The sequence below is a fragment of the Litorisediminicola beolgyonensis genome (genome assembly GCF_042679605.1).
In the GTDB taxonomy this organism is placed as follows: domain Bacteria; phylum Pseudomonadota; class Alphaproteobacteria; order Rhodobacterales; family Rhodobacteraceae; genus Litorisediminicola; species Litorisediminicola beolgyonensis.
The window spans coordinates 1-55,425 of record NZ_JBHTMU010000001.1 but is presented as its reverse complement, the minus strand read 5'-3'; the positions used below and the strand labels follow the sequence as shown (position 1 = coordinate 55,425).

Genomic DNA, 55,425 nt, shown 5'->3' with positions numbered 1-55,425 from the left:
TCCGGCGCGACCAGGTCAGCCCGCGCCTGATATTTCGCCTCTCGCGCCTCGACCGCGAACTTGTTCCACGGGCAGACCGCAAGGCAATCGTCGCAGCCATAGATCCTGTTGCCCATCTTCGCGCGCAGCTCCGGCGCGACGGGGCCTTTGTGCTCGATTGTCAGATAGGAAATGCAGCGCCGCGCATCGAGCTGATAGGGAGCCGGAAACGCGTCCGTCGGGCAGATGTCGAGACAGGCGCGGCAGGAGCCGCAATGGTCGCTCTCGCGCGCGTCGACCTCCAGGTCGACCGTCGTGAAGATCGCGCCCAGAAAGAACCACGACCCCATCCGCCGCGATACGAGATTGGTGTGCTTGCCCTGCCAGCCCAGCCCTGCCGCCTCTCCGAGCGGCTTCTCCGGCACCGGCGCGGTATCGACAAAGACCTTGATCTCGGTGCCCGCGCCCGCCTCCTCGATCAGCCAGCGCCCGAGCCGCTTCAGCTTCTTCTTCAGCACGTCGTGGTAATCGCGGTTCTGCGCATAGACCGAGATCGCCGCCGCCTCGGGACGCTCCAGCACCTCCAGCGGATCATGGCCCGGCGTATAGCTCTCGCCCAACATCAGCACCGAGCGCGCCTCGGGCCAGAGCGCCGCCGGATTGCCGCGCCAGCCCTCGCGCTCCGCCAGCCAGCCCATCGTCCCATGACGCCCGGCTTCCAGAAACGCACGGAGCCGCGGCGCCACCTGCGGCACGTCCCAGGGACGGCACACTCCGGCCTCGGCAAAGCCCAGCGCGCGCGCCTCCGCCTTGAGCCGCCCGGTGAGGCTCATGACCGCCCGCCGAGGCTTCTTCTTTTTCCAAATACCGCCGGGGGTGAATTGGCCGAAGGCCAAGAGGGGGCAGCGCCCCCTGCCCGCCCCGGCCGCTCAGAAATCCAGGTCGGCATAGTGCCGGGGCGGCGGGAAGCCCGGGATCACGTCCGCGAGGATCGAGCGGAAGGCCGGACGCGACTTGATCTTCGCGTACCAGTCCTTGACCGAATCCTGCCGGTTCCAGTCCACGTCCGAGATATAGTCGAGCGCCGAGAGATGCGCGGCGGCACAGAAATCCGCGAGCGTCATCGTATCGCCTGCGAGCCAGCGGCGATGATCCAGGAGCCAGGCCATGTAATCGAGGTGATACTTGATCGCCCGGGCCCCGGACTTGATGTTGCCGCTGTCGGGAAATCCGAGCCCCATGACCTTCTTGTTGATCCGCTCGTAGAGCAGCTTCGAGGTCACCTCGTTATGGAACTTGTCGTCGAACCAGCCGACCAGGCGCCGCACCTCGTAGCGCGCCTCGGCGGCGCGCGGCATCAGCGGCGGCTCGGGGTAGCGCTCTTCGATATATTCACAGATCGCGGTCGACTCCGCGAGCGTCTTGCCGTCGATCTTGAGGACCGGGACCTTGGCCGCCGGGTTGCGGCGCAGAAAATCCGCCTCCTTTTCCCAGTAGCGCTCCTCGATCAACTCGAGCTCGATCTTCTTCTCCGCCAGGCTCAGGCGCACCTTCCGGCAGAAGGGCGACAACGGAACGTGATAGAGCTTGGCCATTCTGGGGGGTCCCTCCGCGCGACACGCCCTCTCGTCCTACAGCCTCCGCGACCCTGCGTGCAACCATGCGGGACGGTCGGCGCGCCGGAATCAAGCTATTGAAAACATGCCGCGCGCCCGTCGCGCTCGATCGTCGCCGCGCCGTCGCGGATCGACCGTGCCCGACGCTCGACAAAACCCGAAGGCCGCGCCGCGTCGCGGTCCTTGGGATCGGGCAGGATCGCGGCCAGGCGCGATGCCTGGCTGTCCGAAAGCTCTGCCGCCGAGACGCCGAAATAATGCTGCGACGCGGCCTCGATGCCAAAGACGCCATCGTCGAACTCGGCCACGTTCAGATATAGTTCGAGGATACGCCGCTTCGGCCACAGCGCCTCCATTGCCGGGGTGATCACCGCCTCGAGCGCCTTCCGCGTCCAGGTCCGTCCGTGCCAGAGAAACACGTTCTTGGCGACCTGCTGGCTGATGGTCGAGGCACCGCGGCTCTCGCCCTCCTCGATCACTTGGCGGATCGCGTCCATGTCGAAGCCCCAGTGCAGGCAGAAATTCGCATCTTCCGCCGCCACGGCCGCGCGCAGCATGACCGGAGCAATCTCGTCAGCATCGACCCACTCTTGATCGAGCGGGCCGAGGCGGGCGCGCTCCTGCAGCATGTAGATCGTGACCGGCGGGTTCACGACGCGGATCAGGGCGACATATCCGAAGAGCAGAACCGCCGCGACAACCACGATCCGGACAATGAGGCGCAAAAGTCGCCGCACGCCGCCGGGCTGCGCCGGTGCGGAGGCCGCCGTTTTGCCGCGAGGCTTTCTGGTTTTTGAAGCGCTCTTGCCCATGGCCTTTCTCTAGCGCGCGGGCCGCGCCCCTCCTAGCCGCAAAGCACACGAGATCGCCGCAACCGGGCGGTTCAGGCAACAGGGACGGAGGGGGAGGGCCCGGGTCGGACCGGTCCGCGCGGGGTCCGGGCAATGCGACGCCGGGACCATCCGACATCGCACCGCCCAGGGTGGGACCCCGGGGAACCCGTTACCAATCCGCACGTACCGGAGAACATGTGCGAACAGGCAAAAGATCGCCGACAACCGGGGTCAATATCGGACCGCGTCAAGGCGCTTTCGCGGCAATTCCGTCGAATTGTGGCGAGCTTGGAGCAACAACCGCATAAGGCGACTGCGGCGCGTCCCGCCCCGGTGCAGCGGCACCGGGGCGGGACAAAGGCTTACTCGGCCGGGACGGCGCGGCTTTCGATCCCGAGCGGATGCGCGATCTTGTCGAGCATCTCCTTGGGGCAGACCTGCACGAAATGCGGCAACGCCTCGTCCCAGTTCTGCAGAAGCTCCTTGGCCTTGGCCGAGTTCGTCTCCTCGGCATGGCGCTCGACCAGACCGCGAAGCTCTTCCTGCCAGTGATCCACACTCACCGGGCAGGTCACCAGGCTCTCCATGTTCATCAGGGTCTCGGCCTTGCCCTCGGGGTCGTAGAGATAAGCCATGCCACCGGTCATCCCGGCGCCGAAATTCGCGCCGATCTCGCCCAGGATCACGGCGATGCCGCCGGTCATGTATTCGCAGCCGTTCGAGCCGCAGCCCTCGACCACGACCCGCGCGCCGGAGTTCCGCACCGCGAAGCGCTCTCCCGCACGGCCCGCCGCGAAGAGGTAGCCGTCGGTCGCGCCGTAGAGCACGGTGTTGCCGATGATGGTGTTGTCGGCAGCGACGAGCGGCGAATGCATCGGCGGGCGTACCACGATGATGCCGCCGGACAGGCCCTTGCCGACATAGTCGTTGGCATCGCCAGACACCTCGATCTTCAGACCCGGCGCCGCGAAGGCCCCGAGCGACTGACCTGCCGAGCCGGTCAGCTTGACGGTCAGGTGGTTCGGCTGAAGCGCGTTCCGCATGCCGAATTTCTGCACGATATGGCTCGAGGTCCGCGTCCCGACCGTGCGGTGCGTGTTCATCACCGCGTAGCTGAGCTGCATCTTCTCGCCCTCGTTCAGGAACCGCGCGGCGTCCTTCACGATCTCGGCGTCCAGCGTGTCGTCCACCACGTTGCGCGGCTGGTTGCGGTCGTAGACGGTCTGGTCCGAGCCATCGACACGGATCAGGAGCGGGTTCAGGTCGAGATCGTCGAGATGATCCGACCCGCGGCTCACCTGGCGCAGGAGATCGGCGCGTCCGATCACGTCATCGAGCGACCGCGCGCCGATGGAAGCGAGGATTTCCCGCACTTCCTGTGCGTAGAAGGTGATCAGGTTCACCACCTTGTCGGCATTGCCGGTGAACTTGCCGCGCAGCGCCTCGTCCTGGGTGCAGACGCCCACCGGGCAGGTGTTCGACTGGCACTGGCGCACCATGATGCAGCCCATCGCGATCAGCGCGGCGGTGCCGATGCCGTATTCCTCGGCCCCCATCATCGCCGCCATGACGATGTCGCGACCGGTCCGCAGACCGCCATCGGTCCGAAGCGTCACGCGCGAGCGCAGGTTGTTCATCGACAGGACCTGATGCGCCTCGGTGAGGCCCATCTCCCACGGCAGGCCGGCATATTTGATCGAGGTCGCCGGCGACGCCCCGGTGCCGCCATTGTGGCCCGAGATCAGGATGATGTCGGCCTTGGCCTTGGCCACGCCCGCCGCGATGGTGCCGACGCCCGAGGAGGCCACCAGCTTTACGGTGACCTTGGCCTTGGGGTTGATCTGCTTCAGGTCGTAGATCAGCTGCGCCAGATCCTCGATCGAGTAGATGTCGTGATGCGGCGGCGGCGAGATCAGCGTCACACCCTTGGTCGAGTGCCGCAGCTTGGCGATCAGGTCGGTGACCTTCATCCCCGGAAGCTGGCCGCCCTCGCCGGGCTTGGCGCCCTGCGCGACCTTGATCTCGAGCTCTTCGCAAGCGAGCAGATATTCCGCCGTCACGCCAAAGCGTCCCGAGGCCACCTGCTTGATCTTGGCCGAGCGGTTGTCGCCGTTCGAGTCGGGCGTGAAATCGTCCGGGCTCTCGCCGCCCTCGCCCGAATCGGACTTGGCGCCGATCCGGTTCATCGCGATCGACAGCGTGCGGTGCGCTTCGGGCGACAGCGCGCCCAGCGACATGCCCGGTGTGACGAAGCGCTTCCGGATCGAGGTGATGCTCTCGACCTCTTCCAGCGGCACGGCCTCGCCCAAAGGCTTGATGGCCAGGAGATCGCGCAGATGGATCGGCGGGTTCGCCTGCATCGCCTTCGAGTAGCTCTTCCACATCTCGTAGGAGGCACGGTCGCAGGCCGCCTGCATCAGGTGCATGGTCTGCGCGCCCCAGGCGTGGGTCTCGCCGGATTTCCGCGCCTTGTAGAAGCCGCCGATGGGCAGCACGTCGCGCCCGCCGCGGAAGCCCAGAGCATGGACCTCCTCGGTCTTGGACTGCACGCCCGCGACGCCGATGCCCGAGATACGGCTGATCATACCGGGGAAATACTCGGCGCACATCGCGCGGCTGAGGCCCACGGCCTCGAAGTTCAGACCGCCGCGATAGGACGAGATCACCGAGATCCCCATCTTCGACATGATCTTCAGAAGCCCCATGTCGATGGCCTCGCGGTAGCGCGCGACCGCATCGGTCAGCGAGCCGTCGATCAGCCCGCGCCGGATCCGGTCGGCAATCGAGTCTTCCGCCAGATAGGGGTTCACCACGGTCGCACCGGCCCCGATCAGGACCGCGAAGTAATGCGGGTCGATGCATTCCGCCGAGCGCACGTTGATCGAGCAGAAAGTCCGAAGGCCCTTGCGCGTCAGGTGGCTGTGCACCGCACTCGTCGCGAGGATCATCGGCATGCCGACCTTCTCCTCGTTCAGGTGATGGTCCGTCAGCGTGATATGCCCGGCACCCGAGCGCACCGCGTCCTCGGCCTCGGCGCGGATGCGCTCGAGCCCCTCGCGCAGCGCGTTGCGACCGCCGCCCGCAGGGAAGGTGCAGTCGATCTCGACCATGTCCGCGTTGAACTGCTCGGTGAGCTTTTCATACTGCGTGTTGCCCACGAACGGGCTGTCTAGCACGAGGATCTCGGTCTGCGCCGAGCTTTCGTCGAGCACGTTCTTGAGGTTGCCGAACCGCGTTTTGAGGCTCATTACGCGGAACTCGCGCAGGCTGTCGATCGGCGGGTTGGTCACTTGGCTGAAGTTCTGCCGGAAGAAATGCGACAGCGGGCGGTAGCGCTTGGACAAGACCGCCGACGGCGTGTCATCGCCCATGGACGCGACCGTCTCCTTGCCGTCTTCGGCCATCGGCGCGAGGATCTGCTCGAGCTCCTCGATGGTGTAGCCCGCCGCGATCTGGCGGCGGCGCAGCTCGGAGCCTTCGAAGAACGGGCTTTCCTCGACCGTTCCCAGCACCTCGTCGAGATCGTTGATCTTGCCGACCCACTCGCCGAAGGGCTGCGCCCCGGCGAGACGGTTCTTGATCTCGACATCGTGGTAGAGCTTGCCCTCGGACATATCGACGGCGATCATCTGGCCCGGGCCAAGCGCACCCTTCTCGCGCACCGTGGCCTCGTTCACCGGGACCATCCCGGCCTCGGAGCCCGCGATCAGAAGGCCGTCGCCGGTCACGACGTACCGCATCGGCCGCAAGCCGTTGCGGTCGAGGCCGCCGCAGACCCAGCGACCGTCGGTCATGGCGAGCGCCGCGGGACCGTCCCAGGGCTCCATCACCGAGTTGCAGTAGGAATACATGTCGCGCCACGCCTGCGGCAGCTCCTCGGCCTGCTTCGACCAGCTCTCGGGCACCAGCATGGTCTTGGCCATCGGCGCCGAGCGGCCCGCGCGCACCAGGACCTCGAACACCGCGTCGAGCGCGGCCGAGTCGGACGCGCCGCTGGCGATGATCGGCTTGATGTCGCCCGCCATGTCTCCGAACGTGCTCGAGGCCATGCGGATCTCGTGCGACTTCATCCAGTTGATGTTGCCCTTCAGCGTGTTGATCTCGCCGTTATGCGCCAGCATCCGGAACGGCTGCGCCAGCCACCATTGCGGGAAGGTGTTGGTCGAGTAGCGCTGGTGGTAGATCGCAAAGGCACTCTCGAAGCGCTCGTCCTGCAGGTCGGGATAGAACTCGGCCACGTCCTGCGCCAGCATCATGCCCTTGTAGATGATCGAGCGGCAGGAGAGCGAGGCGATGTAGAACTGACCGACGCCCGCCGACGCGGCGGCCTTCTCGATCCGGCGGCGGATGACGTAGAGCTCGCGCTCGAAGGTCTCTTCGTCGATGCCCTTCGCGTTCGAGATCAGGATCTGCTCGATCTCGGGCCGAGTGGCGTTGGCTTTCTCGCCCAGGCAGTCGACATTCACCGGAACGTGGCGCCAGCCATAGATGTAGTGGCCCATCCGCAGGACCTCGGTCTCGACGATGGTCCGGCAGGTTTCCTGCGCGCCGAAATCGGTCCGCGGCAGGAACACCTGGCCCACGGCCATGAGCTGATCCTTGCGCGGCGAGTGGCCGGTGCGGTCGATCTGGTCATAGAAGAAATTGACCGGGATCTGCACATGGATGCCCGCGCCGTCACCGGTCTTGCCATCCGCATCGACCGCGCCGCGATGCCAGATCGCCTTGAGCGCGGTTATGCCCGCCTCGACGACCTTGCGGCTCTTTTGCCCGTCGATCGACACGACGAGGCCGACGCCGCAGGACGAATGCTCTTCCTCTTCGGAATAGAGCCCGTTCTCGGCAAGCCACTTGCGCTTCGCGTCCATCTCCGCGGCCCAGGTCTCGTCAAACTTGGTCATGGCAAGCTCTCCTTCAATGGCCATCGTGGCCGGTGTGGTCGTCACCGCCCGGTGCGCCGTAACCGCGCGCCTGAGCGTAGATCATGCGTTGGTGCCGCGTCAGAAGCGGCGTCGTTTCCAGATGCGCGGCCAGATGCACAGCGCGCAGCTCGGCGCGGGTCGTCTCGGCCTCGGCCACGAGCGCGCGGAGCGTCTCGGACGACAGGTCGCCCGCCTCGAAGGCCGCATCGAGCGCGGCTTCGGCGGCGACGTAGTCGCGTCCAAGGCTGACCGCTTCGCTGCGCATCGCCTCGAAGATCGCGGCGATCTTCGCTTCCTGGTCGGGCTCGAGCGACAGCTTTTCGGCAAGGTCGAGCACATGCGCAGGGCCGGGATAGCCATTGAGCTCGGCGGGCTTTGCAAAGCCCCAGCCCTCGCCCGCCCGGAGCGCCGCGATGTCGTCTTCGGAGAGCGCCGCGATGCCGCGGCTGTCCTGCCCGGCATAGGGCTGCGTCTCGGTGGCCTGCGCCGCGACAGCCCAGGCTGCGGTCAGCGCAGCTGCGAGAAGGCTCGTGCACCGGATCATGCGACACCTCCATGCATGTCGAGCGAGACCTCGGCCGGGACCTGCTCCGCCTCGTAAGCCGCGATCAGGGCCTCGGCTTCTGCGCGGTCGCCTGCGAACACGGCGCTCATAAAGGGCTTCAGAATCCCTTCATCCTTCAGCCCGCGCACCGCATTGTGCCGCCCGCGCGCGATCCGGAAGAGTGTCAGGTTCTCCGCCGGTTCGAGCAGCGCGGTCTGACGCGCGTCCTCGGCATCGCCATCGCCCACGACGATCGTCACCGGGCATTCCGCACGCGCGATGTTCGGATTGACGCTCTGCGCAAGTTCCCGGCCGAAGAACGGCCGGAACTCGATCCAGCGCAGCTCGCGGATGACACCCGGGTCCATCGAGACCTGCGGCGCGAAGGCCAGGACGCTCGAAAACGGAAGACGGTCGGACAGGAGAAGCGCGCCGTAGCCGCCCATGGAGTTGCCGACCGCGTGCAGCCGCGTGATGCCATGCTCCGCGGCATAGGCCGTGATCGCGCGGCACACCCGGTCGCAGAGACCGGGCCGCGAATACCAGCTCCGCAACAGGTCCGAGACGAACAGGATGTGATGCCCCTCGGCCCCGCGCGCGGATCCGTAGAACTCGGTCATCGGGACGCCGGCGAGCCCGAACTTGACGCCGGTGAAGGCGACGACAAGCGTGTCGGTCTGCCCCGGCGCCGCGCGGACCAGAAGATCTTCGTCTTCCCAGACGACCAGCGGGGCGTCCTGATCGCTCATGATGCGCCTCCGACCTGAGGTGCCTTCTCGATCACCTCGGCCCGGGTCAGGACCGTGCGGCCCTCGCCCGCGAAGGCGTAGCTGTCGGGCTTGTGGTCGATGAAGATCTCGCTCTTGATCTCGAACCCGTCGGGATCGTCGAAAAGGCCCACGGGGATCTCCGTGCCCTCGGCCCATTTCGGATCGCCACCGGTGAACTGGAAAAAGAGCGTGCTGCCGCACCGAGCGCAGAACCCGCGCTTGGCCCAATCCGACGAGACATGTTCGGCGATGTGCTCGGCCCCCTGCCAGGTCAGCCCGGCGCGCGGCACCGTGACGCCGATCAGCGCCGAGCCGGTCCAGCGGCGGCACTGCTCGCAATGGCAGATGCCTGCGCGGGACGGCACATCGCTCGCGGTGAAGCTCACCGCGCCGCAGAGGCACTGTCCCGTCCGCTCGCTCATCTCTCTCCATCCCGTGATGCGATCCGAGGACCGCGCCATGTTTCGCAGCGAAACATCTGTCCAAAATTACGGTGCGGGCCGCGGCTTACTCGGCCGCCATCGCGCCCGCGCCCGCCAGATCGTCGAGCACCGCCTGCGCGCAATCGCGCCCGTCACGGATCGCCCAGACCACGAGGCTCGCGCCGCGGACGATGTCGCCCACCGCGTAGACCCCCGGAAGCGCCGTGCGGCCCGAGGTGAACTCGGCCTTGACGGTGCCCCAGCGGGTCACCTCGAGACCGTCCTCGTCCCAGAGCTTCGGCAGCTCCTCCGGCTCGAAGCCCAGCGCCTTGATCACCAGATCGGCGGGCTCGTCGTAATCGGACCCGTCGATCAGCTCCGGGCTCTGCCGCCCGGTCGCGTCCGGCGCACCGAGGCGCATCTTCTGCACCACGACCGCCGAGACCGGATCGCCCTTGAAGCCCTTGGGGGCGGTCAGCCACTCGAAGACGACGCCCTCTTCCTCGGCGTTCTGCACTTCGCGCTGCGAGCCGGGCATGTTGGCGCGGTCGCGGCGATAGAGGCATTTCACGCTTTCGGCGCCCTGCCGGATCGAGGTGCGCACGCAGTCCATCGCCGTGTCGCCGCCGCCGATCACCACGACGCGCTTGCCCTTCGCGTTGAGCTCGCCGCTCTCGAACTCCGGCACGCTGTCGCCGAAATTCATCGCCCGGTTCGACGCGGTCAGGAAGTCGATGGCCTTGACGATGCCCGACGCGCCCGATCCGGGCCCCTGAAGATCGCGCGACTTGTAGACGCCGGTGGCGACGATGATCGCGTCATGCTTCTCGCGCAGCTCGGCAAAGGTGATGTCCTCGCCGACATTGCAGTTCATCACGAAGCTGACGCCGCCCTCTTCGAGCTGGGCGTTGCGGCGCATGACCACGTCCTTCTCCAGCTTGAAGCCGGGAATGCCGTAGGTCAGCAGCCCGCCCGAGCGGTCGTAGCGGTCGTAGATCGTGACCTGCACGCCCGCACGGCGCAGCACGTCGGCCGCGGCAAGCCCGCCCGGGCCCGCGCCGATGATGCCGACGCTCTCGGTGCGCTGCTCATGCGGCGCGATCGCCTTGACCCAGCCGCGCTCCCAGGCGCTGTCGGTGATGTATTTCTCGACCGCGCCGATGGTGACGGTGCCGTGGCCGGATTGCTCGATCACGCAATTGCCTTCGCAGAGCCGGTCCTGCGGGCAGATGCGTCCGCAGATCTCGGGGAAGGTATTGGTCGCCTGGCTGATCTCGTAGGCTTCCTGAAGCCGCCCCTCGGCGGTGAGCTTCAGCCAGTCGGGGATGTTGTTGTGCAGAGGACAATGGCTCTGGCAGTAGGGCACGCCGCACTGGCTGCAGCGTCCGGCCTGTTCCTTGGCCTTCTGGTCGGCGAATTCCGCGTAGATTTCATCGAAATCATGCGACCGTTCCTCGGCCTCGCGCTTCACCGGCATGTCACGTTTGACGCTTACAAATTTCAGCATCGGCTGCTTCGCCATAGACCAACTCCGTCCTTCCGCGTCTCCGCGCATGAGAGCTTCGTATACATAAGGCCAAAATGATATTAAAGTCATAATTACTGACCTTAATGCAGTTTCTTTTCCCTCATTGGGGGAATTTGATCATCTTCACAGCGTTATTTAGGTCCGAATCGGAACAAAATTCGCTCTTCCGTTTGTTTTTCTGGGATTTATACCCGGACCGAGACCTCTGACCGGACAGCCTGCCATGCCCCTGACACAGCTTCTGATCCTTGCGCTGATCCAGGGGGTTACCGAATTCTTGCCGATCTCGTCCTCCGGTCACCTGATTCTCCTGCCCGGCCTGACCGGGATGCAGGACCAGGGACAGGCCATCGACGTGGCCGTCCATGTCGGCACGCTCCTAGCCGTCTGTCTCTATTTCCGGGCCGATGTGGCGCGCGCTCTGCGCGGCACACCGCAGGCGCTGACCTTCCGGGTCCGGGACGCGGACGGGTTTCTCGCGCTCTGCCTCCTGGTCGCGACGGTGCCGGTCATCCTCGCCGGTCTCGCGCTCAAGCTGACCGGTCTCGACGAGGCGCTGCGTTCCGTCGCGGTGATCGGCTGGGCGATGCTGGGCTTCGGGATCGTGCTCTGGTGGGCCGATACCCGCTCGCCCGCGACGCGGACCGATGGCGACTGGACCTTGAAACACGCGCTGATCATGGGGCTCTGGCAGGTGCTCGCACTGATCCCCGGGACCTCGCGCTCGGGCATCACCATCACCGGCGCGCGGCAATTGGGCTACGACCGGCACGGCGCGGCGAAACTGTCGATGCTGATGTCGATCCCGACCATCCTCGCATCGGCGGCGCTCTTGGGCATCGAAGTGGTCGCGACCGCGGATGCGGCCGCCGCGCGGGACGGCGCGATTGCCGCGGTCATGGCCTTCGTCGCGGCGCTCGCGGCGCTGGCGCTGATGATGCGGCTCCTGCGCTCGGTGAGCTTCACGCCCTACGTGATCTACCGCGTCATCCTCGGGATCGCGCTCTTGGTCTACGCCTATTCCTGAGCGGCGTCGTGATGGGCGCGGCTGTCTTCCGGAGCGTCGCCGCGGTCGAACATGCCATAGTCGCGTAAGACGTGGCAGACCTTGAGCCGGTAATCCGAGAACACCCCGCCCCGGCCCCGCGCCTGCGCACCGCGATGCGCGGACAGCTGGCGCCACCGGTCCACAGCCGCCTCATCCTCGAAGAACGAGATCGACAGGAGCTTTCCGGGGTTGGTCAGGCTCTGGAAACGCTCGACCCCGAGGAAGCCTTCGACCTCCTTGACCATCGGGCGCATCTTCGCGGCGATATCGAGATACTCGTCCCGCTTGCCCTCGGCGGGAATGACTTCGAAAATGATCGCGATCATGTCTCTCCTCCGGGCCATCCCGTGACGCCCAACTCCATGAGCCGGAGCATAAGCCAGCCCGAGTGAAGATGCCGCATATCCTTCGGTCTCGGAGATGCGCCCGAACGGATCATGCGACCCAGCTGCCGCAGCTCGCGACGGAACCAGTGATTGACCGCGCCCGACGGAAGCTCGGGGAGGCCGGTGTCCACCCGCTCCAGCACCAGCCTCAGCGGGTCGGGGCCGGGAGCGCCTGGCTCGGGCGGCGTGAGGCGGCCGAACACCCTTCCCGTGTGCAGCTCCAGCCGGTCGATCCGGGTGAGCGCGGCGCGGTGCTGCGCGTCGGGGGCCTTTGCGGCGCTGTCGAAGGGCAGGTCCAGAAGATCGGGCGCGAGGCTCGCCATGATGTCGTAATGCATCTGCCGCGCGCGCATCTGCGGGCCGCGCCGCGCATCCCCCGCCGCTTCGGCGGAGAGCGAATCGAAGGGCGAGACCTGGCTGCGCGTCACCAAGGCCTGCGCGCCGTGGAACCGCGCGCGGCTGGCGCGCTGCCAGCGCATCCAGGCAGGGCCGGGTTCGGGTGCGAGACGGGCAAGTTGGGCCTCGAAGCCGCGCTTCCAGGACCAGCGGTCGCCCATCCCGTAAAACCCATGCACGGAGGTCATCAGCCAGACCTGCCGTCGGACGGCACCGGGCGAGAGCGGCTGTTTGTAGCCGCCGCCGCCATGGCCCGAGAGCTCGATCCAGTCGGGATCCTGCACCTCGGGATAGAGCCGCACCGGCGCGTAGGCCCCGACCGCGCGCGCCTCCCACGCCGCAAGCGCGGCCTCGGGACCGATCGCGATGCGCGGCGGGTTCCCGAGAGCATTGAGCGCCGCGCCGGTCTCGGCGGCGACACGTTCGGCCACCTCCCGGTCCGCGCCCCCGCCCGAACAGAAGAGCCCGCAGCGCTTGTGAGGACCGAGTTGTCGGTCGAGCCAAAGATGCAGCGCAGCGATGGCGCGGCTGTCGACACCGCCGGACAGATGCACGCGCATCGGCATATCCGCCGCACGCAGTGCCGCGAGACGTCCGAGCCATGTCTCGAGAAACGCGCGGAGACCGTCAGGATAGGTTTCGGCGGCTAGGCGAGGCGTCTGACGGACGCTCATCCCCTCGGGGCCGATGCGCAACGTCTCGTCCCGCCCGAGAACCGAGATGCCCGCCACGCAGGTCGCGCGGGTGGTCAATTGCTCGAAAAGCTGCCGCCGCCCCAGCCAGGCGCCCATCTCTCCGGGATCAAGCCGCAGAGCCACGCCGCGCGCGCGCAGACGAGAGACCAGCTCGAGAAAGCTCTCGGAAACTGCCCAGTCGCGGCCGTTCCGCCACCAGAAGACGTGCCGGTATCCCGCCGCATCCGCCGCGATCTCCCAGCCGTCTGGCCGGGGACGGGCCAGGACAAAGGCCCCGTCGGCGGGAAGATCGAAGCGCGGCGCGACCTCGGCGAAGCCCTCGGCCCCGAGGATCACATCGGCGCCCTGGAACGCATAGCCGTCGAACACCGCCCCCGCGGGCAATCCGGTCCAGCTGTCGAGGGTGAGGCAGAACGGTCGCATGGGCCTTGCGCTAGCATGACCGGCCGGGTGGCCGGAAGAGCCCGCGGCGCTCAGCGCCCTGCGTCGGACGCGCCATCGCCCGCCCCCGGCGTCAGAAGCGGACGCAACAGCGCCAGCGGGTGGCGGCGCAGCGTCAGGCGCAGGGCGACGTAATCCTCGACGATCTCCTCGCCCTCGCTCATCTCGGGCAGATGCGCGGCGGGCTCGACGATGCCCTCGCCCTCCATATCGCCCGCGAAGAGCGGCAGAGGCTTGTCGCCCGCCAAGGCCTTGGCCTCCCAGAGCGCCTGACGGCGGCTGAGGCCCAGGGGCGCGAAGACATCGGCCTCGGCCAGCCGCGCCAGCACGCCCGCGCCGATCCCGGCGCGCCGCCAGACGTCGCGGAGCGTGACATAGCCGTTGCCGCGCGACGACGCGATCCAGGCGGCATCCTCGTCGCGCAGCCCCTTGATCTGCCGGAACCCCAGCCGCAGCGCCAGCCCGCCCGCCCCGTCGGGCTCCATCACGTTGTCCCAGTAGCTGTCATTGATCGACACGGGCCGCACCTCGACCCCGTGGGCGCGGGCATCGCGCACGATCTGCGCAGGCGCGTAGAACCCCATCGGCTGGGCGTTCAGCAGCGCGCAGGCGAAGATGCCGGGATGGTGGCACTTCACCCAGGCCGAGGCATAGACCAGCAGCGCGAAGCTCGCCGCATGGCTTTCGGGAAACCCGTAGGAGCCGAAGCCCTCGATCTGGGAAAAGCAGCGCTCGGCGAACTCCTCGGTATAGCCGTTCCGCGCCATGCCGCGCAGGAAGCGGTCGCGGAACTCGCTGACATTGCCGTGCTTCTTGAAGGTGGCGAGCGAGCGGCGCAGCCGATCGGCCTCGTCGGGGGTGAACCCTGCACCGATGATGGCGATCTGCATCGCCTGCTCCTGGAAAAGCGGCACGCCCAGCGTCTTGCCCAGCACCGCGCCCAGCGCGTCCGAGGGAAAGCTCACCTCCTCCTCGCCGTTGCGGCGGCGGATATAGGGGTGGACCATGTCGCCCTGGATCGGCCCGGGCCGGATGATCGCCACCTCGATCACCAGGTCGTAGAAGCTGCGCGGCTTCATCCGGGGCAGGAAGTTCATCTGCGCCCGGCTCTCGACCTGGAAGACGCCGATGCTGTCGGCGCGGCAGAGCATGTCATAGACCGCCGGATCCTCGGGCGGCAGGCTCGCCAGGTCGTAGCTCTGCCGGTGATGCAGCTTCAGAAGCCCGAAGGCCTTGCGCAGACAGGTCAGCATGCCAAGCGCCAAGACGTCGACCTTGAGGATGCCGAGGCTGTCGATATCGTCCTTGTCCCAGCAGATGACGGTGCGGTCCTCCATCGCCGCGTTCTCGATCGGCACCAGCTCGTCCAGCCGCCCCTCGGTGATGACGAACCCGCCGACATGCTGGCTGAGATGGCGGGGAAAGCCGATGATCTCCTGGATCAGGTCGAGCGTGAGGCGCAGCTGCCGGTCGCGCGGATCGAGCCCGATCTCGCGCATGCGCCTCTCCTCGAGCCCGTTGGTCGAGAAGAAGCCCCAAAGCTGCGACGAGAGCGCCCCGATCAGGTCCTGGCTGAGCCCCATCGCCGCGCCGACCTCGCGGATGGCGCGCTTGCCGCGGTAATGAATGACGGTGGCGCAGAGCCCGGCGCGGTGGCGGCCGTAGCGGGCATAGATGTGCTGGATCACCTCCTCGCGGCGCTCGTGCTCGAAATCGACGTCGATATCAGGCGGCTCGTCGCGGGCCTCCGAGACGAACCGCTCGAAGACCATGGTGCCCACCTCGGGACTGACCGAGGTGACGCCGAGGCAATAGCAAACCACCGAATTGGCCGCCGAGCCGCGCCCCTGGCAGAGGATGCCGCGCTCGCGCGCGAAGGCGACGATGTCGCGCACGGTCAGGAAATAGGGCGCGTAATCGAGCTTGCCGATCAGCGCCAGCTCGTGCTCGAGAAGCCCGCGCACCTTGTCGGGCGCACCGCCCGGATAGCGCCAGCAGAGGCCCTCGGCGGCAAGCCGGGCCAGCCGCGCCTGCGCGGTCTCGCCCGGCGCGATCTCGGAGGGGTATTCGTAGCGCAGCTCGCCCAGGTCGAACCGGCAGCGCGCGGCGATCTCCGCGGCCCGGTCGAGCGCCCCGGCATGGAGCCCCAGGAGACGGCGCATCGCGTCGGGCGCGCGCAGGCCCTGCTCGCCATTGGCCAGTGCGGCGCGGCCCAGGTCGGAGACCCGGCAGCCCTGTCGGATGGCGGTCAGTACATCGGCGAGGCGGCGGCGGCTGCCGTGATGCATGAGAGGGCGGGCGGTGGCGGCGGTGGGCAGACCGAGCTCGGCCGCGATCCGGGCGATCCGGTCGAACCGCTCCGCGTCGCGCCCGTCATAAAGCGGGTCGAGCGCCAGGGCGAGCTGCTCCGGAAAGCGGCGCGCCAGTCGCCGCGCGACCGCGAGCCAGGGCGCGATACCGTCGTCACCCGCCAGTCCCGGCGGGGCGAAGAGCAGAAGCTCCAAGCCCTCGGCGCCGTCCATCAGGTCGTCGAGCTCCAGATCGCAGGCGCCCTTCCCCGCGCGCAGCCGCCCCGTCGACAGAAGCCGGCACAGCCGCGCCCAGCCCGCCCGCGTTGCGGCGAGCGCGGTGATCTCGATCCCGTCGCACAGGACCAGCCGCGCCGCGGGGATGAGCCGGGGAACGCAGGTCAGAAGCGGCCCGCGCATGTGCCCCGCGGGCGCGGGAGGACCGATCGGGCCCTCCGCCGCTTCGACCCGCGCCCGCTCTTTCAGAAGCCGCCCGATCTCGCGCGCCTGCGTCCAGGCCCGGACAATACCCGCAACGCTGTTCACATCGGCCACCGCCAGCGCCTCGATCCCGAGAAGCGCCGCGCGCTCGACCATCTCCTCGGGGTGGGCGGCCCCGGTGAGAAAGGTGAAATTGGTGGTGATCGAGAGCTCCACGGTCATGCAGGACAATATGTTCTACTTTTGTTCCAACGTGGAGTCCGCAATAGCGTGGAGTCCGCAATGGGTGAGCCGGCAAAGAGATCCGCCCGGTCGCCCGGCCTCGGCGTGACGAGGCGTATTTGAAAAAAGAAGAAGCCTATAAGAGCAAGAGACCTCCGATCGCGCGCGCCGCACTTGCGCGTTTCTTCTTTTTCCAAATACGCATCCCCCGCTCTCCATCCGCGCCACGTTGAGGTCTGTGCGAAAGCGACCCGGCGTTCGCCTTGCCTCGGCGGGATGGCCGTGCCACGGTCTAGCCTTCGTTTCAGGACAGACCCACAGTTCCCATGACCACCCTCACCGCCCATGACACGCTGCCCCAGACCGTCGAGCCGCGGAACGACGGCATGCCTCTCGATCTTGACTGGGTGATGCGGGCGACCGCCAATCGCTCGGCGATCGAGCGTCGCGCCGCGACGCTGCCGGGACGGCGCAGCGTCAAGAAGGACCACCAGGCCGCGTGGCTGGCGCGCGCGATCTCCTGCATCGACCTGACGACGCTCGCGGGCGACGACACGCCCGGCCGCGTCGCGCGGCTCTGCGCCAAGTCGCGCCAGCCGGTGCGGCGCGACCTGCTCGACGCGCTCGGCCTTCCGGGCCTGACCACCGGGGCGGTCTGCGTCTATCACGACATGGTGCCGCACGCGGTCGCCGCGCTCGACGGCGCGAACATCCCCGTCGCCGCCGTCTCGACCGGATTTCCCGCCGGGCTCTCGCCTTTCCATCTGCGCGTCGCCGAGATCGGCGAGTCCGTCACCGCGGGCGCGACCGAGATCGACATCGTGATCTCGCGCCGCCATGTCCTGACCGGCGACTGGCAGGCGCTCTATGACGAGATGGCCGCCTTCCGCCGCGCCTCGGGACCCGCCCATGTTAAGGCGATCCTCGCGACCGGCGAGCTTGGCACCCTGCGCAACGTCGCCCGCGCGAGCCTCGTCTGCATGATGGCGGGCGCGGATTTCATCAAGACCTCCACCGGCAAGGAAAGCGTCAATGCCACGCTGCCGGTGAGCCTCGTGATGATCCGGGCGATCCGCGACTATTATCAGGAAACCGGCATCCGCGTCGGCTACAAGCCCGCGGGCGGCATCTCCAAGGCCAAGGACGCGCTGACCTACCTGGCGCTGATCAAGGAGGAGCTGGGCGACCGCTGGCTCCGCCCCGATCTGTTCCGGTTCGGAGCCTCCTCGCTTCTGGGCGATATCGAGCGGCAGCTCGAACATCATGTCACCGGAGCCTATTCCGCCGCCTGGCGGCACGCGATGGCATGACCCGGGCCGACCCGTCGCGCTCTCCGCCCGAGGCCGCGCGCTATTTCGACGCCTTTGCCGAGGGGCGCTGGGACGATGACGCCCAGCTTGGCTACATCTACCCGCAGGACCGCGCGCGCCTCGCCGAAGACGGGTCGGTCCTGATCGTCGGAACCGCTGGCGTCGACGGGCTGGAGTTCGCCATCCGCGACGGCCATCCCAAGGTCTGGGTCTTCTATCCGCTCGACGCGGAGTGGCGCCAGGTGGCGCTCGATATCGACACGCTGGACCGCGCCTGGCGGGACCGCACTCTGAGCCTCTGAAGGAGACGGACGGCATGACCGTGAAAGAGATCTTCGAGACCATGGATTATGGCACAGCGCCTGAAAGCGCGGGCGACGCGCTCGCCTGGATCACCGATCAGGGCGCGCGCTTCGGGCATTTCATCGATGGCGCGTTTACCGATCCCGGCGACACGTTCGCAACCATCAACCCCGCCTCAGGCGAGGTCCTGGCCGAGATCACCAAAGGGTCCGGTGCCGATATGGACGCGGCGATCGCCGCCGCCCGCCGCGCCCAGCCGCGCTGGGAAAAGCAGGGTGGCAAGGCGCGTGCGCGGTTTCTCTATGCCCTCGCCCGGCTCCTGCAGAAGCATGCGCGCCTCGCCGCCGTTCTTGAGACGCTCGACAGCGGCAAGCCGATCCGGGAGGCGCGCGACATCGACGTGCCGCTGGCGCAGCGGCATTTCTACTACCATGCCGGGCTCGCCCAGCTTCTGGACGAAGAACGACCCGATACGAAGGCCCATGGCGTCTGCGGTCAGGTCATCCCGTGGAACTTCCCGCTTCTGATGCTGGCCTGGAAGGTCGCGCCCGCGCTGGCCGCGGGCAACACGGTGGTGCTGAAACCGGCGGAGTGGACCTCGCTCACGGCGCTCTTCTTCGCCGATCTCTGCCGTCAGGCGGGACTGCCGAAGGGCGTCGTCAATATCGTGACCGGAGACGGCACGACGGGCGCGGCGCTGGTCGGCGCGGAGGTCGACAAGATCGCCTTCACCGGCTCGACCGAGGTCGGCCGCGCCATCCGCGAGGCGACCGCCGGTCAGGGCAAGGCGCTGACGCTCGAGCTTGGCGGGAAATCGCCTTACATCGTCTTCGAGGACGCCGATCTCGACAGCGCCGTCGAAGGGCTGGTCGATGCGATCTGGTTCAACGGCGGGCAGGTCTGCTGCGCGGGCTCACGGCTGCTGGTGCAGGAGGGCATCGCCCAGCGGTTCCACGGCAAGCTGCGCGCGAGGATGGACACTCTGCGCGTCGGCAACCCGCTCGACAAGTCCATCGACGTCGGCGCCATCGTGCATCCCGATCACCTCTCGCGCATCCGGCAACTGGTCGACGGGCGCGGCGAGGGCACGCCCTACCGGGCCAAGACCGCGATGCCCGAGGGCTGCTATTACCCGCCGACGCTGATCACCGGTCTCTCGCCCGCCTCCGAGCTCATGCAGGAGGAAATCTTCGGCCCTGTCCTGACCGCGACCACGTTCCGGACGCCCTCGGAAGCCGTGGAGATCGCAAACAACACGCGTTACGGGCTCGCTGCATCGGTCTGGTCCGAGAACATCAACACCGCGCTCGACATCGCGCCGAAGCTGGCCGCGGGCGTGGTCTGGGTGAACGGGACGAATATGTTCGACGCCGCTGCCGGGTTCGGCGGGCTGCGCGAATCGGGCTTCGGGCGCGAGGGCGGCTGGGAGGGTCTCGACGCCTACCTGGCTCCGGCCGAGGGCAAGGCTTTGAAGCCGGTTGCGGCCTTCACCGGCGAGACGGCCGAGCCGCAGCCCGTGGATCGCACCGCCAAGCTCTATATCGGCGGCAAGCAGGCGCGGCCCGATGGCGGCTATTCTCGCACGGTCTACACCCGCGCGGGCAAGCTGATCGGGCAGGCTCCGATCGCCAATCGCAAGGATGTCCGCAATGCCGTCGAGGCGGCGCGCGGCGCAGGCGGCTGGGCGGCCGCGACAGCGCATAACCGCGCGCAGGTGCTTTACTACCTGGCCGAGAACCTGTCGGCGCGGGGCGACGAGATCGCGAAGCTCATCGACCGGATGACCGGGGGCCGCACGGGAAAGACAGAGGTCGAGGCCTCGGTCGATACGCTCTTCACCTGGGCCGCGATGGCCGACAAGGCGGGCGGCGAGGTCAAGCAGGTGCCGATCCGGGGCGTCGCTCTGGGCATGCGCGAGCCGGTCGGCGTGATCGGGACGCTCTGCCCGGATGCCGCTCCGCTCTCGGGTCTCGTGTCGGTGATGGCGCCAGCGCTGGCGATGGGCAACCGGCTGGTCGCGGTCGCCTCGGAGCCGTTCCCGCTGATCGCCGCCGAGATGATCCAGCTTCTGGAAACCTCGGACGTACCTGCGGGCGCGGTGAACCTGCTGACCGGAACTCACGCCGAACTCGCGCCCACTCTGGCGGCACATGCGGATGTCGATGCGGTCTGGTGCTTCTCGTCCGGCGATCTCGACGCGTCCGTGGAACGGGCCTCGGCGGGCAATCTCAAGCGCAGCTGGGTGTCGGGCGGGCGCGACCTGTCGGCGGTGACCACGCGCGACTGGCTGGCCGCCGCAACCGAGATCAAGACCGTATGGATCCCCTACGGCGCCTAAGCCTCCGCGCTGCATGACGCCCCCCGACCCGCTCCGCGAGCGGGGGGCGTCCCGGTGTCACTTGGAGCCGGGGAAGCCTTCGCTCTGGCCCCCGAAGAGCCCGCCTTCACCGTCGTCGATGGTGTCGTTGGTGCCATCTGCGGTTGGGTTGCCCTTTTCGGCGCCGCTCGCGATGGCGCCGTTCTCGCCCGGCGCGCGGGTCGCAGGCGCGGCCTTGTTGGTGCCCGACGGCTCGAATCCGCCCGGCGTCTTGCCGCTGTCCGCCGAATAGGGTCCGTGCGCCGCGACGGCCGGCATCGCGAGGCCGAGGGCAAGGGCGGCGGCGGTGATACGAAGAATGGTCATCTGTAAACTCCTCTCAATCAGTGCTGCAGCCACGAGAGGCGGGGCCCTTCAGTTTCAGATTTCTGGAAAATCTTCGGCCACAGCCCGGATTGACCCCGGAATCGCGCGAATGACCGCTCTGCTTCCGTCTTGGCAGCACCCTCCGCGACGCCTATGTCTCGCCCTATGGCAAAGCCCAAGGACAACCCGAATTACAAGGTGATCGCCGAGAACCGGCGGGCGCGCTTCGATTACGCGATCGAGGACGATCTCGAATGCGGCATGATGCTGACCGGCTCGGAGGTGAAGTCGCTCCGGCTCAACACCGCCAATATCGCCGAGAGCTATGCCGCGGTCGAAAACGGCGAGCTCTGGCTGGTGAACTCCTACATCGCGCCCTACGACCAGGCGATGTTCGGTCACGAGGATCGACGCCGCCGCAAGCTTCTCTGCTCGAAGCGGGAACTGGCGCGGCTCTGGAACGACACCCAGCGCAAGGGCATGACGCTCGTTCCGCTGGTGCTCTATTTCAACCATCGCGGCATTGCGAAGATCAAGATCGGCATCGCGAAGGGCAAGAAAACCCATGACAAACGCGAAACCGAGGCGAAACGCGACTGGAACCGGCAGAAACAGCGGCTCCTGAAGGAGCACGGCTGACCGGCCCGCGCTTGCCCTTCGCCGCCTGCAGCACTAACACGGTCGCGTCATACGCATGAGGCCCGCGATGTCCGCCGACGACCCGAAAACGCTGGTGTCCACCGAGTGGCTGGCCCGGCATCTGAAGGATCCCGACCTGCGGGTTCTCGATGCGTCCTGGTACCTGCCGGACATGAACCGCGACGCCAAGGCGGAATACGCGGAAGCTCATATCCCCGGCGCGCGCTATGTCGATATCGACGATATCTCCGACCAGCGCTCGGACCTGCCGCACATGGCGCCGCCGATCGAGAAGTTCATGTCGCGGATGCGGGCGATGGGCGTGGGCGACGGCCACCAGGTCGTCGTCTATGACGGCGCGGGCATGTTCTCGGCCGCGCGCATCTGGTGGCTCTTCCGGCTGATGGGCCAGTTCGATGTCGCCGTGCTCGATGGCGGCTTCCCGAAATGGCAGCGCGAGGACCGCCCGACCGAGGACCTCGCCCCCGTCGTCCGCGACCGGCACATGACCGTGCGCCGCCACGCGCAGATGGTGCGCGACGTGACCCAGGTCTCGGCCGCCTCCAAGCTCGGCGATCACGAGATCATCGACGCCCGCTCGCCCGGCCGCTTCCGCGGCGAAGAGGCCGAGCCGCGCCCCGGCATGCGCGCGGGCCACATCCCCGGCTCGAAGAACGTCCATTACGCGACGCTTTTCGACGCCGATGGCACCATGAAGGAGCCGCAAGAGCTGAAACAGGTGTTCGAGGCCGCCGGCGTCGACCTGTCGAAGCCCGCCATCACGACCTGCGGCTCCGGCGTCACCGCCGCCATTCTCTCGCTTGCCATGGAGCGCATCGGCAAGACGGACCATTCCCTTTATGACGGGTCCTGGTCGGAATGGGGCCAGTTCCCCACGCTGCCCGTCGCCACCGGAGAAAACTGATGTTCGAACATCTCAAGGACCAACCCGCGGACAAGATCCTCGCCCTGATGCAGGCCTTCAAGGACGACCCACGCGAGGACAAGATCGACCTGGGCGTCGGCGTCTACAAGGACGCGCAGGGCCACACGCCGATCATGCGGGCGATCAAGGCTGCCGAAAAGCAGCTCTGGGAGACCGAGGAGACCAAATCCTATACCGGGCTCGCGGGCGATCCGGCCTTTGCCGACCGCATGATCGAGCTCATCCTCGGCGACGCGGTCGAGCGCGGCGCCGTCGCTGCCGTGGCGACGCCCGGCGGCACCGGTGCGGTGCGGCAGGGCTTTGATCTCGTGCGGCTCGCCAATCCGGGCGCCAAGGTCTTCGTCTCCGACCCGACCTGGCCGAACCACCTTTCCATCCTGAAGCACATGGGCCTGCCCGTGGTGCCCTACCGCTATTTCGACAGCGAGACCGGCGGCGTCGATTTCGACGGGATGGTCGAGGATCTGAAGCATGCCGAAAAGGGCGACATCGTCCTTCTGCACGGCTGCTGCCACAACCCGACCGGCGCGAACCTGACCATGTCGCAGTGGCAGGAGGTCGCCGATCTCGTCAACAAGCAGGGCGCGGTGCCGATGATCGACATCGCCTACCAGGGCTTCGGTGACGGGCTCGAAGAGGACGCGGCGGGCACGCGGCTCATCGCGGCGCATTGCCCCGAGACGATCATCGCGGCGTCCTGTTCGAAGAATTTCGGCATCTACCGCGAGCGCACCGGCCTTCTGATGGCAGTCGCGCACGAGGCCGGACGGCAGAAGACCAACCAGGGCAACCTCGCCTATCTCAACCGCCAGAACTACTCCTTCCCGCCCGATCACGGCGCGCGGCTGGTGCTGATGGTCCTGGGCGACGACGCGCTGCGCGCCGATTGGCAGGCGGAGCTGGAAGAGGTGCGCACCGGCATGTTGCGGCTGCGCGAGAGGCTGGCCGGTGAGCTGCGCGAGCTCTCGGGGTCGGACCGCTTCGGGTTTCTGGCGCAGCATCGCGGCATGTTCTCGCGGCTGGGCTGCGCGCCCGACAAGGTCGAGGCGCTGCGCGAGAAGCACGGCATCTACATGGTCGGCGACAGCCGGATGAACATCGCCGGGCTGAACGACGAGACCGTGCCGAAGCTCGCCCGCGCCATCATCGACGTGGGCATCTGAGCCGTCCGTCGATCCAGCGGACTGCGGGCGCAACGCGCCCGCAGACAGGTCATGTCAGCCGCGCCTCTGGCGCGTCTTCCGGACAGCCTGTGGCAACCGTTCGGAACCGCTCCTGCGGGGCCTTGTCTGTTGATGAGATCGCCGCTCAGGCACGGTGATAGGGGCTGCCTGCAAGGATCGAGGCGGCGCGGTAGAGCTGTTCGGCCAGCATCACCCGCGCCAGCATATGCGGCCAGACCATGCGCCCGAGGCTCAGCGACATGCGCGCCTCGGCGCGAAGCGCCGGATCGATCCCGTCCGCGCCGCCGATCACGAAGGCCAGATCCTGCGCGCCCTGATCGCGGAACCCGGCAAGCCGGTCCGAGAACTCGGGCGACGACAGCGTCTCGCCCCGCTCGTCCATCGCGCAGAGAACCGCGCCCTTGGGCAGCGCGCGGCGCAGAAGCTGCGCCTCGGCGGCCATCCCGCCGCCCTTGCGGTCCTCGACCTCGGACACGGATACCGGCCCGAGGCCAAGGCCCCGGCCGGTCTTGTCGAACCGTTCGAGATAATCGTCGAGAAGCGCGCGTTCCGGGCCGGCCCTCAGCCGACCCACGACGCAGAGATGCACGCGCACGCTACTGCGTGGCCGGGGTCTTCACCGCACCTGCGGGCAGCCACATCTTCTCGAGCTGGTAGAACTCGCGCACCTCGGGACGGAAGACGTGAACGATCACGTCCCCGGTATCGATCAGGACCCAATCGCCGGTCTCCTTCCCCTCGGTCTTGGAGAGCACGCCGTGCTGGGCCTTCAGATCCTCGACGAGCTTGTCCGAGATCGCCGCCACCTGGCGCGACGACCGGCCGGAGCAGATCACCATGTAATCGCCGATGGCCGTCTTGCCGCGCAGGTCGATCTGCACGAGGTCTTCGGCTTTCATGTCATCGAGGCTTTTCAGGACGGATTCGAGCAGAATCTCGCTCGTCACGTCGAGGGTCGCACCGCTCATCGGGCGCCCGGTGTCAGCGGCAGGGGCCGCGTCAACATGGGGTAACAGGACATCGTCCTCCTTCTACCGTAAACGCCGATCAGGGACCCCGGCGCCGGGCCATGGCTGAAATGTAGCATCTCGGATGCGAAATCTCAATGACAGGGCCGGAACCGGCGGAAACGCACCGTTCTCGGCCCCTCAGGCGGCCTTGTCGGCGCGCTCGGCCAGCTCGTCGAGATAGGGCACCTCGATCCCGCGTTTCTCGGCGCTTTCGCGCACCGCCTGCTGGACGGCGTCGGAGCGGCGCAGGAGACGGCGAAAGCGCCGTTCGTCGAGCGCCAGAAGCGTCGAGGGCGCGATGGCGCGCACCTCGGTGCGGCGGGCGTTGCGGGTGAGCATGGCCAACTGCCCGAAGAGCTCGCCCCGCCCCAGCCGGTGGCTCACCCCCGCCGTCTTCAGCTCGACCGCCCCCGAGGCGATGAAATAGACGGTGTCGGGCACCCGGTCGCGGCTCAGGATCAGATCGCCTTCCGAGGCATAGCGGGTGACCAGCGCCTTCGAGAGCCGCCGCACCGTCGGCTCGTCCAGCTCGGAGAAGAGCGGGAACTGGCGCGCGATCTCGGCCTTCTGGAGCGCGATGTCGAGCGCGGGACGCTTTTCCTCCTGCGCTTGCCTGCGGGCCAGTCGGTGGGTCAGATCGGTGTGAAGCTCGACCCCGATCAGCCCGTCCTCGAGAAGCGCGTCGTATTCCTGCCGCTCGATCCGAAGCGCGGTGCGGCGGATGAACCGGCGCTCCAGCTCTTCGGCATAGCCCGGATATTGCAGCCGCAACCCGTCGAGCGCCTGCTCGATCAGCTCGGCGCGGCGCGCGAGCAGCTCGTGCAGCAGATCGGCGACGCGGCGACCGTGGATGCGGCGGATGCGGCGGTCGATGAACCCGTCGAGATCGCGCAGCACCAGCCCCTGCAAGAGCAGGATCTCGAACCGATCCGCGGTGAGCCGCGCCAAGGGCCAGGAGAGCCGCAGCCGGTTATAGAGCCCGACCGCGATCTGGAAGCTGCGATTCAGACCGACGGCGCGCCTAGCGGCCTGCCGATACCCGGTCCGTCCACCGACGCGCGCCGCTTCGATCATCCGGTCGACATCGGTCAGGATGCGATCGCGCAGCCGCGAGGACACGGCGCGTTCGCGGAAGCGTTCGAGCACGAGGTCACGCTCGGCGGAGGCAAGCGCGACGAGACCCAGCGTGATCCGGTCTCGGTCGGCGATGGCCTCGGACTTCTCGGCGGATTTCACCGACCCGTCGAGCCGTTCGCCGAAGATCTTGGCCTCGGAGCGCACTATGTCATGGCTGAGATCGTAGTTCTCGGTCGTCTCGGCGACGCGCTCGCGGACCTCCTGCAGCGCCACGGCGACGACCTGCCGGGCGAGCGCCGCATCGAGCGCCGAGAGCCGGTCGAGCCCGAGGCGCGAGATCACCAGCCGCAGGGTCGAGCCCTGCACCACCAGCGTGAAAAGCGTGTAGCCGGTCGCGAGCACACCCACCATGCGGCGCGTCTCGGGCGGGACGCGCAGGCTTTCGGTCACCGCCAGCGCCAGCGCCAAGGTGACCGCGCCGCGCAAGCCGCCCCAGAGGATCGCCGCGCGATAGGGCGGATCGACCTGCGGGCTGAGCTTCAGAAGGGACAGAAGCGGCAGCAGCACGAAAAGGATGCCCGCCCGCGCCGCAAGCGCCGCGACGACGACCACGAGCGTCAGGCCGAAATCGACCCAGGTGACATCCTCGAGCAGCCGCGGGATTAGGAGCGCGGCGAGCACGAAGATCAGCGCCCCCGCCCAATGCGCCAGAAGCCCCCAGGTGTCGCGCATGTTCTCCCAGGCGCCCGGCGCCAGTGCGCCCGGTGCCGAGACGTTGACCATGAGGCCCGCCGCCACCACGGCGATCACGCCCGAGGCTCCGAAGAGCTGCTCGGCGGCGATATAGGCGAGATAGGGCAAAGCGACCGAGGCCGAGATCTGCGCGGTCTCGAACCGGTCGAAGAAGCTCATCGACCAGACCGCGATCCGCGCCATGATGATGCCCACCGCCGCGCCGCCGAAGATCAGCCAGGGAAACTGCCGGAGCGCCCCGGCCAGTTCGGGGTCGGGCACTCCGCGCATCACGAAACCCATCAGCAGGCCGAAAAGCGCGATGGCCGCGGCGTCGTTCATCAGGCTCTCGCCTTCGATGATCCGGGCGAGCCGCCGCGGCGCGGCGATGGAGCGGAAGATCGAGACCACCGCCGAGGGATCGGTGGTCGAGACGATCGCGCCCAGAAGCAGGCAGGCGACCAGACCGAAGCCCGACACCCAGTTGAGCGCCATGCCGACCACGAAGGTCGAGAAGATCACCGCCACCACGGCCAGCGTCAGGATCGGCACCCAGTCATCCGCCATCCGGCGCAGGTTCATGCCGAGCGTCACCTGGAAGAGAAGCGTCGGCAGGAAGACGTAGAGGAAGACGTTCGACCGGATCGGCAGGTTCAAGATCGCCGAAGCGACCGGGTTCAGCGCGTCGGTCAGCTCGGTGCGCAGGAAGAACGCGGCACCCGTTGCGATGACCACGCCGATCCCGGCGAGGATGACGCTGTAGGGCAGCCGAAGACGCGCCGCGAGCGGCTCTGCGAGACCGAGAAGAAGGAACAGCGACGCGATGATCGCCGTGACATAGACCACATCCATCGTGCTTGGAGTGCTACTCCGAGCGCGCCGCTCTTGGAAGTTGGAATTGCGCGCGCCCCCTGCCCGAAAACGCAAAACGGCCCCGCAAATGCGAGGCCGTTACGATGTTGTGATCGGGGTGGCTCAGCGATCCTTGCCGCCGCCCTTTCCGCCGCCGCTGTTGCCGCCGCCGCCACCTTTGCCATTGCCGTTGTTACCGCCGCCACCGCCGCGGCTGTCCTTGCCGCTCTGGCCGCGATTGGTCTTTTCGGCCCGGGCCGACGCGGCTTCGGTGCCTTTCGAGGGGTGATTGTCGCCCCACTTGCTCCAGCCGCGCTCGCCTTTGGGATCGTCGGAGGAGCGCACTTCGTCCAGGGTCACGACGCCGTCGCCGTCACGGTCGAACTTGGCGAGCGCCGCCTGGGCGCCCTCGCCGAAGGCGTGCTCCAGCTCTTCCTCGTCGAGCTCGCCATCGTCATCCTCGTCGATGTCCGAGAAGGTCAGCTTGCCGGATTTGTGGACCTTGCCGCCCGCACCGGTGACCTCGTCGCGGCTGGCATAGCCGCTGGCGTCGGTGTCGTAGCGCTCGAACCCGTCGGAGGTGCCGAAAGCGGCCTCGTATTCGGACGCACTGATCAGATCGTCGCCATCGGTGTCGATCTCGCTGAACACCGCCGCGTGGGCAGCGGCGGCCAGGCCGAGCGAGGCGCAAATTGCGATCAGGGATGATTTCATGTCGGTCTCCAAATGCGTTGCTGTGGCCAGCTTGCATAATTTTGAGGCGAAATCACGGCATCCCTGTCCGGAAATCTCAGGATAGGCCGAGGACCGCTTATCGGATCGCTTGACAATTCCGATAGTTTTAATCAGGAATTGAGCTCATCCCGATGGAGACGTCATGACCCGCCGGATATCCGATCTGCGCCTGTCCGAGGCCTGGTGCCTGACCCTTCTCCGGCTTTGGCCCGAAGGACCGGAGGCGCAGGCGCTTGTCTGGACCGGGCTCTGCCGCGCCATAGGGCCGGGACGCGCGCGGGCCTGCCTTTCGGGCTTCGAGACGCTCCACGCGCTGATCCGCGCCAAGAGCTGGCAGATGCCGCAGCTCAATGCACCGGATGCCGAGACGCTGAGCGCCGACGAGGACACGCTCTGCCGCCTCATCCTGGCCGCGACCGAGGGCGGTGCAGAGGCCGCGATGGAGGAGGCCTGCTTCCTCTTGCGCCCCGATGCGCTCTTGCCATTCTGCACCGCAGCAGGAGCGACCGGCCTGCCGCTGCTCTGTACCGAGTGCCGGGCAAGAATATGTGGCACTCGGGACTTGAATCCTTCCTAGCAAGCTTCCAAGTCTGGCCCTTCTCCGCCCGATCCCCGGGCCTGAACACGCGGGTGCATGCGTCATGAACATCAAAGACGTCGCAAAGAAAGCGGGGCTGCCCGCCAAGACGATCCGGTATTACGAAGATATCGGCCTGATCTCCCCCAACCGGGCGGATAACGGCTATCGGGTCTTCGGCGATGCGGATACCCAGCGCCTTGCCTTCATCGCGCGGGCCCGCGCGCTCGGCTTCTCGATCGAGGAATGCCGCGCGCTTCTGGACCTCTACAACGACGGCGACCGAAGCAGCGCCGACGTCAAGCGGCTCGCCGAAGAGCACCTGCGCCAGATCGAAGAGAAGATCGCCGCCCTGACAGAGATGCGCGGCACGCTGAAGCGGCTGGTCCAGCAATGCCAGGGCGATTCCCGCCCGGACTGCCCGATCCTCGCGGATCTCGCCGGGGCCGAGAGCTGAGCCTCAGAACGAGACGAGTGGCAGCGGTTCGGGGGTGAGCGCCTCTTCGATCGCCGCCCGGGCGACCTTCCAATGCGCAAGCGCGATATCGGCGGCGGCATCGCCGTCGCGCGCTTCGATGGCGTCGATCAGGCGGTCATGCTGTTCCAGCGCCTTCTTGATCGCCTTGCGCTCCTTCTTCTTGTCGAAGACGTAGAACTCGCGCCCGTAACGGGTGACGTCGATCAGGAGCCTGCGATGCCCCGGGATCAGGTAGGCGTTCAGCGTGAGATCGGCGAGCGTCTCGTGAAACCGGTAATCGCCGAGGATCAGCGCCATCGGCCGCTCGTCGGCAAGCGCCTGCATGAGATCGCGCTGCGCGTCCTTCAGGCGCACCAGATCGTCGGCCACGTGCTGCTGGGCGGCGTGGCGCGCGACCGAGGTGAAGAGCACCGGCGCGGTGGCCAGGAGATTGCGGAAGCCGCCCATCTCGAGACCCGCGACACGCGGCGGACGCCCCGGAGCCTGTGCCAGCACGCCTTCGCCCGTCAGACGATGGAAAATCTCGCGAAGCGGCGTGCGGGAGAGGCTGTATTCGGCGCAGAACTGCGCCTCGTCGAGATCGGTCCCGGGCGCCAGCGCCCCGGTCAGGATCCGCGCCCGCATGTCGTCGAGCGCCTGGGCCTTCGTCATATCTGCCATAACCCCGTGTATACGGGTCAAATATCTCTGCGGCCAAGCAAAATTCCGCCGAGGCGAAACGAAACGGCCCGCATCAGGGTGCGGGCCGCTTGGCGTTTACATGGGACCGATGACGGTCAGGCGGCGACCAGTTCGTCCGGGGCTTCCTTGGCGCCGGTCATGAAGGCCACCGCGTCGTTCATCGTGTAGTCCTGCGGACGGATCACGCAGAGCCGCTTGCCCAGACGGTGGACATGGATGCGGTCCGCCAGTTCGAAGACATGCGGCATGTTGTGCGAGATCAGAACGATCGGAATACCGCGCGACTTCACGTCCTGGATCAGCTCCAGAACCTTGCGGCTTTCCTTGACGCCGAGGGCCGCCGTCGGCTCGTCGAGGATGATGACCTTCGACCCGAAGGCCGCGGCGCGGGCCACGGCGACGCCCTGGCGCTGACCGCCCGAGAGCGTCTCGACCGCCTGGTTGATGTTCTGGATCGTCATCAGGCCCAGGTCGTTCAGCTTCTGGCGCGCGAACTTCTCCATCGCCGGACGGTCGAGCATCCGCAGATACTTGCCCATGAAGCCCTCTTTGCGGATCTCGCGGCCCATGAACATGTTGTCGGCAATCGACAACGCCGGCGACATGGCAAGCTGCTGGTAGACCGTCTCGATCCCGTGTTCGCGGGCGTGGAGCGGCGAGTGGAAGTTCACTCGCTTGCCCTCCAGAAGCACCTCGCCGTCATCGGGCGTCACCGCACCGGAGACCGCCTTGATGAGGGTCGACTTGCCCGCGCCGTTGTCTCCGATCACCGCGAGGATCTCGCCCGGGTAGAGCTCGAAATCGCAATGATCGAGGGCCACCACGCGACCGTAGCGCTTGACCAGGTTCTTGCCTTGCAGAATGGGTTGTTGCTGTTCCATCAGACCGACACCTTTCTGATCCACTGGTCGACGGCGACCGCGCCGATGATGAGCACGCCGATGAGCAGGTAGGTCCACTGCGCATCCGCTCCGAGAAGCCGCAGGCCGAGGGTGAACACACCGACGATCAGCGCCCCGAAGAGCGAGCCCAGGATCGAGCCACGTCCGCCGAAGAGCGAGATGCCCCCGATCACCACGGCGGTGATGGATTCGATGTTGCCGAGCTGACCCGAGGTCGGCGAGACTGACCCGATGCGGCCGATGATCGCCCAGCCCGCGAAGGCGCAGATCAGGCCCGAGAGCATGTAGACCGAGATCAGCACGCGGTCGGTCTGGACGCCCGACAGCTCGGCGGCTTCCTTGTCGTCACCGATGGCATAGACATGCCGCCCCCAGGCCGTCTGCCTGAGCACGTAGGTCAGGATCAGGATCAACAGCACCATGAAGACAACGCCGATGGTGAAGACCGCGCCTCCGACGCTGAATTTCCAACCGAAGGCCTGGAGCAGCGGGGCGTTGGCCTCGATATCCTGGGCGCGGATGGTTTCGTTGGCGGAGTAGAGGAAGTTCGTCGCGAGAACGATCTGCCACATGCCAAGCGTCACGATGAAGGGCGGCAGCTTGATCTTGGCGACGAGCCAGCCGTTCAGGAAGCCGCAGAGCGTGCCGCAGGCCAGACCGCAGACGATCGAGATCGGCGCGGGGATTCCGTAGCGGAAGGTGAATTGCCCCATCACGACCGAAGACAGAACCATGATCGCGCCGACCGACAGGTCGATGCCTGCGGTGAGGATCACGAGGCTCTGCGCGGCGGCGAGGATGCCGACGATCTGAACTTGCTGGAGGATCAGCGTCAGCGCGAAGGGGGAAAAGAATTTCGAACCGAGAAGGACACCGAAGACCACGATCGACAGCAGCAGGACGATCAGCGGAACCAGCGACGGCGTGACATGCAGCGCGTGCTGGATTTTGTGAACAAGACCTTTGCGAGTGTCCTCGAACTGGGCCACCGACTGGCTGGCCCCCGACAACGAGGATTCGTAGTCCTGCCCCTTTGAGGCGGATTCTGACATAGGGTCCTCCCGAGAATTGCGTTATCGACGTATCGCAAATCGGGCGCGGCACCGGTCACGCCGGTCCTGGGCAGTGATTTGCGCGCGCCTGAGGCTGGGGAGGCGCGCCCGAGCGCGCCTCCCCAGGGGCATCAGATCAGCCCCAGCAGAGGTCCGTGCCCTCTTCGACCGAGATCGACTCGACGCCGTCGACCGGCTCGCCGGTCACGAGCGCCACGCCGGTGTCGTAGAAGTCCTTGCCTTCGGTCGGCTCGGGAATGGTGCCGTCCTTGGCATAGGCGGCAATCGCCTCGATGCCGAGCGAGGCCATCTTCAGCGGGTACTGCTGCGAGGTCGCGCCGATCACGCCGTCCGCGACGTTCTGCACGCCCGGGCAGCCGCCGTCGACGGACACGATCATCACGTCGTTCTCGCGGCCGATGGCCTTGAGCGCCTCATAGGCACCGGCTGCGGCGGGCTCGTTGATCGTATAGACCACGTTGATCATCGGATCGACGGCGAGGAGGTTCTCCATCGCGGTGCGGCCGCCTTCTTCGTTGCCGGCGGTCACGTCGTTGCCGACGATGCGGGGATCTTCCTCGTCACCGTTCACGTTCGGATCGTTGAGCTCGATGCCGAAGCCCGACAGGAAGCCCTGGTCGCGCAGGACGCCGACGGTCGGCTGGCTCACGGCGAGGTCGAGCATGGCGATCTTGGCGTCCGCAGCTGCGTCGCCGAGCTTGCCCGCGGCCCATTTGCCGATCAGCTCGCCCGCGACGAAGTTGTCGGTGGCGAAGGTGGCGTGCGCGGCGTCAGCCGGGCTGAGCGGCGTGTCGAGCGCGATGACCAGAAGACCGGCTTCCTTGGCCTGCTCCACCGACGACACGATGGACGAGGTGTCCGACGCGGTGATCAGGATACCCGAGGCACCATCGGCGATGCAGGTCTCGATGGCCTGAACCTGGGTCTCGTGGTCGCCGTCGATCTTGCCCGCGAAGGTCTTCAGCTCGATGCCGAGCTCTTCCGCCTTGGCGGTGGCGCCCTCTTTCATCTTCACGAAGAACGGGTTGGTGTCGGTCTTGGTGATCAGGCAGGCCGAGGTCATGCCGTGGCCGCCAGCAAAGGCGCCCGAAGCGAAAACGGTCGACAGCGCGGCAGCGCCGAGCAGTCCTGCGAGTCTGGTCTTGGTGATCATGTAAGGTCCTCCCTTAGAAACTCGTTCGGTGCGGCGGGGCCGCCCGAGTGCACGTCACGGCACTGAGTTCACCGTGCGCAGCCTAGAGTTAAACGCGATTCCCACAAGCTGTCAATTAATAAATCACTCTTATTTATTATTGACAGGTCCGCCCCAAAAACCGAAAATCAACGCAGATTTGGGGTCGCAACAGTGCCATGCACCGCGGCCGGGAGGGCTAAACAGTGGACCGAATCGCACCTCAGGACAAGGCCGACCTAGTTAACTCCGCCTTTGCACGCGGGTCAAACCAGAGCGGAATGCGCGCTCACAACGAACGTCTGGTGCTGTCCCTCGTGCGCCGGAACGGCGCCTTGCCGAAAGCCGAAATCGCCCGCCTCACCGGGCTGTCGGCGCAGACCGTCTCGGTGATCATGCGCCAGCTCGAGGCCGAGGGGCTCCTGCTCAAGGGCGAGCCGATGCGCGGCAAGGTCGGCCAGCCCTCGGTGCCGATGGCGCTCAATCCGGAGGGCGCGTTCTTCTACGGGCTCAAGGTCGGACGGCGCTCGACCGAGCTGGTGCTGACCAATTTCGTGGGCGAGGTGGTCGGTCGCCGCCACACCACCCACCGCTTCCCGATGCCCGAGGCCACTGTCGAGTTCGCCACGACCCGCATCGCCGAACTGACCGACGAACTCGGACGCGAGCACGCCGCGCGCGTCGCCGGTGTCGGGATCGCGATGCCCTACCAGATCTGGGACTGGGCCGAGACCATCGGCCTCGAACCCTCCGCGATGGCCGCCTGGAAGCACCGCGACATCCGCCGCGATCTCGACGACAAGCTCGACTGGCCGGTCTTTCTGCAGAACGACGCCTCCTCGGCCTGCGGCGCCGAGCTGGTCTTCGGAGACCAGAGTGCGGCGCAGGATTTCCTCTATGCCTATGTCGGCTACTTCATCGGCGGCGGGGTCGTCCTGAATCGGTCGCTCTTCACCGGCCCGTCCGGCAACGCCGGAGCCATCGGCTCCATGCCGGTCCCCGATGGCAAGGGCGGCTGGACCCAGCTGATCGAACGCGCGTCGCTTGTCGGGCTCGAATCCCTGGTCGAGGCGCAGGGCGGCGATGCCAGCGGTCTCTGGACCGACGCAGAGGCATGGTCGGTCGACGAGGCACAGGTCGCGGCCTGGGTCGCGACCGCGGCCCAGGCGCTGGCGCACGCCATCACCTCAGCGATCTCGGTGATCGATTTCTCCCATGTCCTGATCGACGGCTGGATGCCCGCCTCGGTGCGCGCGAAGCTCGTCGACGCAACCCGGGACGCGCTGGCGCACAGCGATTTCGCGGGCCTGACGCAGGTCGAAATCCGCGAAGGATCGGTCGGACCGGACGCGCGCGTCATGGGTGCGGCCAGCCTGCCGCTCTCCGAACGCTTCCTCGTCGACGGAAAGGCACTGTTTTCGGCGGGCTGAGGCGCGCGGCTATTCGGGCGCCAACATGTATCCCGCGCCCCGCACCGTCTGCAGGTAGCGCGGCTGTTTCGGATCGTCCTCGAGCTTGCGGCGCAGACGGGTGATCTGCACGTCCACCGCCCTCTCCTGGCTCTGGCCCCGGTCCCGCCCGAGATCCTCGACAAGCTGCGCCCGGCTCAGGGGCTCGCCCGGACGCGCGGCGAAGATCCGCATCAGATGCGCCTCGGTGGCGGTCAGGCGGACGGGGTCCTCCCCGCGCCACATCTCGCCGCGCTCGATGTCGTAGCGGATCGGCCCCAGCATCAGGAGCTTCGGCGCCGCCGCCTCTGCCGCGGTCTCCGGCATCCGGCGCAGGATGGCGTTGATCCGCAGGAGCAGTTCCTTGGGCTCGAAGGGCTTGGCGAGATAATCGTCGGCCCCGGCCTCGAGCCCCGCGATCCGGTCCTCGGTCTCGGCCCGCGCCGTCAGAAGCAGGATCGGCGTGTCCGAACGGGTGCGGATATGCGCGGTCAGGCTGACGCCATCCTCGCCCGGCATCATCACGTCGAGCACGATCAGGTCGAAATCGAGACCCGCGAGGATACGCCGCGCGTGGCCCGCATCGCGCGCCGCGCTGACCAGGAAGCCGTGCCGCATCAGGAATTTCTGCAGAAGCCCGCGGATGCGTTCGTCGTCATCGACGATCAGCAGATGTGCCTCGTCTCCGGTCATGCCCGGCCCTCCCTCAGAGCATGGTAGATGCGGCGCATCTTCGGATCCATCATCGCCTCGAGCACAAGTTTGAAACCGGCCACAGCCTCCGGTCCCACCTGCCGGTAGGCCGCCCGCATCCGCGCGCGCTGCGCGTCCGAGAGCTTGCGCTCCAGCACCTCGCCCGCCTCGGTGAGGGTGAGATGCCGTTCACGCTTGTCGGCGCGCCCGACGCGGCTTTCGACAAGACCGTCCTCGATCAGCGTGCGCAGCACCCGGTTGAGGGATTGCTTCGTCACGCCGAGGATCGACAGGAGATTGTTCACCGTCGTGCCCGGCGCACCGTTGATGAAATGCAGCGCCCGATGATGGGCGCGACCGTAGGAGAGATCGGCGAGGATCCGGTCTGGATCGGCGGTGAAGCCGCGATAGGCGAAGAACATCGCCTCGATCCCCTGCCTGAGCTGGTCGTCGGTCAGGTAGAGCAGCGTCTCGCCACCCTGCGCGCCGCCGCGCTCCGTTTCGGCCATATCGGCCCTCCCTGCTCCCTTGCCCGGGTCACATTTTAAGTCAGCCTTGTTGACATGACCAGCCTGAACTGGTAGCGACTCGCAGATTTTTTGACAGATTATGTCCGATACGGACGTAGATCGCGCAACAAATGAAAAGGCAGCAAGACTGCCGCGAAAGGAGACCGAGTGATGGCCGGGGCTTATGACGACCGCGACGGCAAGATCTGGATGGACGGGCAGCTCATCGACTGGCGCAGCGCCAACGTGCATGTGCTGACCCACGCGATGCATTACGCCTCTTCGGTCTTCGAGGGCGAGCGCGCGTATGGCGGCAAGATCTTCCTGTCGCGCCAGCATTCCGAACGGCTGCGTTACTCGGCCGACTGTCTCGATTTCGAGATCCCCTACACCGTCGACGAGCTCGAGGCCGCCAAGGCCGCCGTGCTAGAGGCCAACGGCTTCTCCGACGCCTATGTGCGCGCGGTAGCCTGGCGCGGCGCGGGCGAGGACATGGGTGTCGCCTCCAAGCGCAACCCGGTCCGCGTCGCCATTGCCGCCTGGGAATGGGGCAACTACTACGGCGACGCCAAGATGAAGGGCGCCAAGCTCGACATCGCGTCCTGGAAGCGCCCCTCGCCCGATACCGCGCCGAGCCATGCCAAGGCCGCCGGTCTCTACATGATCTGCACCATGTCCAAGCACGCGGCCGAGGCCAAGGGCTGCTCCGACGCGATGATGTTCGACTACCGCGGCTACGTCGCCGAGGCGACCGGCGCCAACATCTTCTTCGTCAAGGACGGCGAGGTGCACACGCCGAAGCCCGACTGCTTCCTGAACGGCCTGACCCGTCAGACGGTGATCGGCATGCTCGAAGAGAAGCAGGTCAAGGTCCACGAGCGCCACATCATGCCCGAAGAGCTCGAAGGCTTCGAGCAGTGCTGGCTGACCGGCACCGCCGCCGAGGTCACTCCGGTGGGCCAGATCGGCGACTACAATTTCGAGGTCGGCGCCCTGACCCGCGACATCTCGGAAAGCTACGAGAAGAAGGTGCGCGCCTGATTGTGTGATTTCCGACTCGGTCGCACCGAATTTACTTGATTTGGTGCGACCCGCGCACTCATTCGGTGTAAGATGACCAGCATGTTCGCAGGAGGGTGCCTGATGCAAAGAGCATTTGAGGTGAAAGCGATTTGGGATCCTGAATTGCGGCTCTGGCTTTCCGAAAGCGACATTGAAGGTCTTCACGTGGAAGCGGAGACATTCGAGGAATTTCAGTCCCTGGTCCAAGACTTCGCCGCCGAACTAATCGTCGCCAATCACTACTCGGACCTTGATCTCTCCAAAACGAATTTACGAGACATCATTCCTGCCGTGATCATCCACCATCAGGACTCGGCCGCTTGATAGATGGCTAGCCTCTACCGGCGTGTCAGTGAACAGCTGCGGATTGCGGGATTTCAAAAAATCGCGGGTGGCAAAGGCTCTCACGAAAAGTGGCGACACGAATACTCGGGGCGCCTCGTAATCGTGCCAAGAAATCTCAAGAGCCGCCATACCGCCGATGGCATTCTGAAGAGCGCTGGCCTTGAGAAACTGCGTTGATGTCAGAAATTGGGTCTGCGGACCTTACTCTCATTGGGTAATCATTGAGAAATCCACACCGTGGATCACCTCGATCCCCAGCGCCTCGATCGCCCGGATGTCCTTCATGTCCCGCGCATCGGCACCCTTGCCCGGCTCTCTCAAGATCACCTGCCGCACCCGCCCCGGATGGCGTTCGGCGGCGGCGAGGTAGACGCCCGGATCGTGCTGGCCGGTGTCTCCGATCAGGATGAAGCTCAACCCCGGATGCGCCGCCATCAGCACGTCGATGGACGCGCCCTTGTGGTCGCCATGCGTGCCCGAAATAAACTGCGTGTCCGAGATGCCCAGATCGCGCAGGAAGATCGGCGCTTTCGGCATGTTCGCGCGGTCGAAGATCCGGCGCAGGAAATGGTGCAGGTTCCAGGGCGAGGACGAGACGAAATAGATCGGCGCGCCCGCCTCTTCGAAGCTTTTCAGAAGCTCCACCGCATCGGGAAAGATCTCGCGCGTGAGCGCGTTGCCGGTCAGGGAAGTCCAGAGATTGCGGGCCAGCGAATAGGCGCCGGTCTTCATCACCGTGTCGTCGATATCCGAGATCACCCCGAACGGCGCATCCGCCGGGGCGACCCTTGCGTCGAGCGTCACCGGCTCGCTGCGGTCCACCTCGGCCTCGAAAGACACCCAGCCCGGCGCGGCGTCGCCGCGCTGCAGGTGCAGGGTGAAATAGCCCTCTTCGTCCGAGAGCGCCTCGGCCTCGCCGACGCGCACGCAGATCTCTGCGACCTCGCGGGTGAAGAACAGCTGCGCCATCTGGCGCAGGTTCACCCACCAGGACGCTTCGGGGTTGGGATTGGTGCGCCGGAGCGCGCTCAGCACGCGCCCGCGCAGGACGATCTCTTCCGGCGTCGCATAGCCCAGATACGGATCGACCGCGACACGCTCGGGCGCGCGCCGCGGTCGGAGCCGATCTATGCCGCGCTCGATCCGATGGGCGAGCGGCGCAAGTCGCTGCTTGAGCACCTCAGCCCGGGCTCATGCCCCGAAGCCGCTCGGAGCGGCGACGCAGGATCTCGACCGTGGTCAGAAGCGCGATGGAGATGCCGACGAGGATCGTCGCCACGGCAAGGATGGTCGGCGAAATCTGCTCGCGCAGGCCGGTGAACATCTGCCAGGGCAGCGTCTGCTGGTTCGCGGAGCCGACGAAGATCACCACCACCACCTCGTCGAAGGAGGTGATGAAGGCGAAAAGACCGCCCGAGATCACGCCCGGCAGGATCAGCGGCATCTGCACCTTGAAGAAGGTCCGCACCGGGTTCGCGCCAAGATTCGCCGCCGCCCGCACGAGGCTCCGGTCGAAGCCCACGAGCGTCGCGGTCACGGTGATGATCACGAAGGGAATGCCCAGCGCCGCATGCGCCAGGACGACGCCCAGATAGGTGCCCTGCAGGCCGATCCGCGAATAGAAGAAATACATGCCCGCGGCCGAGATGATCAGCGGCACGATCATCGGCGAGATCAGGATCGCCATGATCGCGCGGCGGAAGGGCACGTGCGGCTGGCTAAGACCGATGGCCGCCAGCGTGCCGAAGCCGACCGACAGGAGCGTCGCGACCGGCGCGATCAGGAGCGAGTTTTTCAGCGCCGACTGCCATTCCGACGAGTTCAGGAAGTCGCGGTAGTGGCGCAGCGAATAGCCCTCGGGATCGAAGCGCAGCATCTCGGGCGTGAAGGTGAAGAAGTTCTCGGAGTTGAACGAGAGCGGCATCACCACGAGGATCGGCGTAATGAGAAAGACGAAGATCGCACCGCAGATGACCCGAAACGTGTAGTACCAGAGCACCTGTCCCGAGGTCAGGTAGGGAACCAGCTTCTCGCGGTAGCGGCCCCGTCCGATCCAGTAGATGAACCAGCCGATGAACCAGCCGAAAAGCGCGCCCATCACAAGGCCCGGAAATCCTCCGATCAGGAAGCCCGCGACGGCGAAGCCGACGATGGCGCCCCATTTGAACATCCGTTCGCCGTCGACGCCGAGAACGACCATCGCCAGGTAGGCAAGGCCCGCACAGAGCGCGCCGCCGATCAGGATGCCCAGAAGCCCGGAGCCCTGCGCGGTGCCGACGAAGAGGCCGAAGAAGGCCCCCGCGGCAGCCACGACCGGCAGCGTGAAGTTCAGAGGCAGGGTTTTGGTTTCGGTCAGAGTGAGCTTCGCCATGTCCGATTACCCCAGCTTCACGTTGTCGATGCCGACGATCTTGTCGTAGGCCCAGTAGAGGATCAGCACCACCGCCAGGAGGATCGTCCCCAGCGCCGCCGCGAGACCCCAGTTAAGCGAGGACGAGATGTGGTAGGCGATCCGGTTCGAGATGAACGTGCCGGTCGTGCCGCCGACGATCTCGGGCGTGATGTAGTAGCCGATGGCGAGGATGAAGACGAGGATCGAGCCCGCGCCGATGCCCGGCACCGATTGCGGGAAGTAGACCCTCCAGAACGCCGTCCAGTTGGTTGCACCAAGGCTCTTGGCCGCGCGCAGGTAGGTAGGCGGGATCGTCTGCATCACCGAGTAGAGCGGCAGGATCATGAACGGCAGAAGGATATGCGTCATCGCCACGATCGTGCCGAACTGGTTGTTGATCATGACCAATCGCGCATCGTCCGCGACGAGCCCGAGCCAGACCAGCACGTCGTTGATCACGCCCTGCTGCTGCAGCATCACCTTCCAGGCCGAGGTTCTGACCAGAAGCGAGGTCCAGAACGGCAGGAGCACCAGGATCATCAGGAGGTTCGCCTTGCGCGCCGGAAGGTTGGCGAGGATCCAGGCGACCGGGTAGCCGAGCAGGATGCACGAGCAGGTGATCACCATCGACATGAACATGGTGCGCTTGAAGAGCAGGCCGTAGATGCGCTCGTCCTCGTCGCGCATCGCGGCACCGTCCGGCGTCATCGCCATATCCACGGCATTGAGGAAGTAGCCCGAGGTGTAGTTGCCCGAGAAGGCCTGGATCGTGGCCCAGACCTCGGGATTGCCCCAGTCCTCGTCGATCTCGTTGATGAAGTAGTCGCGCACCGCGACGGTCTCGAACGCAGGGACCGCGTCCGCGGCACTGCCCACGAGCGTCGCGATATCGCCGGAGAAGGCGCTGGCCGCGTCCGGATGAGCGACGAGATCCTCGTAGAGCGCGGCATAGGCGACCGGCCAGGGCTCGTCACCGGCCAGGCTGTCGCGACGGGCATCCGCCGTGAACCCTGCGAAGGCGCGGTAGATCTCGGTGGTCTTCGGCAGCTTCTCACGCGCGGCGTCCGAGGCCCGGAAGGCCGGCGGCGGGCTTGTCTGCTCGCCCTCGAACCAGGTCATGTAGCGCTCGCGCCAATCCGCATCGCCCATCAGGGCAAGCCAGGTCGCGGGCTCTTCCCAGGCCTCGTCGAGATCTTCGAACTGGTCGACATATTCGTCGCCGATATCCTCGATATCCCGGCCCGACTGGCGGAAGAGCGACGAGATGCCGGTCTGCTCGTAGTTCAGGCGGGTGCCGAGGCGCGTGTGGTTCTTGAGCTGCGCGGCGATGGCCATGTCGTAATAGAAGGCGTCGAACACCTCCTCGTTCGGCGCCTCGCCCGAGTTGTGATCCCACTCGGCCAGAAGCGGCGTGGACCGCGGCAGCGTCTCGGACACGATCTGGTTCTCGACCGAGCGGAACAGCATGTCCGCGATCGGCGCGATGAAGGTCACGAGAACGAAAATCAGGAGCGGCGCGATCAACAGGAGCGCCCGCAATTTCTGGCGCCGGAGCGCCCGGTTGAGCGATTTCTTCAGAGGCGTGCCGTCGGCGGCCAGCATCTTGCCCGAATCCTGCGATGCCTTGTCGGCGGCGCGGATGGCATTGTCGGGCGTCGGGCCCTCGATCTTGTCCGGATCGGTCGCGCTGTCGCTCATCTCAAGGTCCCCGTCGTCTGTTGCCGGGCTTTCCGCCCTTGTGCGTCTGCTGTGGTGAAGATGCGCGGTCGCCCGCGCATCTCGCATGTCTCGGAAACAGGCGCGGCGGGTGCGCCGCGCCTGTCACGTCAGATTACTGCGCGAGCCACGCCTGGAACTTGGCGTCGATGTCGTCGCGGTAGTCAGCCCAGAACTCGTAGTTGTAGAGGAAAGTGTTCTTCGAGTTCTCCGGATCGGTCGGCATGTGCGGCGCCATTTCGATGCCGAGCTCGGCATGGGTCGAAACGAGCGGCGCCGAGGATGCGCGGGCCGGGCCGTAGGAGATGTACTTCGCCTGGTCGGCGAGGCGCTGGGTGTCGGTCGCGAACTTCACGAAGTCCATCGCACGCGCCAGACGATCTTCGGGCAGACCGGCGGGAATGATCCAGCCGTCCAGGTCGAACACCTGGGCGTCCCACATCATCGCGACGGGCTGGTCCTGCTCCTCGATCACCGAGAAGAGACGGCCGTTATAGGTCGAGCCCATGAAGATCTCGCCATCGGCGAGCAGCTGGGGCGTGTCCGCACCGGCCGACCACCAGATCACGTCGTCCTTGATGGTCTCGAGCTTGGCGAGCGCCTGGTCCTGGCCTTCGTCGGTGGCCAGCACGTCATAGACCTCGTCCTTCGCGACGCCGTCGCAGAGAAGGGCCCATTCCATGTTGTTGATCGGACGCTTCTCGAGCGCGCGCTTGCCCGGATAGGTCTCCAGGTCGAAGACCGAGCAGATGTCGGACGGCGCGTCGACGCCCTCGGGCACCATGTCGGTGCGGTAGCCGAAGGTGGTCGAGTAGACGATCTGCGGGATGAAGCAGTCGGAGACCAGCAGGTCGCCGAAATCATCCTCGGCCGAGGTGCCATCGGGCGCCGCTGCCAGGTCTTCCTCGGGGTCGATCTCGAGCGCGAGGCCCTCGTCGCAGAGACGGATGGCGTCGGAGGCCACCACGTCGACCACGTCCCAGGTCACGTTGCCCGCTTCGTTCATCGCGCGCAGCTTGGCAACGGCTTCGGCGGAGCTTTCGTCCCAGGTCGCGGACACGCCCTCGTTCATCTCGAGATAGGGCTCGACATAGGCTTTCTGCTGGCTGTTCTGGTAGGCACCGCCCCAGCTGACCAGCGTCATGCTGTCGGCCATTGCGGCGTGTTCTGCGGCGAAGGCAACGGCACCGGCGCAAACGGTGAGCGCGGTGGTTGCCATGAAGGTTTTCTTGAACGTCATACAGGTCTCCCTAGCAGCCCGCTGGTGAAGCATACCGATCCGGATCGCGGGCCGAACCCTGGATCGCGTCCGACCGTCCCGAGACCGGCGCCAGTCGCATCCGGCCGGCCGGGACGTGACGGACTTGTCTTATGTCGCGTCGAGTGCGCGACAATCCTCGGGCAGCCAGCCGATCTTCACCTTCGCGCCCGGATCGAGCCGCACCTGGTCGGCGCGGTTCCGGGTCTTGACGATGAAGTGGTCGTTGCCGGCCACTTTCAGGCGCGTGCGGAACACGTCGCCCATGTAGATGAATTCCTTGACCTCGGCCTCGAGCGTGTGCGCGTCGGGACCGAGCTCGGGGTTGAACTCGACCCGCTCGGGGCGGATCGAGACGCGCGTGCGCTCGCCGGCCTTCGACACGTTCACGGGGATCGCATCGATCATCTCGCCATTGTCGAGTTTCACCGTGCAGCGCCCGCCGGAGATCTGCTCGACCGTGCCCTCGAGCGTGTTGTTCTCGCCGATGAACTGCGCCACGAAGCTGTTTTTCGGCTTCTCGTAAAGCTCGTCGGGCGGCGCCAGCTGCTGGATGCGGCCGTCGTCGAACACCGCGACGCGGTCCGACATGGTCAGCGCCTCGGTCTGGTCGTGGGTCACGTAGACCACGGTGATGCCCAGCTCATGCGCCAGGTTGGTGATCTCGAACTGCAGCGTCTCGCGCAGCTGCTTGTCGAGCGCGCCGAGCGGTTCGTCCATGAGAACGAGCTCGGGCTCGAACACGAGCGCGCGGGCCAGCGCGATCCGCTGCTGCTGACCGCCGGAAAGCTGGGTGGGACGGCGGCCCGCAAAGGCCTCCATCTGGACCATGCCCAGCGCGCGCTTGATCTTCTCTTCGCGCTTCGACTTGTCCATGCCGCGCACTTCCAGCGGAAAGGACAGGTTCTCGGCCACGGTCATGTGCGGAAACAGGGCGTAGTTCTGGAACACCATGCCGATGCCGCGCTTATGCGGCGGGATGTTGTTGATCGGCTTGCCGTCGAGCTTGATCTCGCCATGGGTGGCGGTCTCGAAGCCCGCGAGCATCATCAGGCAGGTGGTCTTGCCCGACCCCGACGGCCCGAGCATCGTGAGAAACTCGCCCTTCGGCATCGCGAGATTGAGGTCTTTTACGACGAGCGTCTCGCCATCGTAGCTCTTCTGCACGCGCTCAAAGGCGACGAATGCATCTGACATGCTATCCGGCACTCGGTAGCTCCCTGTGTTGTGTCTCTCGCGGATCGTGCTGCCCACGTTTCTGGCCAAACTAAATAGGGAGAGGCCCCGACATGCAACTGTCACAAGCGATTCTCGGTGGAAAATCGGGGCCTCCGGGAAGATCGCGCAGTTTTGCGACCTTTGGCAGGAAAATGCGCCAATCCTGAGCGCGAATCGCTGCCGAGGGGACCGCCAGCCCCATGCGTGGACTGCCGCTTTCCAGGGCAGTGCGCCCGTTCACCCCGCCAGAATCGCGCGCCGGATCCCGCCCTTGCAGAGGGCCATTCCACGCTTTTGCACCTTTTCAGCCTCGCCTGATCGTGATTGCGTGGCGGCGTTCCACCGTATCGCGCCGCCCCCGATCGAGCGGGCGGCAGAAAGGCTCTCGCATGGTATTCCACCGGTTCTCGAAAGATCTGCCCTTCTCCGAGACAGAGTATACGAGGCGGCTCGAGAAGACGCGCGTGGCGATGGGACGGGCCGGGATCGACGTCCTTTATGTGACCGATCCCTCGAACATGGCCTGGCTCACCGGCTATGACGGCTGGTCCTTCTACGTCCACCAGGGGGTTCTGGTCTTCGGCGATGCCGATCCGATCTGGTGGGGCCGCAACCAGGACGCCAACGGCGCGATCCGCACCGTCTGGATGGGCGACGACCGTGTCATCGGCTATGCCGACAATTACGTGCAATCCACCGACCGTCATCCGATGGAGGACCTGGCCCAACGCCTCATCGGCATGGGGCTCGACAAGCTGCGGATCGGCGTGGAGACGGACAATTACTACTATTCCGCCAAGGCGCATGCGACGCTCGAACGCGAGCTTCCGGATGCCACGCTGATCGACGCGACCGCGCTCGTGAACTGGCAGCGCGCGGTGAAATCCGAGGAAGAGCTGGTCTTCATGCGCCGCGCCGCGCTGATCTCCGAGAAGATGATCGACGGGCTCTGGGAGCGGGTCGAGCCGGGTGTGCCGAAGAACGAGGTCGTGGCCGAGGTCTACCGCGACGCGATCCGGGGCGTGGACGAGCATTGGGGCGATTACGCCGCCATCGTGCCGCTCCTGCCCTCGGGCTCGAACGCCGCCGCGCCGCACCTGACCTGGGACGGCAACCCGTTCAACGAGGGCGAGGCGACCTTCTTCGAGATCTCGGGCTGCTACCGGCGCTATCACGTGCCGTTCTGCCGGACGATCTTCCTGGGCGAGCCCTCGGACCTCTTCAAGCGCGCCGAGGCGGCGCTGGTCGAGGGGCTCGAGGCCGGGCTCGACGCCGCGCGCGCCGGGAACCGCGCCTGCGACATCGCCAATGCGCTGGCCGCGCCGCTGGAAAGCGCCGGGATCGAGCGCGGCGCCCGCTGCGGCTACCCGATCGGCCTCAGCTACCCGCCCGACTGGGGCGAGCGCACCATTTCCCTCCGCGCCGAGGACGAGACCATCCTCGAGCCGGACATGACCTTCCACTTCATGCCCGGCCTCTGGATGTCCGACTGGGGGCTCGAGATCACAGAGTCGATCCGCATCACCGAAGACGGCCCGGCCGAGACCTTCTGCCACCGCCCCCGGAAGATGTTCGTCAAGACATGACCGATCTCGCCCGAACAGAAGCCATCCTGCGCGACATCATCGCCTACCCGACCGTGTCGACCGAGCCGAACCTTGCGCTGATCGAACACATGGCGGCGCTGCTCGAAGACGCCGGGGCGCGCTGCGACATCTATCGCGACGCGACCGGCGCCAAGGCCAATCTCTTCGCCACCATCGGCCCCGAGCGTTCGGGCGGCGTGGTGCTCTCGGGGCATTCCGACGTGGTGCCGGTGACCGACCAGGCCTGGACGTCGGACCCGTTTCACCTGGTCGAGAGCGACGATCTTCTCTACGGGCGCGGCACCTGCGACATGAAGGGCTTCATCGCCTGCGCCCTGGCGATGGCCCCGCATTACGCGGCGCTCGACCTGCGCCGCCCGGTGCATTTCTGCTTCACCCATGACGAGGAGACCGGCTGCCTCGGCGCACAGGCGCTGGTGCCGGAGCTGCGCAAGCGCGAGGCGCAGCCCTCGGTCGCGATCGTCGGCGAGCCGACCGAGATGCGGATCATCGAGGGGCACAAGGGCTGCTGCGAATACACGACGACCTTTCACGGGCTCGAAGGCCACGGCTCCGGTCCCGACCGCGGCGTCAACGCGGTGGGCTACGCGGTGCGCTACGTCACGCGGCTGATGGAGCTGGCCGAGGAGTTGAAGACCCGCGCGCCCCGCGGCTCGCGCTTCGATCCACCCTGGACCAGCGTCAATGTCGGGCGCCTGTCGGGCGGGGTCGCCCATAACGTGATCCCGGGCCTTGCCGAGCTCGAATGGGAAATGCGCCCGGTTCAGGCCGGGGACATGGAGTTCGTGAAGGAGGCCATGGCGGGCTATGTGCGCGACACGCTCCTGCCCGCGATGCGGGCTGTGCATCCGGGTGCCCGGATCGACACCGAGGTCATCGGCGAGGTGGTCGGGCTCGAACCCATGGACGACAACGCCGCCAAGGAGCTCGTCGCCGCGCTGACCGGGCAGAACGGCGCGGATGTGGTGCCCTTCGGGACCGAGGCGGGTCTCTTCCAGGAGATGGGCATGAGCGTGGTGGTCTGCGGGCCGGGCTCGATCCACCAGGCCCACAAGCCAGATGAGTATGTCGCGCGCTCCGAACTGGCGCGGTGCCTCGAGATGCTCACCGGTCTGGGCGGAACCCTGGCCGCCTGAGCCGATCTCCGAACCGGAGATCGCGCGAATTCCGGTTCGGAATTCGGCACCGGCCGCCGCCTGTGCGCATCCTGACCACGAATGCGCAGCGTCTAGGTGACACAGGCAGGTCCCGCCGGTATCCTGCCTCTCGAACGCCCCGAACCGAAGAGCGGGCGAGAGGCAGGGACATGTCGCAGACCGACAGCTTGCGCGACCGCATGACGCGCCTGAAACTTCGCTACCACGCGCGCATGGCCTGTCGCAGCCGCGAGGCCAGCGCCTTCGTCTCGCAGCCCGAGCCGCGCACCGTCGGCTCCTTCGCCCGCGGCCGCCAGCTCTCTGCCGGGAACGTGCTCTTTGCCGGAACCCTGATCGAGACCCGCGGCCGCGCGCTTTGGGATCTGCACCCGCCCGACGCCGCCTTCGAGGAAGAGGCCCAGGGCTTCGTCTGGCTCGACGATCTCGCCGCGGTCGGCGATCCGCGCACCCGCCGCCTGGCGCAGGAATGGACCTGGGGCTGGATCGACCGCTACGGGCGCGGCGGCGGTCCGGGCTGGGCGCCCGAGCTCGCCGGGCGCCGGATCATCCGCTGGACCCATCACGCGCTGATGCTGCTCCGCGGCCAGTCGCCCGAGAAGAGCCGCGCCTTCCACCAGGCCATGGCGGCCCAGACCCGGTTCCTCGCCAAGACCTGGACCGTGGCCCGCCCCGGCCTTGCCCGCTTCGAAGCGCTGACCGGCCTTCTCTATGCCGCGCTCTCGCTCGAAGGCATGGAGCGCCATGTCGAGACCGCCCGCCGCGCGCTCGACCGCCATTGCGCCTCGGAGATCAACAAGGACGGCGGCATCGCCACCCGCAATCCCGAGGAACTGCTCGAGGTCTTCGCGCTGCTGACCTGGGCCAGCGCCGCGCTGACCGAAAGCGACATGCGCCCGCCGCCCGAACTGACCGGCGCGCTGCACCGGATCGCTCCGACCCTCCGCGCGCTCCGCCACGCCGATGGCGGGCTTGCGCGCTTCCACGGCGGCGGGCGCGGCGTCGAGGGGCGTCTCGGCGAGGCGCTGGCCGAGGCCGGCGTGCGCCGCCGCCAGACCGAGGGGCTCGCCATGGGCTTCGCCCGTCTCTCGGCGGGCCGGACCTCGATCATCGTCGATGCGAGCCCGCCGCCCTCGGGCCGGCTGAGCTTCAACGCCCATGCCTCCACCCTGGCTTTCGAGCTGACCTCGGGCCGCCGCCCGCTCATCGTGAACTGCGGCTCGGGCGCGGTTTTCGGTTCCGAATGGCGCCGCGCCGGTCGCGCCACGCCGTCCCACAGCGCGCTCTGCCTCGACGGCTATTCCTCGGCGCGGCTCGGCCCGCCCGGCAAGCTCGGCGCCGCCCCGCGCGAGGAACTGGTCGACCTGCCGAAGAATACCCCCGCCGAGATCAGCGCCGCGCCCGACGGCACCGGGTATCACGGCGCCCATGACGGCTATGTAGCCACCCACGGCCTGACCCATGCCCGCAAGCTGGAGCTGACCTTCGACGGGCGTGGGCTCGCGGGCGAGGACCTGCTCGCCGCGCTGGACGATCCCGCCAAGCGCCGCTTCGACGGGCGGATGGACCGGGTGAAACTCGAGGGCATCCCCTTCCAGGTCCGCTTCCACCTGCATCCCGAGGTCGATGCCGAGATCGACCTGGGCGGCGCGGCGGTGTCCCTGGTGCTCCGCTCCGGCGAAATCTGGGTGTTCCGGCACGATTCTTCGGCGGATCTGGCGGTCGAGCCGTCGGTTTACCTGGAAAAAGGCCGCCTGCGGCCCCGTGCCGCCCAACAGATCGTTTTATCCGGCCGCGCGATGGGCTATGCGACCCGCGTCCGCTGGTCGCTGGCCAAGGCCCAAGACACGGCGATCGCCGTGCGGGACCTGGCCGGAGGGGAGCTGGACGACTTGTCCGACACCACACCGGAAGACCGATGACCGATCTCGCCCCGCTCCGCCGCGCCCTTCTCTCCGTCTCCGACAAGACGGGCCTCATCGACCTCGCCCGCGCCCTGACCGCCCGCGATGTCGAGCTTCTCTCGACCGGCGGCAGCGCCGCCGCGCTGCGCGACGCGGGCCTCGCCGTCACCGATGTCGCCGAGGTCACGGGCTTCCCCGAGATGATGGACGGCCGGGTGAAGACGCTGCACCCGGGTGTGCATGGCGGTCTTCTGGCGCTCCGCGACGATGCCGCGCATGTCGCGGCGATGGAGGAGCACGGGATCGGGCCGATCGACCTGCTCGTCGTCAATCTATACCCGTTCGAGGCCACCGTCGCCAAAGGCGCCGATTACGCCACCGCGATCGAGAATATCGACATCGGCGGCCCGGCGATGATCCGCGCGGCGGCCAAGAACCATGCCTTCGTCTCGGTCGTGACCGACGTGCAGGATTACGACGCGCTCCTCGCCGAGCTCGACGCCAATGACGGCCAGACGACCTACGCCTTCCGCCAGAAGCTCGCGCTGACCGCCTATGCCCGCACCGGTGCCTATGATGCCGCCGTCTCGGGCTGGATGGCGGGCGCTCTGGGCGACACCGCCCCGCGCCGCCGGGTCTTCGCCGGGACGCTCGCGCAGACGCTCCGCTACGGTGAGAACCCGCACCAATCCGCCGCCTTCTACACCGATGGCAGCACCAAGCCCGGCATCGCCAATGCCCGCCAGCTGCAGGGCAAGGAGCTGAGCTACAACAACATCAACGACACCGACGCCGCCTTCGAGCTGGTCTCGGAGTTCAGCCCCGAGGACGGTCCCGTCTGCGCGATCATCAAGCACGCCAATCCCTGCGGCGTGGCCCGCGGCGCCAGCCTCTCCGAGGCCTATTCCCGTGCTTATGATTGCGACCGCACCTCGGCCTTCGGCGGCATCGTCGCGCTGAACCAGCCGCTCGATGCCGACACCGCCCGCGCGATCACCGAGATCTTCACCGAGGTGGTGATTGCCCCCGGCGCCGACGACGCCGCGCGCGAGATCTTCGCCGCCAAGAAGAACCTCCGCCTGCTCCTGACCGACGGGCTGAGCGATCCCACCGAGGCCGGTCTCGCGATCAAGCAGGTCTCGGGGGGCTTTCTGGTCCAGGACCGCGACAACGGCCGGATCGGCGAATGGGAGCTCAAGACCGTGACCAAGCGCGCGCCCACCCGCGACGAGCTGCGCGACCTGCTCTTCGCCTGGACCGTGGCCAAGCACGTCAAGTCGAACGCCATCGTCTACGTCAAGGACGGGGCCACCGTCGGGGTCGGCGCAGGCCAGATGAGCCGGGTCGACTCGACCCGGATCGCCGCCCGCAAATCCGCCGACATGGCCGAGGCGCTGGGGCTCGGCAGCCCCACCACCCAAGGGTCGGTCGTCGCCTCGGACGCGTTCTTCCCCTTCCCCGACGGTCTCCTGACCGCCGCCGAGGCCGGGGCCACCGCGGTGATCCAGCCCGGCGGGTCGATGCGGGACGACAAGGTGATCGAGGCCGCCGACGAGGCCGGTCTCGCCATGGTCTTCACCGGCATGCGGCATTTCCGGCATTGAGCGGGCAGCGGCCTTCACGTCGCCCGGAACCGGGCGTCCCCCACGCACGGACGACGGCCGTCCCGATGGCTGCGCGCGCGACAGGGGGCGCCGCATGAAGATCGTGGCCTGGGTCGCGACACTGGTCTTCGCCCTCGACCAGGTGACGAAATGGGCGGTCGTGCACGGCATGAGCCTCGACACGCGCGGGCTGATCGAGATCTGGCCGCCCTTCCTCACCTTCCGCATGGCCTGGAACACCGGGATCAATTTCGGCCTCTTCTCGGGCCGCGAGGACATGACCCGCTGGGTGCTGATCGCCGTCGCGCTGGGGATCGTGCTCTTCGTCCTGGTCTGGCTCCGGCGCGACCCGCCGGGCTGGAAGGGCTTGGTCTCGGCGGGCCTCCTGATCGGCGGGGCGCTCGGCAACGTGGTCGACCGGGTTCTTTACGGGGCGGTCGCTGATTTCCTCAACATGTCCTGCTGCGGCATCCAGAACCCCTACGCCTTCAACGTCGCCGACATCGCGATTTTCGCCGGGGCCATCGGCCTCGTGTTCTGGCCTGCGCGCAGCGGGGGAAAGACCCCGTGACGCCCGCGACCGGATCGGCTAACAAGTGGGCAAAGACAATGCGGAGCCGGTGATGCGCGCCCCTTTCCTGATCCTCGCCTGTCTGGCCCTCGCCGCCTGCGGCGGTGCTCGCAACGGCGAGACCAATCTGCGTGACCTGCGCTCGAACCAGCCGTCGCCGGAAGAGTTCGCCATCGTGCCGAACCAGCCCCTGCAGACACCCGAGACCTCCGCTCTGCCAGTTCCGACCCCCGGCGGCACCAACCGGGCCGACCTGACACCGCTTTCCGACGCGGTCGTGGCCCTCGGCGGGCGCCCCGGCGCGGGTGCCGCAGGCGACAGCGCGCTGATTGCCGCGGCGACGCGCAACGGTGTCGATCCGAACGTCCGGCAGGATCTCGCGACCGAGGATTACGAGCTCCGCAAGCGCCGCTCGATCTTCTCCTGGCAGCTGTTCCGCCGCGATCAGTACGAGCGCGCCTATGCCAACCAGACGCTCAACGCCGATGCCGAGCTCGACGCCTGGCGGGCCAGCGGCGCGGCGGTGCGCAACCCCTCGGCCACGCCGCCCGCGGCGCGCTGAGCGTCTATACAGCGCGGTTACAATTGCGTCAGCGCGCTTGAACCCTCCGCCACGCACGGTAGCTTCCCTCGGAGCACTCTCAGGGAGACCGCCATGCATCGCTATCTTGCCGTTCTCGCACTGGTGACCGGCTTCTCCGGCCCGGCCACCGCCGCGGGGATCGACGACAACGTCACCAGCTTCACGCTCGACAACGGCATGGACGTGGTGGTGATCGAGGATCACCGCGCCCCGGTGGTCACCCACATGGTCTGGTATCGCGCCGGGGCCGCCGACGAGCCGCCCGGCGCCTCCGGCATCGCGCATTTCCTCGAACATCTGCTCTTCAAGGGCACCGAGACGCTCGAGCCCGGCGAGTTCAGCCGCGTGGTGGCCGAGAACGGCGGCGACGACAACGCCTTCACCAGCTACGACTACACCGGCTATTTCCAGCGCGTCGCGGCCGACCGGCTGGAGCGGATGATGGAGATGGAATCCGACCGGATGGTCAACCTGCAACTGCGCCCCGAAGACATCGCCACCGAGCGCGACGTGATCCTCGAAGAGCGCAACACCCGGACCGAGAACGACCCCTCCACGCTCTTCGGCGAGCAGCGGCAGGCGGCGCTCTACCTCAACCACCCCTACGGCATTCCGATCATCGGCTGGAAGCACGAGATGGAAGCGCTCGATCTGGACAAGGCTCTGGCCTTCTACGAGCGCTACTATGCCCCGAACAACGCGATCCTGATCGTCGCGGGCGACGTCACTCCCGACGCGGTGCGCACGCTGGCCGAAGAATACTACGGCCCCCTGCCCGCCAACCCAGAGCTCGGCGAGCGCGCACGTCCGCAGGAACCGCCGCAACTGGCTGCGCGCCGCCTGACCATGACCGATCCGCGCGTGGCGCAGCCTTACGTGATCCGCAGCTACCTGGCGCCGGAACGGGATCCGGGCGCGCAGGAGGACGCCGCGGCGCTTCTGCTGCTGTCGCAGCTTCTCGGGTCGGGCCAGACCTCGATCCTGAACCAGAAGCTCCAGTTCGATGAGGAGATCGCGGTCTTCGCGGACGCCTATTACAGCCCGACCTCGCTTGACGACACGAGCTTCTCGCTGATCGTCGTCCCGCGCGAGGGCATCGAGCTGGACGAGGCGGAAGCCGCGCTCGACCGCGTGATCGACGAGTTTCTTGTCGAAGGCGTCGACGCCGAACAGCTCGACCGGATCAAGTTCCAGATCCGCGCCGATCAGATCTACGCGCTCGACAACCCCGACGCGCTGGCCCGCCGCTACGGCTCGGCCCTGACCGCGGGCCTGACCGTCGAGGACGTGCAGGCCTGGCCCGACATCGTGGAAGCCGTGACCGAGGAGCATATCGTCGACGCCGCCCGCGCCGTCTTCGAGGGCAAGACCTCGGTAACCGGCTGGCTGATGCCCGAGGAGGTGACCCAATGACCCGCCTGTTCTCCCTGACCGCGCTGATCGGCGCCGCGCTCATCGCCGCCCTGCCCGCCCGGGCCGCCGTCGATATCGAGGTGATCGAGACCCAAGCAGGCCACACCGCCTGGCTGGTCGAAGAGCCCTCGATCCCCTTCCTCGCGCTCGAGCTGCGCTTCCAGGGCGGTGCGTCGCTCGACCTGCCCGGCAAGCGCGGCGCTACCAACCTGATGACCGGCCTTCTGAACGAGGGCGCGGGCGATCTCGATGCGCAGGGCTTCGCGGCCGCCGAGGAAAGCCTCGCCGCGAGCTTCGGCTTCGATGTCGGCGATGATGCGCTCTCGGTATCCGCGCGCTTCCTGACCGAAAACCGCGACGAGGCGGTGGCGCTCCTGAAAAGCGCGCTGACCGAGCCGCGCTTCGATGCCGATGCCATCGAGCGGGTCCGCCAGCAGGTCCTCTCGGGCATCCGCCGCGACAGTACCGACCCCGACGCCATCGCGTCCCGCGAATGGTCGGCGCTGATCTTCGAGGGCCACCCCTACGGCACGTCCAGCGACGGCACCGAGGACAGCGTCGCCGCCCTGACCCGCGACGACCTCGTCACCGCCTGGCAGAACGCGATTGCGCAGGACCGCGTCTTCATCGGCGCATCCGGCGACATCTCCGCCGAGGAGCTCGCCACCCTGATCGACGATCTCCTGGCCGATCTGCCCGTCGAAGGCGCGCCGCAGCCCGAGGATGTCGCGGTGGACACCACCTCCGGCACCACGATCGTCGAGTTCGACACCCCGCAATCGGTGGCGCTGTTCGGCCATTCCGGGATCGACCGCCACGATGACGACTTCTTCCCCGCCTTCGTCCTGAATCACATCCTCGGGGGCGGCGGCTTCGAATCGAAGCTCATGAACGAGGTGCGCGAGAAGCGCGGACTGACCTACGGCGTCTATTCCTATCTCGCCAATCGCGACCACGCCGATCTCCTGATGGGCCGGGTTGCCTCGGCCAATGACCGCATCGCCGAGGCGGTTTCGGTGATCCGCGACATCTGGGCCGAGGTCGCCGCGAACGGCGTCTCCGAGGAGGACCTGGAGCAGGCCAAGACCTACCTGACCGGCGCCTACCCGCTGCGCTTCTCGTCGAACTCGAACATCGCCAACATCCTCGTGGGTATGCAGATGGACGATCTGCCGCCGGACTACGTCAACACCCGCAACGACAAGGTCGACGCCGTCACCGCCCAGGACGTCGCCCGCGTCGCCGCGCGCCTGATGCAGCCCCACGCGCTGCGGTTCCTGGTGGTGGGCAAACCGGAAGGGCTGGTCGACGGCTGACGCTCGACTTCTCGGATATCAGAAGCGCCGGTGCCCGACAGGCACCGGCGCTTTTTTCATTCACAGGATCGATCAGACTGCCCGTTTACGGCCGAACGTAGGCGTAGCCCTGCTCCTGCAACTCGATCAGCCGCACCACGCCCGACGGCGTCACGGTCACCTCGTCGAGCAGCGTGACCGGCCCGCCGGTCTTCTTCTCCATGCCCTTGAGCGTGTTGCCGCAGCCCTGGAAGCTGATGTTGTCGAGCTCGAGCGACATCGCCGCGATCCGGTCCGCAACCGGCGATTTGTCGGCGACGAACATGGTCAGGCCGGGACCGTAGGCGACCATTTCGATCACCACCTCGTCGCCCTGCTCGGCATAATAGGACGCGACATTCTGCGCGTTGTTGAGCGCCATGTTCATCACCTGCGGATCGTTCTGATCGACATGGATCGCGACGTGATGGGTCTTGCCTTCGGCGAACGCGGCGGTGGCGCTCAGAGCGAGCGCCGCGACAATCGGTGTGAAACGCATGTGGGTCCCTCCCTTGGACGGACCCAGCCTAGCATTGCGCCGCCTGCGGTAAAGATCAGTTCAGAAGCCCGGCATGGCGCAGGCCCGCATCGACCTTGGCGCGCGTCTCGGCGGTCAGCGGCATGAGCGGCGGACGCACGTCCTCTTCGCAGAGCCCGAGCCGCGCCATCGCGTATTTCGCGCCGCAGAGCCCCGGCTCGGTGAAGATCGCATGGTGGAGCGGCATCAGCCGGTCCTGGATCGTCAGCGCCCGGCCATAATCGCCCGCAAGGCAGGCCTCCTGCAGCTCCGCGCAGAGCGCCGGTGCCGCGTTCGCCGTGACCGAGATGCAGCCGACCCCGCCCTGGGCGTTGAACCCGTGCGCCGTCGCGTCCTCGCCCGAGATCTGCAGGAACTCGGTGCCGCAGGTGATCCGCTGCGCGCAGACCCGCGCCAGATCGCCGGTCGCGTCCTTGACGCCCACGATGCGCGGCAGCTTGGCCAGCTCGCCCATGGTGGCGGGCGTCATGTCCACCGCGGAGCGGCCGGGGATGTTGTAGATGATTATCGGCAGATCGCTCTCGTCATGCAGCATCTTGAAATGCGCATAGAGCCCGGCCTGGGTCGGCTTGTTGTAATAGGGCGTGACAACGAGCGCACCATCGGCCCCGACCCGCTGCGCGTGCTGGATGAAGCGCAGCGCCTCGACCGTGTTGTTCGACCCCGCACCCGCGATCACCGGGATGCGCCCGGCGGCGGCGGTGACCACCGCCTCGACGACCGCCTCGTGCTCTGCATGGGTCAGCGTCGGGCTCTCGCCGGTGGTGCCGACGGGCACCAGACCGTGGCTGCCCTGCTCCACATGCCAGTCGACCAGAGATTTCAGCGTCTCAAAATCCACAGCTCCATTGCGGAACGGCGTGACGAGGGCTGGCATAGACCCCTTGAACATGAGACGCTCTCCAAAAGCTTCATCTGACCTTAACCCCCGCGGGTCAGACTGTCCTGAAAGTGAATTGCCCGGGGGCGTGCAGACGGTATGGTCGCGCGTGTCTATCATGTCTCAATGCGGGAAATGCAAGCTGATGTCGCGCACCACGCTGCCGATCCTTCTGATGACCGTTCTTGCTAGCGCCGCACAGGCCGGCCCGGAACAGTCCCTGCGCCCCGAGGCGCGGGCCTCCGAAGCGGCGCCCGAGATCGCCGCCCGGCCCCTGGCGCGCGATGCCGGTGGCGCGGACGCCCCCGCCCC

50 protein-coding genes (1 of these 50 only partly in view) are annotated in these 55,425 nt (G+C 66.9%); 21 read left to right on the top strand and 29 right to left on the bottom strand.

Going from position 1 to position 55,425, the window contains the following annotated elements:
• The 8 genes from queG to ACFQ4E_RS00215 all read right to left on the bottom strand — a co-directional run.
• Positions 1-812, bottom strand: the 5' portion of a protein-coding gene (gene queG / locus ACFQ4E_RS00250; protein ID WP_386800907.1) for a tRNA epoxyqueuosine(34) reductase QueG. Its footprint begins 226 nt before the window's first position; the window shows 812 of its 1,038 coding nt (coding positions 1-812); the start codon lies at positions 810-812; the stop codon falls past the left edge of the window.
• Positions 813-908: 96 nt separating this feature from the next.
• Positions 909-1,574: an FtsZ-binding protein FzlA gene (gene fzlA, locus ACFQ4E_RS00245; protein WP_386800906.1), complete on the bottom strand. Its 666-nt coding sequence runs from the start codon at positions 1,572-1,574 to the stop codon at positions 909-911.
• A gap of 95 nt (positions 1,575-1,669) precedes the next feature.
• Entirely contained in the window at positions 1,670-2,332 is a 663-nt protein-coding gene (gene mtgA / locus ACFQ4E_RS00240) for a monofunctional biosynthetic peptidoglycan transglycosylase (protein ID WP_386800905.1), read from the bottom strand.
• A 458-nt stretch (positions 2,333-2,790) separates the two neighbouring features.
• Positions 2,791-7,329, bottom strand: coding sequence for a glutamate synthase large subunit (gene gltB, locus ACFQ4E_RS00235; protein WP_386800904.1), 4,539 nt, complete (start codon positions 7,327-7,329; stop codon positions 2,791-2,793).
• Positions 7,330-7,342: 13 nt separating this feature from the next.
• The gene (locus ACFQ4E_RS00230) at positions 7,343-7,894 is read right to left on the bottom strand and encodes a Spy/CpxP family protein refolding chaperone (RefSeq protein ID WP_386800903.1); all 552 of its coding nucleotides are present in this window, start codon (positions 7,892-7,894) and stop codon (positions 7,343-7,345) included.
• A complete protein-coding gene (locus ACFQ4E_RS00225) occupies positions 7,891-8,643 on the bottom strand; it encodes an alpha/beta fold hydrolase (protein ID WP_386800902.1) in 753 nt (250 codons plus the stop codon). Before ACFQ4E_RS00225 ends, ACFQ4E_RS00230 begins: the two co-directional genes overlap by 4 nt.
• Positions 8,640-9,086: a GFA family protein gene (locus tag ACFQ4E_RS00220; protein ID WP_386800901.1), complete on the bottom strand. Its 447-nt coding sequence runs from the start codon at positions 9,084-9,086 to the stop codon at positions 8,640-8,642. Before ACFQ4E_RS00220 ends, ACFQ4E_RS00225 begins: the two co-directional genes overlap by 4 nt.
• A gap of 85 nt (positions 9,087-9,171) precedes the next feature.
• Positions 9,172-10,608, bottom strand: coding sequence for an NAD(P)-dependent oxidoreductase (locus tag ACFQ4E_RS00215; protein WP_386800900.1), 1,437 nt, complete (start codon positions 10,606-10,608; stop codon positions 9,172-9,174).
• Between the two features lie 229 nt (positions 10,609-10,837).
• Between ACFQ4E_RS00215 and ACFQ4E_RS00210 the strand changes: the two genes are divergently transcribed.
• Positions 10,838-11,641 (top strand): undecaprenyl-diphosphate phosphatase, encoded by an 804-nt coding sequence (locus tag ACFQ4E_RS00210; RefSeq protein WP_386800899.1) that lies wholly within the window; start codon positions 10,838-10,840, stop codon positions 11,639-11,641.
• Here ACFQ4E_RS00210 and ACFQ4E_RS00205 read toward each other — a convergent pair.
• The 3 genes from ACFQ4E_RS00205 to ACFQ4E_RS00195 are packed head-to-tail and all read right to left on the bottom strand — an operon-like array spanning position 11,632 to position 16,531.
• Positions 11,632-11,988, bottom strand: a complete 357-nt coding sequence (locus ACFQ4E_RS00205; protein ID WP_386800898.1) for an antibiotic biosynthesis monooxygenase family protein — start codon at positions 11,986-11,988, stop codon at positions 11,632-11,634. The genes ACFQ4E_RS00210 and ACFQ4E_RS00205 overlap by 10 nt on opposite strands.
• Complete coding sequence (locus ACFQ4E_RS00200) at positions 11,985-13,562, bottom strand: hypothetical protein (RefSeq protein WP_386800897.1); 1,578 nt, start codon at positions 13,560-13,562, stop codon at positions 11,985-11,987. Before ACFQ4E_RS00200 ends, ACFQ4E_RS00205 begins: the two co-directional genes overlap by 4 nt.
• Before the next feature lie 50 nt (positions 13,563-13,612).
• The gene (locus ACFQ4E_RS00195; protein ID WP_386800896.1) at positions 13,613-16,531 is read right to left on the bottom strand and encodes an error-prone DNA polymerase; all 2,919 of its coding nucleotides are present in this window, start codon (positions 16,529-16,531) and stop codon (positions 13,613-13,615) included.
• Between the two features lie 326 nt (positions 16,532-16,857).
• On the opposite strand from ACFQ4E_RS00195, the gene deoC reads away from it, so the two are divergent.
• From deoC to ACFQ4E_RS00180, 3 genes are read left to right on the top strand one after another with little or no spacing between them, the layout of a single operon-like run.
• On the top strand, positions 16,858-17,841 hold the full coding sequence (deoC, locus tag ACFQ4E_RS00190; RefSeq protein ID WP_386800895.1) for a deoxyribose-phosphate aldolase: 984 nt from the start codon (positions 16,858-16,860) through the stop codon (positions 17,839-17,841).
• Positions 17,838-18,143: a hypothetical protein gene (locus ACFQ4E_RS00185; RefSeq protein ID WP_386800894.1), complete on the top strand. Its 306-nt coding sequence runs from the start codon at positions 17,838-17,840 to the stop codon at positions 18,141-18,143. The genes deoC and ACFQ4E_RS00185 overlap by 4 nt, the downstream gene beginning before the upstream one ends.
• A 14-nt stretch (positions 18,144-18,157) precedes the next feature.
• A complete protein-coding gene (locus ACFQ4E_RS00180; protein WP_386800893.1) occupies positions 18,158-20,482 on the top strand; it encodes an aldehyde dehydrogenase family protein in 2,325 nt (774 codons plus the stop codon).
• A 57-nt stretch (positions 20,483-20,539) separates the two neighbouring features.
• Here the strand turns inward: ACFQ4E_RS00180 and ACFQ4E_RS00175 are convergent, their stop codons facing one another.
• Entirely contained in the window at positions 20,540-20,827 is a 288-nt protein-coding gene (locus tag ACFQ4E_RS00175) for a hypothetical protein (RefSeq protein WP_386800892.1), read from the bottom strand.
• 165 nt (positions 20,828-20,992) lie between these two features.
• On the opposite strand from ACFQ4E_RS00175, the gene smpB reads away from it, so the two are divergent.
• The 3 genes from smpB to ACFQ4E_RS00160 all read left to right on the top strand — a co-directional run bounded on the left by smpB (position 20,993) and on the right by ACFQ4E_RS00160 (position 23,575).
• Complete coding sequence (gene smpB / locus ACFQ4E_RS00170) at positions 20,993-21,466, top strand: SsrA-binding protein SmpB (RefSeq protein ID WP_386800891.1); 474 nt, start codon at positions 20,993-20,995, stop codon at positions 21,464-21,466.
• Between the two features lie 67 nt (positions 21,467-21,533).
• Positions 21,534-22,391: a 3-mercaptopyruvate sulfurtransferase gene (gene sseA, locus ACFQ4E_RS00165; RefSeq protein ID WP_386800890.1), complete on the top strand. Its 858-nt coding sequence runs from the start codon at positions 21,534-21,536 to the stop codon at positions 22,389-22,391.
• Complete coding sequence (locus ACFQ4E_RS00160; protein ID WP_386800889.1) at positions 22,391-23,575, top strand: amino acid aminotransferase; 1,185 nt, start codon at positions 22,391-22,393, stop codon at positions 23,573-23,575. Before sseA ends, ACFQ4E_RS00160 begins: the two co-directional genes overlap by 1 nt.
• A 145-nt stretch (positions 23,576-23,720) precedes the next feature.
• Here ACFQ4E_RS00160 and rlmH read toward each other — a convergent pair whose 3' ends face one another.
• From rlmH to ACFQ4E_RS00140, 4 genes are all read right to left on the bottom strand, one after another.
• Positions 23,721-24,191 carry a 23S rRNA (pseudouridine(1915)-N(3))-methyltransferase RlmH gene (rlmH, locus tag ACFQ4E_RS00155; protein ID WP_386800888.1) on the bottom strand — a complete coding sequence of 157 codons (471 nt, stop codon included), beginning with the start codon at positions 24,189-24,191 and terminating at the stop codon, positions 23,721-23,723.
• 1 nt (position 24,192) lies between these two features.
• The gene (gene rsfS / locus ACFQ4E_RS00150; RefSeq protein ID WP_386800887.1) at positions 24,193-24,564 is read right to left on the bottom strand and encodes a ribosome silencing factor; all 372 of its coding nucleotides are present in this window, start codon (positions 24,562-24,564) and stop codon (positions 24,193-24,195) included.
• 180 nt (positions 24,565-24,744) lie between these two features.
• A complete protein-coding gene (locus tag ACFQ4E_RS00145) occupies positions 24,745-27,267 on the bottom strand; it encodes a cation:proton antiporter (protein WP_386800886.1) in 2,523 nt (840 codons plus the stop codon).
• Positions 27,268-27,390: 123 nt separating this feature from the next.
• On the bottom strand, positions 27,391-27,981 hold the full coding sequence (locus ACFQ4E_RS00140) for a hypothetical protein (protein WP_386800885.1): 591 nt from the start codon (positions 27,979-27,981) through the stop codon (positions 27,391-27,393).
• A gap of 163 nt (positions 27,982-28,144) precedes the next feature.
• Between ACFQ4E_RS00140 and ACFQ4E_RS00135 the strand changes: the two genes are divergently transcribed.
• The gene (locus ACFQ4E_RS00135; protein WP_386800884.1) at positions 28,145-28,579 is read left to right on the top strand and encodes a hypothetical protein; all 435 of its coding nucleotides are present in this window, start codon (positions 28,145-28,147) and stop codon (positions 28,577-28,579) included.
• 64 nt (positions 28,580-28,643) lie between these two features.
• Positions 28,644-29,036 carry a Cu(I)-responsive transcriptional regulator gene (gene cueR, locus ACFQ4E_RS00130; RefSeq protein WP_386800883.1) on the top strand — a complete coding sequence of 131 codons (393 nt, stop codon included), beginning with the start codon at positions 28,644-28,646 and terminating at the stop codon, positions 29,034-29,036.
• Between the two features lie 3 nt (positions 29,037-29,039).
• Here the strand turns inward: cueR and ACFQ4E_RS00125 are convergent, their stop codons facing one another.
• From ACFQ4E_RS00125 to ACFQ4E_RS00110, 4 genes are all read right to left on the bottom strand, one after another.
• The gene (locus ACFQ4E_RS00125) at positions 29,040-29,708 is read right to left on the bottom strand and encodes a GntR family transcriptional regulator (protein WP_386800882.1); all 669 of its coding nucleotides are present in this window, start codon (positions 29,706-29,708) and stop codon (positions 29,040-29,042) included.
• A 125-nt stretch (positions 29,709-29,833) separates the two neighbouring features.
• A complete protein-coding gene (locus ACFQ4E_RS00120; RefSeq protein WP_386800881.1) occupies positions 29,834-30,619 on the bottom strand; it encodes an ATP-binding cassette domain-containing protein in 786 nt (261 codons plus the stop codon).
• Positions 30,619-31,692, bottom strand: a complete 1,074-nt coding sequence (locus ACFQ4E_RS00115) for an ABC transporter permease (RefSeq protein WP_386800880.1) — start codon at positions 31,690-31,692, stop codon at positions 30,619-30,621. The genes ACFQ4E_RS00120 and ACFQ4E_RS00115 overlap by 1 nt, the downstream gene beginning before the upstream one ends.
• Positions 31,693-31,828: 136 nt before the next feature.
• Positions 31,829-32,866 (bottom strand): sugar ABC transporter substrate-binding protein, encoded by a 1,038-nt coding sequence (locus ACFQ4E_RS00110; protein WP_386800879.1) that lies wholly within the window; start codon positions 32,864-32,866, stop codon positions 31,829-31,831.
• A 299-nt stretch (positions 32,867-33,165) separates the two neighbouring features.
• On the opposite strand from ACFQ4E_RS00110, the gene ACFQ4E_RS00105 reads away from it, so the two are divergent.
• Entirely contained in the window at positions 33,166-34,314 is a 1,149-nt protein-coding gene (locus tag ACFQ4E_RS00105; protein ID WP_386800878.1) for an ROK family transcriptional regulator, read from the top strand.
• 9 nt (positions 34,315-34,323) lie between these two features.
• On the opposite strand, the gene ACFQ4E_RS00100 is transcribed toward ACFQ4E_RS00105, so the two are convergent.
• A complete protein-coding gene (locus ACFQ4E_RS00100) occupies positions 34,324-35,025 on the bottom strand; it encodes a response regulator (protein WP_386800877.1) in 702 nt (233 codons plus the stop codon).
• The gene (locus ACFQ4E_RS00095; protein WP_386800876.1) at positions 35,022-35,534 is read right to left on the bottom strand and encodes a MarR family winged helix-turn-helix transcriptional regulator; all 513 of its coding nucleotides are present in this window, start codon (positions 35,532-35,534) and stop codon (positions 35,022-35,024) included. The genes ACFQ4E_RS00100 and ACFQ4E_RS00095 overlap by 4 nt, the downstream gene beginning before the upstream one ends.
• Before the next feature lie 171 nt (positions 35,535-35,705).
• On the opposite strand from ACFQ4E_RS00095, the gene ACFQ4E_RS00090 reads away from it, so the two are divergent.
• From ACFQ4E_RS00090 to ACFQ4E_RS00080, 3 genes are all read left to right on the top strand, one after another.
• Positions 35,706-36,575, top strand: a complete 870-nt coding sequence (locus tag ACFQ4E_RS00090; protein ID WP_386800875.1) for a branched-chain amino acid aminotransferase — start codon at positions 35,706-35,708, stop codon at positions 36,573-36,575.
• Between the two features lie 102 nt (positions 36,576-36,677).
• Entirely contained in the window at positions 36,678-36,920 is a 243-nt protein-coding gene (locus ACFQ4E_RS00085) for a DUF1902 domain-containing protein (protein ID WP_386800874.1), read from the top strand.
• A gap of 3 nt (positions 36,921-36,923) precedes the next feature.
• Positions 36,924-37,118 (top strand): type II toxin-antitoxin system HicA family toxin, encoded by a 195-nt coding sequence (locus ACFQ4E_RS00080; protein WP_386800873.1) that lies wholly within the window; start codon positions 36,924-36,926, stop codon positions 37,116-37,118.
• 30 nt (positions 37,119-37,148) lie between these two features.
• Here ACFQ4E_RS00080 and ACFQ4E_RS00075 read toward each other — a convergent pair whose 3' ends face one another.
• The 5 genes from ACFQ4E_RS00075 to ACFQ4E_RS00055 all read right to left on the bottom strand — a co-directional run bounded on the left by ACFQ4E_RS00075 (position 37,149) and on the right by ACFQ4E_RS00055 (position 43,504).
• Positions 37,149-38,120: a phosphatase domain-containing protein gene (locus ACFQ4E_RS00075; protein ID WP_386800872.1), complete on the bottom strand. Its 972-nt coding sequence runs from the start codon at positions 38,118-38,120 to the stop codon at positions 37,149-37,151.
• Between the two features lies 1 nt (position 38,121).
• Positions 38,122-39,312, bottom strand: coding sequence for an ABC transporter permease (locus ACFQ4E_RS00070; RefSeq protein ID WP_386800871.1), 1,191 nt, complete (start codon positions 39,310-39,312; stop codon positions 38,122-38,124).
• Positions 39,313-39,318: 6 nt separating this feature from the next.
• Positions 39,319-41,031, bottom strand: a complete 1,713-nt coding sequence (locus tag ACFQ4E_RS00065; RefSeq protein ID WP_386800870.1) for an ABC transporter permease — start codon at positions 41,029-41,031, stop codon at positions 39,319-39,321.
• Between the two features lie 133 nt (positions 41,032-41,164).
• On the bottom strand, positions 41,165-42,289 hold the full coding sequence (locus ACFQ4E_RS00060; RefSeq protein WP_386800869.1) for an extracellular solute-binding protein: 1,125 nt from the start codon (positions 42,287-42,289) through the stop codon (positions 41,165-41,167).
• A gap of 129 nt (positions 42,290-42,418) precedes the next feature.
• Positions 42,419-43,504, bottom strand: a complete 1,086-nt coding sequence (locus ACFQ4E_RS00055; protein ID WP_386800868.1) for an ABC transporter ATP-binding protein — start codon at positions 43,502-43,504, stop codon at positions 42,419-42,421.
• A 410-nt stretch (positions 43,505-43,914) separates the two neighbouring features.
• On the opposite strand from ACFQ4E_RS00055, the gene ACFQ4E_RS00050 reads away from it, so the two are divergent.
• From ACFQ4E_RS00050 to ACFQ4E_RS00015, 8 genes are all read left to right on the top strand, one after another.
• Positions 43,915-45,111, top strand: a complete 1,197-nt coding sequence (locus ACFQ4E_RS00050) for a M24 family metallopeptidase (RefSeq protein WP_386800867.1) — start codon at positions 43,915-43,917, stop codon at positions 45,109-45,111.
• The gene (argE, locus tag ACFQ4E_RS00045; protein WP_386800866.1) at positions 45,108-46,268 is read left to right on the top strand and encodes an acetylornithine deacetylase; all 1,161 of its coding nucleotides are present in this window, start codon (positions 45,108-45,110) and stop codon (positions 46,266-46,268) included. The genes ACFQ4E_RS00050 and argE overlap by 4 nt, the downstream gene beginning before the upstream one ends.
• Before the next feature lie 170 nt (positions 46,269-46,438).
• A complete protein-coding gene (locus ACFQ4E_RS00040; protein ID WP_386800865.1) occupies positions 46,439-48,208 on the top strand; it encodes a heparinase II/III family protein in 1,770 nt (589 codons plus the stop codon).
• Positions 48,205-49,794 carry a bifunctional phosphoribosylaminoimidazolecarboxamide formyltransferase/IMP cyclohydrolase gene (gene purH, locus ACFQ4E_RS00035; RefSeq protein WP_386800864.1) on the top strand — a complete coding sequence of 530 codons (1,590 nt, stop codon included), beginning with the start codon at positions 48,205-48,207 and terminating at the stop codon, positions 49,792-49,794. Before ACFQ4E_RS00040 ends, purH begins: the two co-directional genes overlap by 4 nt.
• 94 nt (positions 49,795-49,888) lie before the next feature.
• A complete protein-coding gene (gene lspA / locus ACFQ4E_RS00030) occupies positions 49,889-50,365 on the top strand; it encodes a signal peptidase II (RefSeq protein ID WP_386800863.1) in 477 nt (158 codons plus the stop codon).
• A gap of 52 nt (positions 50,366-50,417) precedes the next feature.
• Positions 50,418-50,927, top strand: a complete 510-nt coding sequence (locus tag ACFQ4E_RS00025; protein ID WP_386800862.1) for a DUF3035 domain-containing protein — start codon at positions 50,418-50,420, stop codon at positions 50,925-50,927.
• 93 nt (positions 50,928-51,020) lie between these two features.
• Positions 51,021-52,361: a M16 family metallopeptidase gene (locus ACFQ4E_RS00020; RefSeq protein WP_386800861.1), complete on the top strand. Its 1,341-nt coding sequence runs from the start codon at positions 51,021-51,023 to the stop codon at positions 52,359-52,361.
• Positions 52,358-53,677: a M16 family metallopeptidase gene (locus ACFQ4E_RS00015; RefSeq protein ID WP_386800860.1), complete on the top strand. Its 1,320-nt coding sequence runs from the start codon at positions 52,358-52,360 to the stop codon at positions 53,675-53,677. Before ACFQ4E_RS00020 ends, ACFQ4E_RS00015 begins: the two co-directional genes overlap by 4 nt.
• 85 nt (positions 53,678-53,762) lie before the next feature.
• Here ACFQ4E_RS00015 and ACFQ4E_RS00010 read toward each other — a convergent pair whose 3' ends face one another.
• Both ACFQ4E_RS00010 and dapA read right to left on the bottom strand, forming a co-directional pair.
• On the bottom strand, positions 53,763-54,194 hold the full coding sequence (locus ACFQ4E_RS00010; protein WP_386800859.1) for a DsrE family protein: 432 nt from the start codon (positions 54,192-54,194) through the stop codon (positions 53,763-53,765).
• 55 nt (positions 54,195-54,249) lie between these two features.
• Positions 54,250-55,125 carry a 4-hydroxy-tetrahydrodipicolinate synthase gene (gene dapA / locus ACFQ4E_RS00005; RefSeq protein WP_386800858.1) on the bottom strand — a complete coding sequence of 292 codons (876 nt, stop codon included), beginning with the start codon at positions 55,123-55,125 and terminating at the stop codon, positions 54,250-54,252.
• Positions 55,126-55,425 lie beyond the last annotated feature (300 nt).

What these genes read in the sequence shown, in the direction of transcription:
- fzlA (WP_386800906.1), bottom strand. Translation starts at nt 1,574, where the DNA reads ATGGCCAAGCTCTATCACGTTCCGTTGTCGCCCTTCTGCCGGAAGGTG.
- gltB (WP_386800904.1), bottom strand. Translation starts at nt 7,329, where the DNA reads ATGACCAAGTTTGACGAGACCTGGGCCGCGGAGATGGACGCGAAGCGC.
- ACFQ4E_RS00230 (WP_386800903.1), bottom strand. Translation starts at nt 7,894, where the DNA reads ATGATCCGGTGCACGAGCCTTCTCGCAGCTGCGCTGACCGCAGCCTGG.
- ACFQ4E_RS00225 (WP_386800902.1), bottom strand. Translation starts at nt 8,643, where the DNA reads ATGAGCGATCAGGACGCCCCGCTGGTCGTCTGGGAAGACGAAGATCTT.
- ACFQ4E_RS00220 (WP_386800901.1), bottom strand. Translation starts at nt 9,086, where the DNA reads ATGAGCGAGCGGACGGGACAGTGCCTCTGCGGCGCGGTGAGCTTCACC.
- ACFQ4E_RS00215 (WP_386800900.1), bottom strand. Translation starts at nt 10,608, where the DNA reads ATGGCGAAGCAGCCGATGCTGAAATTTGTAAGCGTCAAACGTGACATG.
- ACFQ4E_RS00210 (WP_386800899.1), top strand. Translation starts at nt 10,838, where the DNA reads ATGCCCCTGACACAGCTTCTGATCCTTGCGCTGATCCAGGGGGTTACC.
- ACFQ4E_RS00205 (WP_386800898.1), bottom strand. Translation starts at nt 11,988, where the DNA reads ATGATCGCGATCATTTTCGAAGTCATTCCCGCCGAGGGCAAGCGGGAC.
- ACFQ4E_RS00200 (WP_386800897.1), bottom strand. Translation starts at nt 13,562, where the DNA reads ATGCGACCGTTCTGCCTCACCCTCGACAGCTGGACCGGATTGCCCGCG.
- ACFQ4E_RS00195 (WP_386800896.1), bottom strand. Translation starts at nt 16,531, where the DNA reads ATGACCGTGGAGCTCTCGATCACCACCAATTTCACCTTTCTCACCGGG.
- deoC (WP_386800895.1), top strand. Translation starts at nt 16,858, where the DNA reads ATGACCACCCTCACCGCCCATGACACGCTGCCCCAGACCGTCGAGCCG.
- ACFQ4E_RS00185 (WP_386800894.1), top strand. Translation starts at nt 17,838, where the DNA reads ATGACCCGGGCCGACCCGTCGCGCTCTCCGCCCGAGGCCGCGCGCTAT.
- ACFQ4E_RS00180 (WP_386800893.1), top strand. Translation starts at nt 18,158, where the DNA reads ATGACCGTGAAAGAGATCTTCGAGACCATGGATTATGGCACAGCGCCT.
- ACFQ4E_RS00175 (WP_386800892.1), bottom strand. Translation starts at nt 20,827, where the DNA reads ATGACCATTCTTCGTATCACCGCCGCCGCCCTTGCCCTCGGCCTCGCG.
- smpB (WP_386800891.1), top strand. Translation starts at nt 20,993, where the DNA reads ATGGCAAAGCCCAAGGACAACCCGAATTACAAGGTGATCGCCGAGAAC.
- sseA (WP_386800890.1), top strand. Translation starts at nt 21,534, where the DNA reads ATGTCCGCCGACGACCCGAAAACGCTGGTGTCCACCGAGTGGCTGGCC.
- ACFQ4E_RS00160 (WP_386800889.1), top strand. Translation starts at nt 22,391, where the DNA reads ATGTTCGAACATCTCAAGGACCAACCCGCGGACAAGATCCTCGCCCTG.
- rsfS (WP_386800887.1), bottom strand. Translation starts at nt 24,564, where the DNA reads ATGAGCGGTGCGACCCTCGACGTGACGAGCGAGATTCTGCTCGAATCC.
- ACFQ4E_RS00145 (WP_386800886.1), bottom strand. Translation starts at nt 27,267, where the DNA reads ATGGATGTGGTCTATGTCACGGCGATCATCGCGTCGCTGTTCCTTCTT.
- ACFQ4E_RS00140 (WP_386800885.1), bottom strand. Translation starts at nt 27,981, where the DNA reads ATGAAATCATCCCTGATCGCAATTTGCGCCTCGCTCGGCCTGGCCGCC.
- ACFQ4E_RS00135 (WP_386800884.1), top strand. Translation starts at nt 28,145, where the DNA reads ATGACCCGCCGGATATCCGATCTGCGCCTGTCCGAGGCCTGGTGCCTG.
- cueR (WP_386800883.1), top strand. Translation starts at nt 28,644, where the DNA reads ATGAACATCAAAGACGTCGCAAAGAAAGCGGGGCTGCCCGCCAAGACG.
- ACFQ4E_RS00125 (WP_386800882.1), bottom strand. Translation starts at nt 29,708, where the DNA reads ATGACGAAGGCCCAGGCGCTCGACGACATGCGGGCGCGGATCCTGACC.
- ACFQ4E_RS00120 (WP_386800881.1), bottom strand. Translation starts at nt 30,619, where the DNA reads ATGGAACAGCAACAACCCATTCTGCAAGGCAAGAACCTGGTCAAGCGC.
- ACFQ4E_RS00115 (WP_386800880.1), bottom strand. Translation starts at nt 31,692, where the DNA reads ATGTCAGAATCCGCCTCAAAGGGGCAGGACTACGAATCCTCGTTGTCG.
- ACFQ4E_RS00110 (WP_386800879.1), bottom strand. Translation starts at nt 32,866, where the DNA reads ATGATCACCAAGACCAGACTCGCAGGACTGCTCGGCGCTGCCGCGCTG.
- ACFQ4E_RS00105 (WP_386800878.1), top strand. Translation starts at nt 33,166, where the DNA reads ATGCGCGCTCACAACGAACGTCTGGTGCTGTCCCTCGTGCGCCGGAAC.
- ACFQ4E_RS00100 (WP_386800877.1), bottom strand. Translation starts at nt 35,025, where the DNA reads ATGACCGGAGACGAGGCACATCTGCTGATCGTCGATGACGACGAACGC.
- ACFQ4E_RS00095 (WP_386800876.1), bottom strand. Translation starts at nt 35,534, where the DNA reads ATGGCCGAAACGGAGCGCGGCGGCGCGCAGGGTGGCGAGACGCTGCTC.
- ACFQ4E_RS00090 (WP_386800875.1), top strand. Translation starts at nt 35,706, where the DNA reads ATGGCCGGGGCTTATGACGACCGCGACGGCAAGATCTGGATGGACGGG.
- ACFQ4E_RS00085 (WP_386800874.1), top strand. Translation starts at nt 36,678, where the DNA reads ATGCAAAGAGCATTTGAGGTGAAAGCGATTTGGGATCCTGAATTGCGG.
- ACFQ4E_RS00080 (WP_386800873.1), top strand. Translation starts at nt 36,924, where the DNA reads ATGGCTAGCCTCTACCGGCGTGTCAGTGAACAGCTGCGGATTGCGGGA.
- ACFQ4E_RS00070 (WP_386800871.1), bottom strand. Translation starts at nt 39,312, where the DNA reads ATGGCGAAGCTCACTCTGACCGAAACCAAAACCCTGCCTCTGAACTTC.
- ACFQ4E_RS00065 (WP_386800870.1), bottom strand. Translation starts at nt 41,031, where the DNA reads ATGAGCGACAGCGCGACCGATCCGGACAAGATCGAGGGCCCGACGCCC.
- ACFQ4E_RS00060 (WP_386800869.1), bottom strand. Translation starts at nt 42,289, where the DNA reads ATGACGTTCAAGAAAACCTTCATGGCAACCACCGCGCTCACCGTTTGC.
- ACFQ4E_RS00055 (WP_386800868.1), bottom strand. Translation starts at nt 43,504, where the DNA reads ATGTCAGATGCATTCGTCGCCTTTGAGCGCGTGCAGAAGAGCTACGAT.
- ACFQ4E_RS00050 (WP_386800867.1), top strand. Translation starts at nt 43,915, where the DNA reads ATGGTATTCCACCGGTTCTCGAAAGATCTGCCCTTCTCCGAGACAGAG.
- argE (WP_386800866.1), top strand. Translation starts at nt 45,108, where the DNA reads ATGACCGATCTCGCCCGAACAGAAGCCATCCTGCGCGACATCATCGCC.
- ACFQ4E_RS00040 (WP_386800865.1), top strand. Translation starts at nt 46,439, where the DNA reads ATGTCGCAGACCGACAGCTTGCGCGACCGCATGACGCGCCTGAAACTT.
- purH (WP_386800864.1), top strand. Translation starts at nt 48,205, where the DNA reads ATGACCGATCTCGCCCCGCTCCGCCGCGCCCTTCTCTCCGTCTCCGAC.
- lspA (WP_386800863.1), top strand. Translation starts at nt 49,889, where the DNA reads ATGAAGATCGTGGCCTGGGTCGCGACACTGGTCTTCGCCCTCGACCAG.
- ACFQ4E_RS00025 (WP_386800862.1), top strand. Translation starts at nt 50,418, where the DNA reads ATGCGCGCCCCTTTCCTGATCCTCGCCTGTCTGGCCCTCGCCGCCTGC.
- ACFQ4E_RS00020 (WP_386800861.1), top strand. Translation starts at nt 51,021, where the DNA reads ATGCATCGCTATCTTGCCGTTCTCGCACTGGTGACCGGCTTCTCCGGC.
- ACFQ4E_RS00015 (WP_386800860.1), top strand. Translation starts at nt 52,358, where the DNA reads ATGACCCGCCTGTTCTCCCTGACCGCGCTGATCGGCGCCGCGCTCATC.
- ACFQ4E_RS00010 (WP_386800859.1), bottom strand. Translation starts at nt 54,194, where the DNA reads ATGCGTTTCACACCGATTGTCGCGGCGCTCGCTCTGAGCGCCACCGCC.
- dapA (WP_386800858.1), bottom strand. Translation starts at nt 55,125, where the DNA reads ATGTTCAAGGGGTCTATGCCAGCCCTCGTCACGCCGTTCCGCAATGGA.